A 56,614-nucleotide genomic window follows, 5' to 3' on the forward strand; every position below is an offset into this window, starting at 1 on the left:
GTCGCCCGACCCGACGAGAAGCCCGACCCGCCCGCCGCACCCCGCCTCGAGTTCGGCGACAAGTCCCTCACCGTCACCTGGACCAACAAGACCTACACCGACCGCTCGCCGATCCAGGCCGTCAACCTCGAGATCTCGCCCGCGCCGCCGGGCGGCGCCGTGCAGAAGACGGCCCTGACCGGGACGTCGGTGACGTGGGACGGCCTGCAGAACGGCGTCGCGTACAAGGTGCGCGCCCAGGCCGTGAACCTCGCCCCTGACCCCTCGGACTGGGGCGACTACTCGGCCGCCGAGACGCCGGCGGGCAAGCCGGCGGCTCCCGCCAAGCCGGCGGTGCGGCGCACGTCGATCGGCGACACGTCGCAGATGCAGGTCTCCTGGGGCGCCCCGGACGGCAACGGCGCCCCGATCACGCGGTACACGATCGAGGCGCTGCGGGGCGGGAGCGTCGTGCAGACCTCGACCGCCGCCGGCGGCGCGACGTCCGCGACGATCGGCGTCCCGGCGGACACGACGGGCTACGCGTTCCGGGTGCGCGCGCACAACAAGGCGACGGACAAGCTCGGCGACGCCGAGTTCTCGCCGGCGTCGGACCCGGTGCGCGCGTTCGCGAAGCCGGGCGCGGTGTCGAACCTCAGCGCCGACGCGAACGGCACGAACGGCGAGATCCAGCTGTCGTTCGGCGCGGCGTCGGGCAACGGCGTGCGGGCCGACGAGATCACCTACCAGTACGACGCCGGCGGTGGCTGGCAGCCGCTCGGCGCGAACAAGGTCGTCGGCGGGCTGTCGAACGGCAAGCCGTACCGGATCGCGGTGCGCGCCGTCGCGGGGGTCGACGGCGCGCGCGAGCCGGGGGCGGCGGCGACGGCGAACGAGGAGTCGCCCTACGGGCCCATCCCGGCGCCGGTCGTCTCGATGAACGGCGGCGACCGCTCGATCACGTACAGCTGGTCGACCGCGGGCAACGGGCGCGGGTACTCCGTGCAGGTGCGCGGCGCGGTCCAGTCCATCCAGAAGGAAGGCTCCGGGAGCCTCTCGGTCGGCTACTCCGAGACGCGCGAGATCTGCGTCCGGGTCACCCCGACGGAGGGCGCCCCGAAGGAGACGTGCAGGTCGGCGACGTCCGACAAGAAGCCCGAGCCCGTCCTCACGGTGAGCAAGGGGAGCAACCACAAGCTCCCCGACGGGAAGTGGCCGGGCGAGTGCGGGCACTCGTCGTGCGCCGAGCTCTACCTCACCATCAAGGACGGCCCGGCCAACACCTCGTTCCGGGTGACGTGCTATGGCGGCGGTTCGCAGATCGGGTCCGGCAACTACAGCCGCGACGCCCAGGGCCGCGCCCTGCAGACGGACGGGAACGGGAACTACTCCGGCGGCCAGCAGTGCGTCTACGGCCAGCCGGGCGGCTCGGCGCGGATCGAGACGACCATCGGGAGCACGAACACCATGACGTGGTACTAGCGCGGCCCGCGCCCCACCTCGGACAGCACAGCGAACGGAAGCGACGAATGACCACCATGACCCCCGAGCAGGCCACCTGGTTCGCTCAGACCTTCGACCGCCTCGTCGGCAACGTGGGCCAGGCCGTCCTGGGCAAGGCGCACGTCGTGCGCCTGACCCTGACGTGCATGCTCTCCGAGGGGCACATCCTCCTCGAGGACGCGCCCGGCACCGGCAAGACCTCGCTCGCGCGCGCGCTCGCCGCGAGCGTCCAGGGCACGAACAACCGCATCCAGTTCACCCCGGACCTCCTGCCGTCCGACGTCACGGGCGTGACGATCTACGACCAGAAGACGGGGAAGTTCGAGTTCCACCCGGGCCCGATCTTCGCGTCCATCGTCCTCGCGGACGAGATCAACCGCGCCTCGCCCAAGACGCAGTCCGCGCTCCTCGAGGTCATGGAGGAGGGCCGGGTCACGGTCGACGGCGTCGGTCACGAGGTCGGCCGCCCGTTCATGGTCATCGCGACGCAGAACCCCATCGAGCAGGCCGGGACGTACCGCCTGCCCGAGGCGCAGCTCGACCGCTTCCTCATGAAGGCGTCGATCGGCTACCCGGACCACGCCTCGACGGTCGAGATCCTCTCGGGCGCGTCCGTCCGCGACCGGAGCAAGACGCTCCAGCCGCTCATCACGACGCAGGCCGTCACGGAGATGGCCGAGCTCGGCGCGCGCGTGCACGTCGACGGCGCGGTGCTCGAGTACGTCTCCCGGCTCGCCGAGGAGACGCGCAACGCGCCCGAGGTGCGCGTCGGCGTCTCCGTCCGTGGTGCGCTCGCCCTCGTGCGCTGCGCGAAGGTGTGGGCCGCCGCGCACGGGCGCAACTACGTCCTGCCGGACGACGTCAAGGAGCTGGCGCAGCCGGCGTGGGCGCACCGCCTCGTGCTCGACCCCGAGGCGGAGTTCGCGGGCGCGACGAACGAGGCCGTGCTCGGCCGCCTGCTCGCCGACGTCGCGGCGCCGCAGGAGCGCCGCAGCGCCTGACGCGACCGGCGTCCCGCACGCCGGCCGCACGCCGTCCCGCCGCCGGCGGACCGACGGCCCGCACCGACCGAGAGCCCATGCCATGAACGCCACCTCCGGCCCGACGAGCGGGCGCCCCAGCGCCCGCTCCGGCCGCACCGCCAGCGGCGGCCGCCCGGGCGCACCCCGCGCGGGGTCCGCCCTCGCCGGGCTGCTCCGCCCCCTGGCCGCACCCCTCGCGCGGGTCACCGCGCCGGTCGGGCGCGCGCTCGCGCCCGCCGCGCGGACGGTCCGGCCCGTGACGTCCGCCGTCAGCCCGTTCGGCTGGGCTGCGCTCGTCGTCACGGTCGCGGCCTGGTGGGCCGGGCTCGCGCTGTCGTGGCTCGAGCTGCTCGTCGTGGCGGTCCTGCTCACGGTCGCGCTGCTCGCGGCCGTCGCGTTCGTGCTCGGGCGCTTCCGGTACGCCGTCGTGCTCGACCTCGCGCAGCAGCGCGTGACGGTGGGGGACCGTGCGGTGGGCCGGCTCGACGTCCGCAACGACTCCGCCCGTCCGCTGCTCCCGTCGGTCATGGAGCTGCCCGTGGGGCAGGGCATGGCGACGTTCCCCGTGCCGCGCCTGCGCCCGCAGGGGAGCCACGAGGAGATCTTCACCGTGCCGACCCACCGGCGGTCGGTCATCTCCGTCGGCCCGGTGCGCTCCGTGCGGGCCGACCCGCTCGGGCTCCTGCGGCGCGAGGTCGTGTGGACCGAGCCCGAGGAGCTCTTCGTCCACCCGCGCGTCAAGAACCTGTCCGGCTCGTCGACCGGGTTCCTCAAGGACCTCGAGGGCCGCGTGACCACCGACATCTCGAACTCCGACGTGTCGTTCCACGCGCTGCGCGACTACGTGCCCGGCGACGACCGGCGCCACATCCACTGGAAGACGACGGCCCGCACGGGCCAGCTCATGGTGCGCCAGTTCGAGGAGACGCGGCGCTCGCACCTCGCGGTGCTGCTCTCGACGCGGGCCGAGGACTACGCGCACGACGACGAGTTCGAGCTCGCCGTGAGCGCGTGCGGGTCCCTCGGGCTCCAGGCGATCAAGGAGGACCGCGGCGTCACGGTCCTCGTCAACGACGGCAACCTGCGCGGCGACCACCGCACGCGCCTCCTCGACGACCTCGCGCGCGTGGAGACGCAGTCGCAGCGCACGTCGCTCGTCGACGTCGCGCGCGTCGCGGGCCTGACGATCACGGACGCGTCGGTGGTGGCGTTCATCGTCGGGAGCCGGGTCACCCCGACGGAGCTCCGTGCGGCGTCGGCGCGCCTGCCGCAGGACGTGCGCGTCATGGCGATCCAGTGTGTGCCCGGCGCGTCCCTCAGCCGGCACGCGATCGCGGAGCTCGTCGTCCTCACCATCGGCGAGCTCGGCGAGCTCCCCCTCGCCCTGCGGAGGCTGAACGACTGATGAGCGCGCCCAGCACCACGACGCGCGGCTCGCGCCGCGCCACGCCGGTCGGCACGCCGGCGCCCTCGTCCGGCACGTCGCAGCGGAACACGACCCGGCTGCGCGGCGCCGACACGCCGCGCGCCCTCACGGCGCTCGGCGCCGTCGACGCGCTCGCGCTCGTCCTCGTCCTCGGTGCCACGGTCGTCGGGTTCGGCCCCGTCTGGGGCTCCTCGGGCTACCTGATCCCCGCCGCGGGGGGCGCCGTCGTCGGCCTCGCGGTCGCGTGGCTCGGGGCCTGGCGGCGCTGGGCGGCCTACACCGTGCTCCCGGTCGCGGTCCTCGCCTACCTCCTCCTGGGCGGTCTGCTCGCCCTGCCCGCCGACGCGATCGGCGGCGTGCTCCCGTCGCTCGCGACGATCGCCGACCTCGCGCGCGGGGCGGTGACGGGCTGGAAGGAGTTCGTCACGACCGTCCCGCCGCTGCACTCGTTCCCGCACCTCGCCGTCGTCCCGTACCTCCTCATGCTCGTCACGGGGCTCCTCGCGGGCACGATCGCGTGGCGCGCGCGCCGTGCCGCGTGGGCGCTCGTGCCGGTGGCCGTCGCGTTCGTGGCGGTCATCCTGCTCGGGACGGTCATCGCGGCGTACCCGGTGGCGCAAGGCCTCGTGCTCGGCGGCGTCGGCCTGCTCTGGGCGGGGTGGCGCGTCACCGCCGCGCGGCTCGGCGCGCACCAGATCACGACGGAGGCGAGCCGCGCCGCGACGCGGCGCCTGTGGTGGCACCGCGTGCGCACGGGCGCGGCGATGCTCGTCGTCGGGGGCGTCGCGGCGGCGTTCGCGGCCCCCGCGCTCCTGCCCGACGCCCCGCGCACCGTCCTGCGCGAGACGGTCGTCCCGCCGCTCGACCTGCACCAGTACGTCAGCCCGCTCACGGCGTTCCGCAAGTACGCGAAGGACATGCGCGAGGACGAGCTGTTCACCGTGCGGGGCCTGCCCCCGGGCGCGAAGGTTCGCCTCGCCGCGCTCGACACCTACAACGGCGTCGTCTACGACGTCTCGAGCGGGCTGCCCGGCTCGGGCGTCTACACGCGCGCGGGCCAGGAGATCGCGACGGTCGCGCCCGGCACGCCGACGCGCCTCGACGTCCAGGTCGGCGACTACACCGGGGTGTGGGTGCCCGACGTCGGCCGGCTCGCGGGCATCACCTACACCGGCGAGCGGGCGCGCGAGCTCGCCGACACGACGTACTACAACGGCACGACCGGCACGGCGCTGTCGACCGCCGGGCTGCGCCCGGGCGACACCTACACGCTCGACGCGCTCGTCACGGCCGAGCCCACCGAGGACGACCTCCGCGCGGGGACGATCGACCAGTCGGTGCAGGTCCCCACACCGCCGAAGGGCGTGCTGCCCGCGTCGCTCGCGGGCAAGGCCGCGCAGTTCATGGGCGAGGAGACCGAGCCCGTCGACCAGCTCTACGCGCTGCGTGACGGCCTCGTCGCGAGCGGCATCTTCTCGAGCGGGCTGGACACGCAGCCGCCGTCGCGACCGGGCCACTCGGCGGAGCGCATCGACACGCTGCTCGCCGACGAGGAGATGGTGGGCGACGACGAGCAGTTCGCCGTCGCGCTCGCGCTCATGGCCAACCAGGCCGGCATCCCGGCTCGCGTCGTGATGGGCTTCTACCCCGACCTGGACAAGAACCCGCTCGAGCCGGGCGAGCCGTACACGGCGACCGGGACCGACGTGCACGCGTGGGCCGAGGTGCCGTTCGTCGGCCACGGCTGGGTGCCGATCACGGCGATCCCGGACGAGGACAACAAGATCCAGCCGGAGCCGAAGAGCCTCCAGGTGCCCAAGCCCCCGATCCTCGAGGACCCGGAGCCGCCGGAGGAGCCCGCCGAGGCCGAGGCCGGGAAGATCGACGACGAGGAGAAGGAGAAGGCCGACAGCGACGGGTTCGACTGGGGGCAGGCGGTCCTCATCGGCGTCGCCGTGGTCGTGCCGCTCGCGCTGCTCGCGCTCCCGGTCGTGCTCGTGCTCGCCTACAAGGCGCGACGCCGGGCCCGGCGCCGCACCGCGGAACGGCCCGTCGACCGCGTGAGCGGCGGCTGGCGCGAGGTGCTCGACACCGCGACCGACCTCGGGACGCCTGTCCCCGCCGGCTCGACCCGCCGCGAGGGCGCGGGGGTGCTCGCGCAGGCGTACGGCGCGACGGCGACGATCCCGCTCGCGCACCGCGCGGACGCGACCGTCTTCGGCACCGGGGAGCCGACGGAGCAGGAGATCGAGGCGTTCTGGGCGGACGTCGACTCCGTCGTCGGAGGGCTACGCTCCTCCGTGAACCGTCGCGCCCGGGTGCGTGCCGCGCTCTCGCTGCGGTCCGTGCGCGCGGGCGGCGGTTCCGCGGGCCTGCGCCGGTGGCTGCCCGGCCGCCGCGCCGGCGCGCGGGGTGGCGCGGTGCCCCCGGCGGCAGGGTCGTCGTCGGGGCCGTCGAGACGACAGGGAGACGAGTCATGAGCGACGTGACGTGCCCCGCCTGCGGGTCCGCGCAGTCCCCGGGGGCCGCGTTCTGCGCGGTGTGCGGGCAGCCGTTCCCGCGGACGGGCCGGCCCGTCGCCGCGCCGTCGGCGGGGCCGGTCGGCGGCGTCCAGGCCGTCGCGGGCCGCGGTGGGCCGGACCTGCCGTACGCCGCCGTCGCGCACTCGGCGCCGGACACGACGACCGAGCCCGAGGTCTACGCGGCGACGCAGAAGGCCTTCGTCCCGGTCTCGGCCGGGGCGTCGCCGTCGTCCCTCGCCGCCGCGCCCTTCGCCGGGACCGGCCGCCGCTTCCTCGCGTACCTCGTCGACGCGGCGGTGCCGGCCGTCGTCGCTCTCGTCGTCCTCGTGGCGGGTCTCGCGGTCGTGGGCGCGCCGCTCGGCAGCGTGCAGACGGTGACCCAGGAGGAGGCCGCCGCGCTGCTCGGCAAGATCCTCGTGGTCTACGTCGTGGCCGCGGTGCTCGCGCTCGCGTGGTGGGTCGGCGTCTGGTTCTGGGAGGGGTCGACGGGCAAGACGCTCGGCAACCTCGCGACCGGCATCCGCACGGTGGACGCGGGCACGCGCGGGCCGGTCGGGTTCGGGCGCGCGGCGCTGCGCTGGATCATCGTGGGCGTCGTGCCGCTGGGCGGGATCCTCGTCGTGCTGCTCAGCCCGCGCTTCGACTCCACCGGCCGGTCGCAGGGCTGGCACGACAAGGCGGGCCGGTCGCTCGTGCTCGACGTGCGCGGCGTCGCCCCCACGTCCTCGGGGTACGACGGCGTCGCCTCGCTCGTGGCGGGCGGCCCCGCCGGGGCGTACGGCGCCCCGGCCGCCCCCGGCGCGTACCTCGCCGCCCCGGGCGGCCAGCCGGCGCCGTACCCGGCGCCCGACGTCGGGCGCCCGCCCGCGCCGTCGGCCGCGACCCCCGCCGCGTCGTTCGCGCCGCCGCCGTCTCCCGCCTCGTCGGCCCGCCCGGGCGAGGCGTCCGGGGCGGTGCCGGCCGCGCCCGTGCCGGACCCCTGGGCCTTCCCGTCCACGCCCGCGCCCGCGCCCACCGAGGGCGGTCTCATCACGGGCGTCCCCGGCGTCGGGAGCGGAGCGTCCGCCCCGCCTCCCGCCGCGCCCCCGCCGGCCGCGGTGCCGGCGCCCGTGCCGACGCCCGCCCCGGCGGCTGCTGCGCGGTCCGCCGCCCCGCTGGCAGGCCCCGAGGCCGCCGAGCCCGAGTGGGACAGCACCCGGATGTCCGCGCGCGACGTGCGCGCGATGGAGCCCGCGCCCGACGTGGCCGTCGTCATCGAGCTCGAGTCGGGGGAGCGGCGCACCGTCGACCGCCCGACCCTCGTGGGCCGCAACCCCCAGGCGCCCGACGACGGACCCTGGACCCTCGTCGCCCTCGACGACCCGACGCGCTCCGTCTCCAAGACGCACGCCGAGCTGCGCGTCGACCCGAGCGGCCTGTGGCTCACCGACCGCGGCTCGACGAACGGCACCGTCGTGTCGGTGCCCGGAGCCCCGCCCCGCGTCGCCGAGCCGGGGACGCGCGTGCGCGTCCCCGTCGGCGCGACCATCCACGTGGGCGACCGTCGCCTCGTCGTCCACCCGGGAGTCTCGTGACCACCGACCAGCCCGCCGAGGTGCACCTGGCCTGGGGCGCGGCGTCGCACCGCGGCGCCCGCCGCCTCCTCAACGAGGACCGCTTCCTCGCCGCGCGCTCCGTCTTCTTCGTCGCCGACGGCATGGGCGGGCACGAGGCGGGCGAGGTCGCGAGCGCGACCGCCGTCGAGGCACTGCGCCCGCTCGCCGACCTCGAGGTCGTCACGCCCGAGGAGGTGCGGACCCGGATCGCGGTCGCGCAGGAGAACGTGCAGGCGATCGTCACCGAGCCGGGCCGCGGCGCCGGCACGACCGTCACGGGCGTCGTCGTCTCCGAGCAGGACGGCAACCCGTACTGGCTCGTCGTGAACGTCGGCGACTCGCGCACCTACCACCTGGCGGGGGGCCGCCTGGAGCAGGTGAGCGTCGACCACTCCGAGGTGCAGGAGATGGTCGACGCCGGTCTCCTCACCCCGACCGAGGCGCTCACGCACCCACGGCGCCACGTCGTCACGCGTGCGCTCGGCTCGCGCAACGCCCCGCAGGCCGACTTCTGGTACCTGCCCATCGAGCGGCACGACCGCGTGCTCGTCTGCTCCGACGGCCTCACCGGCGAGCTGTCCGACGAGCGGATCGCGGAGGTCCTGCTCGCCACGCCGGACCCGCAGGCCGCGGCCGAGCGGCTGGTCCACGAGGCCATCGCCGCCGGTGGCCGGGATAACATCACAGTCGTCGTCGTCGACGCGACGGGCGTGTCCGACGACACGAGCGGCGGGAGCACGACGCCGCGGGACCAGGTGGCGGCGCCGGGTCCGGTCGTCGACGAGGACACGCTGCCCAGGGATGTTCGTCTGCAGATCGGGGGTCTGACGTGACGCTGCGCTACGTCACCGGAACGGCACGCACCGTGGTGCGCGGCGGCGCGGTCGTCGTGCTGCCCGCACCGGTGGAGCCCTCGCTCGTCGAGCAGGTGTGGGACCAGCTCGGCACGGACGCGGGCGTCGTCGAGGTCCTCCAGGTCCTCACGGGTGCGTTCGGCTCGAGCTTGCGCACCGTGCCGCCGTTCGTCGTCGCGGTCGTCACCGGCCGCCGCGTCCACGTGGCCGCGCGCGGCCGCCTCTCCGTCACGCTCGAGCTCGACGGCGGCGAGCGCGTCCAGGTCGAGGGCGAGGGCGTCACCACCTGGTCGGAGCGGGTGCTGGACGACGTCGTCGAGCTGCTCGTCCAGGCGGACGCGGGCGTGGTGCCCGTCGAGCCCGCACCGCCCGGCGGGCCGCTCCTCGGGGACGCGCTCTCCGTGCCGCTGGAGTCGGGCGTGGTGCTCGCCTCCGCGGTCGCGTGGCCGCTCGTCGAGCGCCCCGAGCAGCCCGTCGCGTCGGGCGGCGAGGACCTCGGCTCCGACCCCGGGCCGGACGCCGACCGGCTCGCCGCCACGGAGGCGAGCGTCCCCGAGGACCGAGCCTCGGAGCCCGGCCGGGACGCGCGTCACGCCGCCGCGGAGACCGCGACGCTCGCCGAGGCGCCCGCGGTGCCGTCGGCGACGACGGTCCTCGGCGGGCTCGGGGCGACGCTCCGGCTCCCGGAGGAGACGATCGCGCCGCAGCCCGACGCCGTCGAGCCGCCGCCCGTCGTCGAGCCGGCCGCGCCGGTCTCCGAGGCGCCCCCGGAGGAGGACGACGACTACGCCCACCTGTGGGGCTCCACCATCCTGCGGACGGTCGAGGACGCCGCGGTCCGGTCCGCGGAGGACGAGGAGACGGACGAGGCCGACGAGCCGACGCCGTCGGCCACGGTGCCGCCCGCGCCGCCCGTCCCGGCCGTCCCCGCCCCGCCGGCGGACGAGGCGCCCGTGCCCGCCCCGCCGCCCGCGCCGGACGGCCTCATCGCGGGCGTCCCGCGCGAGTGGACGGGCGCCACGCCCGCCGCCGCGCACCGGGCGGCGACCGTCACGCCCGACGACGAGCCCGCGCCCGTCGCCGGGCTCGACCACGACGGCCACACCGTGCTGTCGTCGGCGATCGCGGACCTGCGCGCGGCGGCCCAGGAGCCGGCGGTCGAGGACGCGCCCGTGCCGCCCCCGGTCCCGTCCTTCAGCCCGCCGCCCGCACCGGGGCAGCAGCAGATCCTCGCGCGCACGTGCCCCGAGGGGCACGCGAACCCGCCGTCGCGCGACACGTGCGCCGTGTGCGACGCGCCGCTCGACGGCGACGCCGAGCTCGCCGTGCGCCCGCCGCTCGGCCGGGTCGTGGTCTCCACGGGGCAGACGCTCGAGCTCGACCGGCCCGTCGTCGTGGGCCGTCGCCCGCGCTCGCCGCGCACGCAGGCCGCGGAGCTCCCGCGCCTCGTCACGGTGCCGAGCCCGCAGCAGGACATCTCGCGCTCGCACCTGGAGATCACGCTCGAGGGCTGGCACGTGCTCGTGAGCGACATGGCGACGACGAACGGGACCACGCTCCTGCGCGGCGGTCAGCCGCCGCGGCGCCTGCACCCGTCCGAGCCGGTCCTCGTGGTGGACGGCGACGTCGCCGACCTGGGCGACGGCGTGACCCTGCGCTTCGAGGGGATCCGGTGAGCAGCAAGCGCGCACCGTCCCCTCCACCGGAGATCCGCGGCTTCGAGTACGTCTCGCTCATCGGTTCGGGCGGGTTCTCGGACGTCTTCCTGTACCAGCAGCAGCGCCCGCGCCGCCGCGTCGCGGTGAAGGTGCTGCTGCACGAGTGGTCGAGCCACTCGCAGCGCGCGGCGTTCGACGCCGAGGCCGACCTCATGGCGACGCTCTCGACGCACCCGTCGATCGTCACGATGTACGAGGCGGACATCGCGGACGACGGCCGCCCGTACCTCGCGATGGAGTACTGCTCGCGGCCCAACCTCGGCGCGCGCTACCGCACCGAGCGGCTCCCCGTCGCCGAGGCGCTGCGCACGGCCGTCCAGATCGCCGGTGCCGTCGAGACGGCGCACCGCGCCGGGATCCTGCACCGCGACATCAAGCCCGCGAACATCCTCGTCACCGAGTACGGGCACCCCGCGCTCACGGACTTCGGCATCTCGTCCACGGTCGACGACGCGGCGCGCGCCGAGGGCATGTCCATCCCGTGGTCGCCGCCGGAGTCGTTCGCGGAGCCCCCGCGCAGCGGCATCGCGACGGACGTCTGGGCGCTCGCCGCGACGACGTACACGCTGCTCGCCGGGCGCACGCCGTTCGAGGTGCCCGGCGGGTCGAACTCGAGCGCGAACCTCATCTCGCGCATCGAGGGCTCGCCCCTGCCGCCCACGGGCCGCACCGACGTCCCGGCCTCGCTCGAGCGCGTGCTCGCGACGGCGATGGCGAAGAACCCGGCGTCGCGCTACCCGACGGTCCTCGCGTTCGCGCGCGCCCTCCAGCAGGTCCAGAACGAGCTGTCGTACGCGGTGACGCCGATCGACCTGCTCGACGACTCGGGCCACGTCCAGGAGGAGGAGCCGGACGACGACGCCGGGACGCGCCTGCGCCAGGTCGTCTCGATCGACCCGTCCGGGACCGGGACGTCCGCGGGGCCCGTGGCGCCCGGCCGTCCGACGCAGCCGACGACCCCGCTGCACACCGCCCCGCCCGGTGCGTGGCCCGGGCAGACCGTCGCCCCGGGCACCGCGCCCGGGCAGCCGGCGCCGTACCGCCCCCAGGTGCCGTACGCGCCCGCCGCGTGGGACCAGGGGCCCTCGGCGGGGACGTCCGGCACGGTGCCGACGACCGCCGTCGGGCAGGGCGGCGCGCCCGTCGCGGAGCTCACGGACCCCTCACGGCTGTACCCCGGCCCGCGGCGTCCCGGTGGTTGGGGCACCCCGCCCGTCGAGGACACCGTGCACCGGACGGCCGGGCCGGACCAGGCGCCCGACGACGCGTCCCCGCAGGAGCAGCGATCCGGCCGCGGCGCGCTCTGGGCGACGGTCGCGGGCGTCGTCGGCGTCGCGGTCGCCGTCGGGGGGTTCTTCCTCCTGCGGCCCGACGCGACGCCGGACGACACGGAGACCACCGCGGGCGGCGAGAGCTCGACCGCGCCCGACGACGACTTCGTCCCGTCGGACAACCTCGGCGACCTCGTGCCCCCGGTGAACGACCTCGTCGGCACCTACGACCCGGCGCGCGAGGTCGCGACGTTCACGTGGGCCTACGACTCGGACAAGGCGCTCGAGGACGACTCCTTCTGGTGGCGCAAGATCGACCCGATCGAGGAGACGCCGTTCAAGGAGAACTTCGACAAGACGTCGGTCGAGCTCCGGGCCAAGCCCGGCGAGCAGGTCTGCGTCGAGGTCATCGTCGACCGCGACGGCAAGGTCTCGGCCTCGCCGCAGAAGGCGTGCGTCACGGGGGAGGCGGCATGAGCGAGCTGGCGGTCGAGTTCTGCGGGGAGTGGTTCCGCCCGTCCACCGACGGCGACCCGTTCGACATCGGGCGCGACGGGGACCTCGCGATCGAGGACAATCCGTACCTGCACCGGCGCTTCCTGCGCATCGCGCACGAGGGCGGCATCTGGTGGCTCGCCAACGTCGGGTCGCTCATCTCCGCGACGGTGTGCGACTCGGGCGGCGGCGTCCAGTCGTGGCTCTCGCCGGGCAACCGCCTGCCGATCGTCTTCCCGACGACGTCTATCGTGTTCACCGCGGGGCCGACGACGTACGAGATCACCGCGCAGCTGCGCGGCGCGCCCTACCAGGAGATCCGCTCGGAGGACCCGGAGGCGGGCGGCGCGACGACGATCGGCATGATCACGTTCACGACGAGCCAGAAGCAGCTCATCGTGGCGCTCGCCGAGCCCATGCTGCGGCGCGACGGCACGGGCCTGTCGGAGATCCCGTCGTCCGCCGCGGCGGCGGCCCGGCTCGGCTGGGCGACGACGCGCTTCAACCGCAAGCTCGACAACGTGTGCGACAAGCTCGACCGGATCGGCGTCAAGGGCCTGCGCGGCGGGCCCGGCGCGCTCGCGACGAACCGCCGCGCGCGCCTCGTCGAGTACGCCGTGGCGTCGCGCCTCGTGACGGCGGCCGACCTGCCCCTGCTCGACCTGACCGACGACGGCTGAGCCCGCCCGCTCCTGCGAGCGCGCGCCGCGCGCTCCGGTCGGTCGCGCCCGTCGACCGCTCGCCGTCCGCCGCTGACCACCCGGACCCGAACGAGGAACTCCCGTGCGAATCAAGCTCACGCTGCACCGCCCCGACGCCAGCACGACGAACGTCGCCGTCACGGCCGACGCGACGGCGTCGGTGCGCGACGTCGCCGAGGCGCTGTTCGCGGGCGACCCGACGCGCGCGGGCACCGCCGTGCCGGACCGGCTCACGCTGCAGGTCGGGACGTCGCCGTCGGGCAGCGGCCAGGGCCGCGTGCTGTCGCCGACGAGCGACCTCGTCGAGGCGGGCCTGCGGTCCGGCTCGACCGTCTCGATCGTGCGGGTCTCCGAGCAGTTCGACTCGCCGGGCCAGGACCGCGGGGCCGCCGTCGCCGTGCTGCGCGTGCTCGAGGGCCCGGACGCGGGGCGCGAGTTCTCGCTGCCCGTCGGCACGAGCTACCTCGGGCGCGACCGCAACATGGACATCCGCCTGAGCGACCCGCAGGTGTCGAAGCGGCACGCGCGCATCACGGTCGGCGAGACGATCGAGATCACGGACACGAACTCCGCGAACGGCCTGGTCATGGGCGGCCAGCGGATGCTGCGCTCGACGCTCACGTCCGCGGACACCGTGACGATCGGCTCGACCGTGGTCTCGGTCGTCGCGCTGCACCGCACGACGAGCCTCGCGCCGACGAGCCCGGTCGTGGAGTTCAACCGGTCCCCGCGCGTCGTGGCCCGCTTCGGCGAGCGCAAGCTGCGCGCGCCCAAGCCGCCGCAGCCGCCCGAGCCGCAGCGGTTCCCCTACCTCGCGATGGTCGCGCCGCTCCTCATGGGCGTGATCCTCTACTCCGTCACGCGCAACGTCCTGTCGATCGTCTTCATCGGGCTCAGCCCGATCCTCATGCTCGGCAACTACCTCGACCAGAAGGTGCAGGCGCGGCGCAAGCTCAAGGCGCAGCGCGAGCAGTTCGAGGCCGCCGTCGTCGCGATGCGCGACACGATCGACCGCACGCACGCGGTCGAGCGCGCGGTGCGGCTCTCCGAGGCGCCCTCGGTGGCCGACACGGTCGACGCGGTGCGGCGCCTCGGCGGCCTGCTGTGGACGCACCGCCCGGAGCACGACGCGTTCCTCTCCGTCCGGATCGGTCTGGGCTCCGCGCCCGCGCGCACGCAGCTCGAGCAGCCGAACGAGAACAACACGCTGCCGGAGTACTGGAACGAGCTCGAGAAGCTGCACGCGCAGTGCGCCACGATCTCCGGCGTCCCGGTCGTCGCGCGGCTGCGGACCGACGGCGCGCTCGGGGTCGCGGGGGCGGGCGCCGCGGTCGACGCCGTCGCGCGCGGCGTGCTGGTCCAGCTCGCGGGCCTGCACTCGCCGTCGGAGCTCGTGCTCGCGGCCGTGACGTCGCAGCGCTCGCGCGCGGACTGGGAGTGGCTCGAGTGGCTCCCGCACACCGGGTCGGCCCACAGCCCGCTGGGCGGCGAGCACCTCGCCGACAACCCGGGGGCCGCGCAGTCGCTCCTGTCCCGGCTCGAGGACCTCGTCGAGCTGCGCGGCGCCGACCTCGGCACGCACGCCGAGCTGCGCGGGCCGATCGACCCCGAGGAGGGGGAGGACACCCCCAAGCCGGTCCTGCCGACCGTCGTGGTGCTCGTCGAGGACGACGCCCCGGTCGACCGCTCGCGTCTCACGCGCCTCGTCGAGCGCGGCGCGGACGCGGGCGTGCACGTCGTGTGGGTCGCGCCGTCCGTCGAGCAGCTCCCGGCCGCGTGCCGCACGTTCGTGCTCGTGGACACCGTCGACACCGCCGACACCCCGGGCGGCTCCGCCGGCGCGACGAGCGGCGAGGTCCGCGTCGGGCGCCTGACCTTCCCCGTCGCGTGCGAGACGGTGGACCTCGCGACGGCGCACGAGGTCGCGCGCATCCTGGCCCCGGTGGTCGACGTCGGCGCGCCCGTCGACGACGACTCCGACCTCCCGCGCTCGGTCTCCTACCTCGCGCTCGCGGGCACGGCGCTCGCGGAGGACCCGAGCCGGCTCATCGACGCGTGGCGCGAGAACGGGTCGCTCACGCCCCGCGACGGCTCCCCGCCGGTACGGCGCTCGGCGCCGACCAACCTGCGCGGGCTCGTCGGCCACTCCGGCACGGAGCCCCTGTACCTCGACCTGCGCACGCAGGGCCCGCACGCGCTCGTGGGCGGGACGACGGGTGCGGGCAAGTCCGAGTTCCTCCAGTCCTGGGTGCTCGGCATGGCCGCCGCGCACAGCCCGGACCGCGTGACGTTCCTGTTCGTCGACTACAAGGGCGGCGCCGCGTTCGCGGACTGCGTGAACCTGCCGCACACCGTCGGGCTCGTCACGGACCTCTCGCCCCACCTCGTGCGCCGCGCGCTCACGTCGCTGCGGGCCGAGCTGCGCTACCGCGAGCACCTGCTCAACCGGAAGAAGGCAAAGGACCTCGCGTCCCTCGAGCGCACGGGCGACCCGGACGCGCCGCCGAGCCTGCTCATCGTCGTCGACGAGTTCGCGGCCCTGGTCAACGAGGTCCCCGAGTTCGTGGACGGCGTCGTGGACGTCGCCCAGCGCGGCCGGTCCCTCGGGCTGCACCTCATCCTCGCCACGCAGCGTCCCGCGGGCGTCATCAAGGACAACCTGCGCGCCAACACGAACCTGCGCGTCGCGCTGCGCATGGCCGACGAGGACGACTCGACGGACATCCTCGGCATCCCCATGGCCGCGCACTTCGACCCGTCGATCCCGGGTCGCGGCGCCGTGAAGACCGGCCCCGGCCGGATCACGCCGTTCCAGACCGGCTACGCCGGCGGCTGGACGACGTCGCGCCCCGAGCGTCCCCGGATCGACGTGCAGGAGATGTCGTTCGGCACCGGGGTGCGCTGGGAGCTCCCGGAGCCCGAGGTCGAGGAGGTCACGGACCCCGGCCCCAACGACATCGCGCGCGTCGTCGCGACGATCTCGCGGGCCGCGACCGAGGCCGCCGTCCCGATGCCGCGCAAGCCGTGGCTCGCCGAGCTCGCGCCGACGTACGACCTCGCGCGCCTGCCCAACCCGCGCACGGACACGATGCTGCTGCTCGGCGTGGAGGACGACCCGAAGTCGCAGGCCCAGCCGACGGTGTTCTACGAGCCCGACCGCGACGGCAACATGGCGATCTACGGCACGGGCGGCTCGGGCAAGAGCGCGACGCTGCGGACGATCGCGGTCTCGGCCGCCATCACCGCGCGCGGCGGCCCCGTCCAGGTGTACGCGATCGACGCGGGCGCGAGCGGCCTGCGGATGCTCGAGGACCTGCCGCACGTCGGCGCCGTCATCTCGGGCGACGACGAGGAGCGCGTCCAGCGCCTGCTGCGCACCCTGCGCGACCTCGTGGACGAGCGGTCCGCCCGCTACGCGGCCGTCCGCGCGGGCAGCCTCGACGAGTACCGCCGGCTCGCCGGCGCGCCCGACGAGCCGCGCATCCTGCTCCTGGTCGACGGCATCGGCGCGTTCCGCGAGTCGTACGAGTTCCGGCCCGCGCACGCGTTCCCCGTGTGGGGCGCGTTCACGGCCGTCGCGACCGACGGGCGCCAGGTCGGCGTCCACGTCGTCGTCGCGGGCGACCGCGCGGCGTCGGTCCCGACGTCGCTCGGCTCGACGATCCAGAAGCGGCTCGTGCTGCGCCTCGCGAGCGAGGACGACTACCTGACGCTCGGCGTCCCGAAGGACGTGCTGTCGCTGACGTCCCCGCCCGGTCGCGGCGTCCTCGACGAGAACGAGGTCCAGGTCGCGGTGCTCGGTGGCGACCCGAACGTCGCGCTCCAGGCGCGCGAGCTCGGCAAGCTCCGCGACGCGATGACGCGGCTCGGCATCCCGCAGGCGCCGGGCGTCGAGCGGCTGCCGGACGGCTTCGCGCTCGAGTCGCTGCCCGAGGTCACGGGCGGGCGCCCGACGATCGGCCTCGACGACCTCGACATCGCGCCCGTGGGGCTCCCCGCGCGCGGCACGTTCATGCTCTCCGGCCCTCCCGGGGGCGGCCGCACGACGGCGCTCGTCACCATCGCGCAGGCCGTGCGCCGGGCGCGCGCGGGCCGGGTCGTGTACCTCTCGCCGCGCCGCACGAGCATCTCGGCGCTCGACGCGTGGGACACCGTCGCGACGTCGCCCGAGGAGGTCGTGACGCTCCTCGAGACGCTCACCCAGGCGATCGAGGGCGGGTCGCTGCGCCCGGGCACGCTCACGGTGCTGGTCGAGTCGGTGACCGAGTTCACCGGCACCCCGGCCGAGCAGCCGCTCGTCGCGTTCGTGCGGGCCGCCACGCGGGCCGAGCAGCTCGTCGTGGGCGAGGCGGAGTCCTCGACGTGGGGCCAGGCGTGGGCGATCGCGCAGCCGTTCAAGGCGGGCCGCACCGGCCTGCTCCTGACGCCCGGCGACCTCGACGGCGACACGCTGCTCGGGACGGGGCTGGGCCGCATCCGCCGCGCGGACTTCCCGCCGGGACGCGGCTTCCTCGTGGTCTCGGGCAGGGCGCGCAAGCTGCACGTCGCGCTCCCGCGGTAGCGACGTGACGACCACGGGCACCTCATGGGGACACCTCCCCATCGACGGCGCTCGTGGGCCGATGGTTGAGTACTGCCATCGACAACGGGACGACGTCCACGCAGGGTGGGGGTCGAGACACAGAAGGAGAACACCATGGCTGGTGGCATGTGGGGCGCGAACGTCGAGGAGCTCCGTGGGCTCGGTCAGACGCTGCAGCAGAAGGCGGACGAGATCCGGACGACGATGCAGAACCTGAACTCCCAGATCCAGAGCGTGCCGTGGGAGGGCCCCGACGCCCAGCAGTTCAAGGGCAGCGACTGGCCGGCCGCGCAGACGCAGCTGAACAACGTCGCGCAGACGCTGACGGACGCGGGCCAGAAGGCCACGCAGAACGCGCAGCAGCAGGAGCAGGCTTCGAACAGCTGATCCGGCTGAGCTCCGCCGAGGGCGCGGGACCCCGAGAGGGTCCCGCGCCCTCGGCGTACGCACGCCCTGGCTCGGGTGCGAGACTGCTGACGCGCCCCGTGGCGCCCACCCCCGACGAGAGGACCTGACGCATGACCGAGCTGCGCTACCCGAGCGACGACTTCCCCGCGCCCGTGGGGGTGCGCGTGGTCGCGCCGGAGAGGTGGGTCCCGCTCCCGCACGTGGGCCTGCCGCTCGCGCTCGGCCGCGAGGTCGAGCCGGGGGAGTTCAACCCGAACGTCATCGTCACGGTGTCGCGGATCCGGGCGGAGCAGACGCTCGACGACGCGCACGCCGAGGTGCTCCGCAAGCTCCGGCCGATGCCGCGCCTGCGCGAGCTCGACGGCGGCGAGGTGGACGTCGACGGCCTGCCGGGGCGCTGGCTGGAGGCGTCGTTCAAGGGGGGCGGGGGCACGGTCCTCGTGCAGGCGGTGCGCACCGTCGTGGTCCCGCGCGGCCCCGTGGCCGACCTCGTGCAGACGACGGGGACGTGCACGCTGACGCAGCACCCGTGGGCCGCGGGGGAGATCCGCGCGGTCCAGGAGAGCCTCCGCGTCGACCGCTGACCCCCGGCGTTACATTCGCCCGGACCGCAAGACGGGGTATCCAGCAGGCGAGACCGGTGTCAGGCTGGTCACGGAGGAGAGGGTCCGAGTGAGGCGACCCTCACCCCAGTCGTACAATCGAGAGGTCTCCTGCGGCCGGTACCCACCGGTCGACGCGGAACGGCCCGTCGGCCGCGCGGGAGAGACCCCCGTCCTCGACCGGAAGGCGCCCTGTCCTGTGAGCAGCATCCGTCCACTGCGCGTCGCGATCGTCGGCGCTGGTCCCGCCGGGATCTACGCCGCGGACATCCTGTCCAAGACCGACCTCGACGTGAGCATCGACCTGTTCGAGCGCCTGCCCGCGCCGTTCGGCCTCGTGCGCTACGGCGTCGCGCCGGACCACCCGCGCATCAAGCAGATCATCGTCGCGCTCCACAAGGTGCTGAGCCGCGGCGACATCCGCCTGCTCGCGAACGTGGACTACGGCGTCGACCTCAAGCTGGACGACCTGCGCCAGTACTACGACGCGGTGATCTTCTCGACCGGCTCGATCCGTGACGCGGCGCTCCCGATCGAGGGCATCGACCTCCCGGGCTCCTACGGCGCGGCGGACTTCGTGTCCTGGTACGACGGCCACCCCGACGTCCCGCGCACGTGGCCGCTCGAGGCCCAGCAGGTCGCGGTCCTCGGTGCCGGCAACGTCGCGCTCGACGTCGCGCGCGTGCTCGCCAAGCACGCGGACGACCTGCTGCCGACCGAGGTCCCGCAGAACGTCTACGAGGCGCTCAAGGCGTCGCCGGTCACCGACGTGCACGTCTTCGCGCGCCGCGGCCCGGCGCAGGCCAAGTTCTCGCCGCTCGAGCTGCGCGAGCTGGGCCACGTCCCGGACGTCGACGTCATCGTCTACCCGGAGGACTTCGAGTTCGACGAGGGCTCGATGGCCGCCATCAGCTCCTCGAACCAGACGAAGCAGGTCGTCAAGACCCTCACCGACTGGACGCTCAAGGACCCGAGCGAGAACACGGCGTCGCGCCGCCTGCACCTGCACTTCCTCCACGCGCCGTCGGCCGTCCTCGGCGACGGCAAGGTCGAGGCGCTGCGGACCGAGCGCACGCGTCTCAACGGCGACGGCACGGTGTCCGGGACGGGCGAGTTCCACGAGTGGCCCGTCCAGGCCGTGTACCGCGCGGTCGGTTACTTCGGCTCGCCGCTCCCGGAGATCCCCTTCGACGAGCTCAAGGGCGTCATCCCCAACCGCGAGGGCCGCGTCGTCGACATCGACGGCGAGCACCTCCCCGGCGTCTACGCGACGGGCTGGATCAAGCGCGGTCCCGTGGGCCTCATCGGGCACACGAAGTCCGACGCGTCCGAGACCGTCCGGCACCTCGTCGAGGACGTCACGGGCGCGGGCGACGGCGGCGACGTCGCGGCGGCCGACCTCACGGCGGGCCGCGTCGCGCCGCTCGGCGAGCCCGAGGCCGTCCTGGACTTCCTGCGCGAGCGCGGCGTCGACCCGATCGAGTGGTCGGGCTGGGAGCTCCTGGACGCGTACGAGCGCTCGCTCGGCGAGCCGCACGGGCGCGAGCGCATCAAGGTCGTGCCGCGCGAGGACATGATCCGCGTCGCGCGCGGCCAGTCGCAGGCCGGCTGACCCGGCCCCGGCCGCACGCCCGACGGCGCCCCACCCGCACCGGGTGGGGCGCCGTCGTCGTCCCGGGCGTGGTCCGGGACCTCCCTCGTCGCGGGTGCCCGACGCCGTCGCCCCGCCCGGGAACGGGACGGTCGCCTCGGGCGTTCATCCAGGTGGGCGTCGGCAGGGTCGGCGCCCGTCGGGCGCCCGGCACACCGCGCGGGCGGGCCCGGGGCGCGGAAGGGAGCACAGCGTGGGGCGTCAGCACTTCAACGGTCTCAAGACGGCGGGCCTGTTCGGCGTCATGTGGGCCATCGTCCTGGGCCTGTGGGCCCTGTTCGGCGCGCGCGCGAACCTGCTGTGGGTGTTCGTCGGCATCGGCCTCGTCACGACGTTCTACGGCTACTGGAACTCCGACAAGATCGCGATCCGCGCGATGCACGCGCGCCCGGTGAGCGAGCTCGAGCAGCCCGCCATGTACCGGATCGTGCGCGAGCTCTCGACCGAGGCGCGCCAGCCGATGCCGCGCCTGTACGTCTCGCCCACCCAGGCGCCCAACGCGTTCGCGACGGGTCGCAACCCGAAGAACGCCGCCGTGTGCTGCACCGAGGGCATCCTGCGCCTGCTCGACGAGCGCGAGCTGCGCGGCGTCCTCGGGCACGAGCTCATGCACGTGTACAACCGCGACATCCTCACGTCGTCGGTCGCGGGCGCGCTCGCCGGGGTCATCACGTCGCTCGCGCAGTTCCTGCTGATCTTCGGCGGCGACCGCGACCGCGGCGGCAACCCGCTCGCGGCGATCGCCATGGTGGTCCTCGCGCCGATCGCGGCGATGCTCGTGCAGCTCGCGATCTCGCGCACGCGCGAGTACGACGCGGACGAGGACGGCGCGAAGCTCACCGGCGACCCCCTCGCGCTCGCGTCCGCGCTGCGCAAGCTCGACGCCGGGACGCAGCGCGCCCCGCTGCCCCAGAACCGCGACCTCGTCGACGTCTCGCACCTCATGATCGCCAACCCGTTCCGCGGCGCGGGCGTCGGCAAGATGTTCGCGACCCACCCGCCGATGGCGGAGCGCATCAAGCGCCTCGAGGCGATGGCCGGCCACGGCCCGGGCTACGGCGGCATCACGTACCACTGACCGGCCCGCACCGGAGTGCAGGGCCTGGAGCGCGGTGGCCGCGCTCAGCGGGCCGTCGTCCTCCTCGGCGCGCCGCGCAGGGCCTCGACGGCGTCGAGCAGGACGCGCGCGACGCCGTCGTGGTCGTTCGAGCCCGTGCGGTCGGTCGCCGCAGCGAGCACGTCGGGGTGCGCGTTCGCGACGGCGAACGAGCGCCCTGCCCAGCGCAGCATGGGCAGGTCGTTGGGCATGTCGCCGAACGCCCAGACGTCGTGCGGTTCGACGCCGAGGCGCGCGCACCAGCGCGCGAGCGCGGCGTCCTTAGTGACCGTCGGGGCGAGCAGCTCGGCGAGCCCTGCCGCGCCGGAGTAGGCGAGGTGGGCGCGGTCCCCGACGGCGTCGCGCACGCGCGCGAAGAACGTCTCCTGCGCCGTCGTCTGCCCGTCCGCGACGACGACCGGCTGCGTCGCGGGGGCGTCCTCGACGGGCACGGCGGGGTCGCGCGCGAGGATCTTGCCGACGGGCTGCCGTCCCGCGTCGCCCGGCGCGTCGTCGTGGCCGAGCGTCGTCTCGACCACGGCGACGACGTCGGCGTCGTCGTCCGGCGTGGAGCGGAAGCCCGGGTCGAAGGTCGGGCCGTCGACGCGCTCGAACGCGAGCGCGACGCCCGGGACGGCGGCCCGCAGGTCTTCGACGAGCGTCGAGGCCTCGCTGTCCGTGAAGCCGCACACGTCGAGCGGGCTCGCGGTCGCGAGGTCCCAGACGGCGGCCCCGCCGAGGCAGATGACGTGCCCGTGCCCGCCCACGACGTCGGCCAGCGCGCCGAGCCAGCGCGGCGGCCGGGCGGTGACGAACACCACCTCGACGCCCGCGTGCTCGGCCGCGCGCAGGGCGGAGCGGGTGCGCTCCGAGACGGTGCCGTCGGAGCGCAGGAGCGTGCCGTCGAGGTCGGTCGCGACGACGCGCGGGAGCCCGCTCGGCGACGCGGCGGGACGGCCCGGCGCGACCGGGCGCGGGCCGCCGTCGGGCACGGTCACGGTGGCTACCGGTAGTTCGTGAACTGCAGCGCGACGTCGAGGTCGGCGCCCTTGAGCAGCGCGATGACGGTCTGGAGGTCGTCGCGCGACTTGCTCGTCACGCGCACCTCGTCGCCCGTGATCTGGGTCTTCACGGCCTTGGGGCCCTCGTCGCGGATGATCTTGGTGATCTTCTTCGCGTTCTCGCTCGACAGGCCCTCCTTGAGGGTCGCGACGAGGCGGTACTCCTTGCCCGACGCCTTGGGCTCCTTGTCGCCCGTGTCGAGGGACTTGAGCGAGATGCCGCGCTTGATGAGCTTGGTCTCGAACACGTCGAGGATCGCGAGCACGCGCTCGGCCGAGTTGGCGACCATGACGATCGTCTCGCCGCTCCAGGCGATCGACGCGCCGACGTTGCGGAAGTCGTAGCGCTGCGAGACCTCCTTGGCGGCCTGGTTCAGCGCGTTGTCGACCTCCTGGCGGTCGACCTTGCTGACGATGTCGAACGACGAGTCGGCCATGGGTGGTCCTCTCTCGGGCCGGGAACGGTGCTGGGTCCCACCGTAGTCGAGCGTGCTCAGCGACGGGCCGCGAGGCGCGTCGCCCGGGCGGTGCGCAGGCCGTCGACCGACAGCACGACGAGCGCGAGCCAGACGAGCCCGAAGCCCGCCCACCGCGTCGGCGACATGGGCTCGTGGAACACGAGCAGGCCGAACAGGAACTGCAGCGCGGGGCCCAGGTACTGCAGGAGGCCGACGACGCTCAGCGGCAGCCGCCGGGCGGCCGCGCTGAACAGCAGCAGCGGCAGGGCCGTGACGATCCCGGCGGAGGCGAGCAGCAGCGCGTGCCCGACGCCCTCGGTGCCGAACGTGCCGGCTCCCGTGGCGCCCAGCCACCCGAGGTAGACGAGCGCGACGGGCGTGAGCACCGCCGTCTCGACGGCGAGCCCCGGGAGCGCCTCGACAGTGCGGCCCACGCGGTTCTTCACCAGGCCGTAGAGGCCGAACGAGCCGGCGAGGACGAGCGCGATCCACGGCAGGCCGCCGGCACCGGTGCTGATGACGACGACGGCGGCCGCGCCGACGCCGACCGCGACCCACTGCGCGGGCCGCAGCCGCTCGCGCAGGACCGCCACGGCGAGGAGCACGGTGACGAGCGGGTTGATGAAGTACCCGAGCGCGGCGTCCAGCACGTGGCCGGAGAGGACGCCGTACACGTAGACCGTCCAGTTCGTCACGATGAGGACGGCGGCGACGGCGAGCGTCCCGAGCGTCCGGGGCGACCGGAGGGCGGCGACGAAGCCCCCGAGCTGGCGTGTCGCGGCGAGCAGCACGAGACAGAAGAGCAGGCTCCACACGACGCGGTGGGCGATGATCTCGAGCGGTGCGGCCGGCTCCAGGAGCGGGAAGTACAGGGGCATCGCGCCCCAGAGGAAGAACGCGCCGGCACCGAGCAGCAGGCCCCAGCGGTCCGTCGGGGCGGGTGCGCCGCGGTCCGTGCCCGACGGCGCGGGTGCCGCGGCGTCGGACGGTGCGGCGGGGACGGACGGGGCGTCGGGGGGCGCGGGCGTCCCGGTGCCGGGGAGGTGGTCCGGCGCGGGGGAGGGGTGGGTCACCGCACCACTGTACGGAGGGGCGCCCACACGCGGATTTCGCACCTGGTCCGCTCGGGCTGTATCGTTGGCTCGCCCGCACGGCAGGGGCTGCACCTGGTGCAGCGTCCACCGGCGAGCGACAACTCCACACGGCAGGTTGCCCGAGCGGCCAAAGGGATCTGACTGTAAATCAGACGGCTCAGCCTTCGGGGGTTCGAATCCCTCACCTGCCACCGGAGCGACGGGGCGTCACCCACGGGTGGCGCCCCGTCGTCGTGCCGGTCCGGTGCGTGGGGCGTGCCCCGCGAGCGCGTCGCCGGCACGGTCCGACGGCCCGGAAACGGCGGAACGACGCCGATTTCTCTCGGCGCCATGTTCCGTGTAGAGTTTTCCGCGCTGCCCCGATAGCTCAGTCGGCAGAGCGTCTCCATGGTAAGGAGAAGGTCAAGGGTTCGATTCCCTTTCGGGGCTCTGTGGTGACGCGGGGTCGTCTTGCTGGAATACTGCAAGGCGACCTCGCGTTCAGTCACGCGGCGGGGTAGCTCAGATGGTTAGAGCGCACGACTCATAATCGTGAGGTCGCGGGTTCGATCCCCGCCTCCGCTACCACTTTCGACAACCTCGTACGGCGGCCGGCGTCGTGCGACCTGCACAGCACATGCGCCCTCCGGAGGCGCGAGAGGTGGCTCACTACCGTGGCAAGCAAGAGCGCTGACGTTCGCCCCAAGATCACGCTGGCCTGCGTGGACTGCAAGGAGCGCAACTACATCACGAAGAAGAACCGTCGCAACGACCCGGACCGCCTGGAGCTCGCGAAGTTCTGCCCGCGCTGCGGCAAGCACACCGCGCACCGCGAGACCCGCTGAGCCTCCGGCTCCGCGCCCGCGACCCGCAGTGAGCGTCAACCTGGCCTATGTCGGCCGCGAGTACCCCGCCAACGCGCCGTACTCGGTGGGGCGCGAGAAGCTGCGCGAGTTCGCGGGCGCCGTCGGCGCCACCCACCCCGTGCACCACGACCTCGTGGCGGCGCGGGGTGCTGGCTATCCGGACCTCGTCGCACCTCCGACCTTCGCGGTCGTCGTCGCCCAGCGGGCGGAGGGGCAGCTCATCGAGGACCCGGAGGCGGGCATCGACTTCTCGCGCGTCGTCCACGCGGACGAGCGCTTCACGCATCACCGGCCGATCGTCGCGGGCGACGAGCTCGTGACCGTGCTGCACGTGGACTCGATCGTCGAGCGAGCCGGCCTCGCGATGGTCACCACGCGCTGCGAGATCGCGGCCCTGTCCGACGCCGGCGCCGAGCCGGTCGCGACCGTCACCTCGACCCTCGCCGTCCGCGGGGAGGGCGCATGAGCACCGACGTCACCCGTCCCGTCCTCGCCGACCTCTCCGTCGGCGACGTGATCGGCACGCGCACGGTCGAGGTCGACCGCGCCCGCCTCGTGCGGTACGCCGGTGCGAGCGGCGACTTCAACCCCATCCACTGGAACGACGCGTTCGCGGCCGAGGTCGGCCTGCCGGGCGTCATCGCGCACGGCATGTTCACCATGGGGGCCGCCGTCGCGCTGGTGGAGGACTGGGCCGGTGACCCGGGCGCGGTCGTCGACTACCAGACGCGCTTCACCCGCCCCGTGCCCGTGCCCAACCCGGGCGTCGCGACGCTCGAGGTGACGGGCACCGTCGGCGCGATCGACGGCGAGGCGGGCACCGTCCGCGTCGACCTCACGGTCACGTTCGAGGGCGCACGCGTGCTCGGCAAGACGCAGGCCGTCGTCCGCCTCTGACCCGCGGTCGCCCGGGGCGACCACGCGCTCCTGACGCCACGAGGGCGCCGCACCCGGCCGGGTGCGGCGCCCTCGTCGTCTCGAGGACTCAGCAGGTCTTCCAGCAGTCGGGGCCGCCGCTCGCCGGGGGCGGCCCGGCGACCTCTCCCTCGTCGAGATACGTGGTGTGCAGCACGACGTGCTGCAGTGCGGCGGCGCCGTCGCCGTCCGACCCCGCGGTCGGGGCGTCGGCGGTGGGCTCGGAGCCGGACGTGCCGAGATCGACGTCGAAGGTGAGCTCGAGGAGCCGGTGCTCCGCCGTGTCGTAGACGAGCCGCACGATCCGGTTGCTCTGGTCCTGGCCGACCCATTCGAGGCCCTCCCCGGTACGCCCCTGCGTGTCCTGGACGGCGCCGAGCGGGGTGCTGGCCGCCAGCCCGGTGAGCGTCGCCCAGAGCCCGTCGCGCACGGCGGGCGAGGTGGGGCCGCTGTGCAACAGGTTCCACGTCTTCTGGGCGAGCGCGTCCTCGTTCACGGTCCCGACCTCCGCCCGGACGCTGTCGCGCAGGAGCGCGTCGAGCTCCGCCGGGTCCGTCGGGAGCGTGGCGAGCTCGTCCCAGCCGAGCCGGACGTGCTCCCCGTCGATGACGAGCGACCCGAACGTCGAGCCGGGCGAGGGTTCCATGGCGTCGTCCCCCTCGAAGGCTCGGTACGAGTCGCCCTCCGGATCACGCGCGGTCCAGTACGTGATGCCCTGCGAGCGCTCCTCGGTCCGTCCGTCGCTGGTCGTCTCCGTGCTGGTCGTCAGGGTGCGGACGCGCCAGTACGGCCCGTCGGCCGGGCCGTTGCCCTGCGGCCTCCCGTCGGGGACCGGCGCCGCGGCGTCGCCGCCGCTCGCCGGAGCGATCTGCGACGGGTGCGTGGGACTGGGCTCCGACCAGTAGGACGCCGCACCCACCCCGCCGGCGACGATCGCGAGCGCGCACAGGCCCGAGACCACGGTGCGGCGCCGTCGTCGGCTGCGGCGGGCCGTCGGGAGCACGCGGTCGGTGTCGACGTCGATGCGGGGGGCGAGCGTGTCGACCCGTGCGCGCAGCGCGCGCACGAACGTCTCGTCGTCGGTCGGAAGGGTGCCGGTCATGGCTGCCTCCTGTCGGTCCGGTCGGTGGGGCGGTGGTGCGGCGCGCCGGCGGTGCCGAGGACGGAGCGGAGCTGTCCGAGCCCGCGGGACGCCGTGGACTTCACGGTGCCGACGGAGACGCCGAGGTCGTCGGCGACCTCCCTCTCGCTCAGCCCGACGAGGTGGCGCAGCACGACGACCCGGCGCTGGCGGGCCGTGAGCGTCGCGAGCGCGCGGACGAGGGCGTCCCGCTCGGCGTGCTGGTCGGCCCGGGCGTCGCTCGCCGTCTCGGGTAGGTCGGGCGGCGCGACGAGCACCTCCCGTCGTCGGCGGCGCCACGTGTCGACCCGCAGATTGGCGAGGGTGCGGCGGGCGTACGCGTAGGGATCGCGCTCACGGGCCGTGCGCCAGTGCAGGTACGTGCGGGTCAGGGCCTGCTGGACGAGCTCGTCGGCCAGGTGCGCGTCGCCGCACAGCAGCCACGCGGTGCGCGCGAGCCGGGGAGCGGCGCTCGCCATGAAGTCGCTGAACTCCTGCTCGTGCGACGTGACCACCCGGACGACGGGGAGCAGGGCGTCGGGTGGTGGGCTCTCGTCGGGCTGGTCGTCGGCCGAGAGGGCGATCGCGTTCACGGTCATGACTGTCACACGCGCGAGGGCTCCCGAAGGTTGAGTCTCCGGCGTGCGATGCGGCGCACCGGGTTCGATACGTCTCGCCTCGGCACACCCCTTTCGCCGTGAGAGCGCTCCCACTATGGTGGGTCGCGCCACTCACGACGTCGAAGGAGACGCTCATGACCCAGCTCGACGGCCGCTCTGGACGGCCCGACCTCACCGCGCACGACCCCGGTCCCGCTCGCGGCGTCGACCGACGCACCGTCCTCGCCCTCGGCGGCGCGCTCGCGCTCGCGGGGCTGACCGCGACCCCGGCGGCGGCCCGCTCGGGTGCGACCCTGCCTGCGGCGACGGGCGCCGTCGGGCAGACTGCCGGCGTCCCGGCGCGGGGCCGCGCGGCGTCGGTCCAGCGCGCCCACGGCTTCCTCGCCGCGGCGACCGACGCCTACCCGGAGGTGAACCCCGGCCCGCGGCTCGCGCAGTCCTACGCCGACCAGCTCGGGCTGTTCTCCACCGCGTTCGTCTACGACAACGCCCTCGCGATCCTCGCGACGCTCACCGCGGGGCGACGCCACCTCGACCGCGCGCGGGCGCTCGGCGACGGGCTCGTCTTCGCGCTCGAGCACGACCCCGACCACGACGACGGCCGGCTCCGGCAGGCGTACAACGTCGGTCCCTACACGTTCTACGACGGCACGCCGCAGGAGCACGGGCTCGTGCTCCCCGACGGGACGGCGAACGTCGGGTGGCAGTTCGGCTTCCTCGGGACGGCGGTCGGGGACATGGCGTGGCCGGGCATCGCCCTGCTGCACCTGCACGCCGTGACGCGCGAGCGACGCTACCTCGACGCCGCCCGGCGGATCGGCGAGTGGATCGTCGCGCACACGTGGTCGCAGGCGCCCCTCGGCGGGTTCTCGTTCGGCGTGGACGGCGCGAACGTCCCGATCCCCAACGGCTCGACCGAGCACAACGTCGACTGCGTCGCGTTCTTCCGCCAGCTCGGGTACGTGACGCGCGACCGGCGCTGGAGCCGTGCCGCCGAGCACGCGCGCGCGTTCGTCGACCGCATGTGGGAGCCCGAGGGCGGCTACCTCTACACCGGCACGAACGACGGCACCGAGATCAACCGGGACCCGCTCCCGCTCGACCCGCAGACGTGGGGGTGGCTCGCGCTGCGCGAGCGGCGCTACGCCCGTGCCCTGGACTGGGCGGACGACGCGCTGGCCGCGCGCGACGTCGCGGGCGAGGGGGTGTCGCAGCTCCCCGCGGGCACGGTCGTCGAGGGCGTGACGTTCTCGAGCGCGAGCCTCACGTCGACGGCCTCGTACAACGACCTGCCGGTGCACCCGCAGGGCGTGTGGCTGGAGGGGACGGCGCAGCTCGCGTCGGCGCTCGCGGACCGCGGGGCGCGCGGGCGGGGGAGCCGCGACGACCGGCGGCGGGGGCGCCGGGGCTGCGAGCGGGACGACGACCGGGTCCGCGCCGAGGGCCTGCTGCGGGAGGTCCAGGGCGTGCAGGAGGGCGTCGGTGCCGGTCAGACGATCGGGGGCGCGCCGCTGCCCGAGCGCGCGGGCGTCGTCGCGGCGTCGAGCCTGCTCGACTCGGGGTTCGGCTTCGGGTACTTCCAGGTCCAGCACGTCGGCGCGACGTCGTGGTACCTGCTCGCCGCGGCGCGCGCGAACCCGCTCCAGCCGGGCCGGCTGGGCTGACGCGCGGGCTCAGGTGGTGGGGGCGGGGCCCGTCGTCGTCCCCACCACCAGCTCGACGTCGAGCTCGACCGTGGTGGGCGCCTCGCCCGCGAGCTGGCGGATGACGGCCAGCCCCAGCTCGGCGCCCTTGCGCGCGAGCGGCTGGTGCACGCTCGTCAGCACGTCGGGGGCCAGCCACGGGAGGTCGAGCCCGTCGAAGCCCGCGACCGAGACGTCGTCGGGCACGCGCAGCCCGAGCTCGCGCGCGGCGAGCAGCGCGCCCGCGGCGAGGAGGTCGGAGTGGGCGATGACGGCGGTCGGCCGGGTCGCGGGGTCGGCCGGCTCGGTCGTCCCGTCGGCCGCGGGGCGGCCGAGCAGGGCGAGCGTGGCGGAGCGGCCGTGCTCGACGAGCGAGGCCTCGGTCTCCCAGCTCGCGACCGGCTCGACGACGTCGCGCACGCCCGCGAGGCGGTTGGCCGTCGGGGTCCGGTCCACCTGCGCGAGCCGCGCGGCGTCGAGCGGTCCGCTGCGGTCGGACGTGTCGAGGGGGAGCGAGACCTCGGCGATGCGCGTGTGCCCGAGCTCGACCAGGTGCCGCACGGCGTCCGCGGTGCCCGCGCGGTCGTGGATGAGGACGAGCGGGGCGCCATCGACGGGGCGGCCCTCGCCGACGACGACGGGCACGCCGCGCCGCTGGAGCGCGGCGAGCGTCGCGTCGTCCGTGCCGACGCCCCACACGAGCACCGCGACGTCCATGGCCGCGCTCTCGACGAGCGGGTCGACGGCGCGTGCGGGGTCGTCGGACGGGATACCGGGGATGAGCAGCACGCCGAGGCCGTTCTCGCCCAGGGTCGAGACGAGGCCGTCGAGCACCTGGACGGCGACGGGGTCGCGGAACGCGCGGCGCAGCTGGTCGCCGACGACGACCCCGACGACGCCCGACCGGCCCGAGCGGAGCTGGCGGCCCAGCGGGTTCGGTCCGGTGTACCCGAGCTCCTTCGCGGCGTCGAGCACGCGCGCGCGGGTCTCCGGGGTGATCGGCCCGGCGCCGGAGAACGCGAGGGAGGCCGTCGAGACGGAGACCCCCGCGAGCTCGGCGACCTTGGCGAGCGTGGGCCGGTGAGCCGGCGCGGCGGGCGCCGCGGGCTCCCGGTTCCCGGGGGTGTCGCTCATCACGCTCCCTGCCTCCCGCGGGCGCGGGATTCTCGATTGACGCGCGGCCAGCGTACCCGCACACTGGTGACCATGCCTCGAATCGATTCGAAGCGCACTCTCGTCCGTCGGATCGAATCGATTCGAGGAGGTGCTGCGCAGTTCTCGTCCGGCCCCGAGTCCGACGCCCGCGCCCTGGCCAGGGCCCGCTGGGTGCTCCTCGGGGTGTTCGCGCTCAACGGCGTCATGATGTCGAGCTGGCTCGCGCGCCTCCCCTCCGTGCGCGACGCGCTCGGCCTCGGCCCCGCAGACCTGGGCGTCGTGCTCCTCGCGGGCGCCGTCGGCGCGCTCCTCACGGTCACCGCGGCCGGACCCTTCGTCACGCGGTTCGGCGGCCGGGTCGCGTTCGCCGTCTCGGCGGGCCTGTTCGGCGTCGCGTTCCTCCTGCTCGGGCTCGGCCCCGCCACCGGGTCGGTCGCGCTCCTCGCCGTGGGCATCTTCGTCAACGGCATGGCGTTCTCGCTCGGCAACGTGCCGATGAACGTGGAGAGCGCGGGCATCGAGCGGCGCGTCGGGCGCACGATCCTGCCCCAGTTCCACGCCGCGTTCTCCGTCGGCGCCGTCGTGGGCTCGCTGGTCGGCGCGGCGTGCGCGCACGCCGAGGTGCCCGTCGTCGTGCAGTTCGTCGCGACCGGGGTCGTCGCCACGGTGTGGCGGCTCGCCGCGATCCCCGCCACGGTCCACGACACCCTCCCGACGCGGACCCCCGCCCGCGGCACCGCGGCGCCGGCCCCGGTCGACGCGCTCGGCGACGCCGTCGTCGACGTCGAGACGGCGGGCCTGCGCGCGCGCCTCGCCCGGCGCGGCGCCCGGCTCGGCGCCGCGCTGTCGGCATGGCGCGAGCCGCGCACGCTGCTCATCGGTCTCGTCATCCTCTCGGCCGCGCTCTCCGAGGGCTCCGCCAACGACTGGCTGTCCCTCGCCGTCGTGGACGGGTTCGCCCAGACCGAGGCCGTCGGCGCGGTCGTCTTCGGTACGTTCGTCGCCGCCATGACCGTCATGCGCCTCGCGGGCACGCGCCTCATCGACCGGTTCGGCCGCGTCACCGTGCTCCGCGCGTCGGGCGTCGCGTCGATCGCCGGTCTCGTGCTCTTCGGGTTCGCACCGACGCTCCCGCTCGCGGCCGTCGGGGTCGTCCTGTGGGGCTTCGGCGCCGCGCTCGCGGTGCCCGTCGGGATCGCCGCGGCGTCCGACGAGCCCCTGCGGGCCGCGAGCCGTGTCTCGGTCGTGTCGGCGTTCTCCTCGATGGCGTCGCTCGCCGCGCCGCCGCTCCTCGGCCTCGCCGCCGAGGCGATGGGCGCGCGCCACGCGCTCGTCCTCATCGTCGCCGCGATGGTTCTCAGCGTCCTCCTCGCGCGCCAGGTGGCGCCCCTGGGCACCGCCGCTGCCCGCGCGGCGCGCCCGGCGCGCGGCACCGACGACGCCGCACCCGTCGCGGTGCAGGATGGTCCGGTGGACGTCCCGACCCCCGGCGCGGACGGCGCCCCGGACGCCGTGGGCGCCCCCGCCCCGGCCGACGGCGCCCGTCGCCGCCGCCCGTGGCGCAGCGTCCGCGCGGGCGCCTCCGCCACCGCCCACCGGGCCGCGTCCCGCCGCCCCCGCACCCGCCCGTCGCACCGCCGCGAGGAGATCTCCGCATGACCACCGCCCGACCCGACCGCCGCGTCGTCGCCCTCGCCACCTGGTCCGTCTTCGCGGTCTTCTTCCTCAACGGGTTCAACTTCGCGACGTGGGCCTCCCGCCTGCCCGCGGTGCGGGACTCGCTCGGCTTCACCGAGGCGCAGATGGGCCTCCTGCTGCTCTTCATGGCGGTGGGGTCGCTGCTCGCGCTGCCGCTGTCCGGGATGGTCGTCCAGCGGCTCGGTGCCTCGAAGGCCGTGACGGTCTTCGCGGTGACCAACGTCGTCGGGCTCGTCACCGCGGTCACGGGCGTCGCGACGGGGGAGGACGTCGTCGTGCGCGTCGGGCTGTTCCTCGCCGGGATCGGCACCGGCGTGTGGGACGCCGCGATGAACCTCGAGGGCGCCGCCGTCGAGCAGCGGCTCGGCAAGGCGATCATGCCGCGCTTCCACGCCGGGTTCTCGTTCGGCACCATGGCCGGCGCCGGCGTCGGCGCGCTCATGGCCGCGCTGCACGTGCCCGTCCAGGTGCACCTCACGGCCGCCGTCGTGCTGAGCCTCGTCGGCGTCCTGTGGTGCGTGCGGTTCTTCCTCCCCGCGGGCAAGGTGGAGCACGCGGTCGCCGACGCCGTCGAGGACGCCGCCGGTGCCGACCCCGCCGCCTCAGCCGGGAGCGGGGCGTCGCACGGCACGGGCAAGGACGAGCGCGGGGCCCTCAGCGCGTGGACCGAGCCGCGCACCCTCCTCATCGGGCTCGTCGTGCTCGCGGCCGCGCTCACCGAGGGCGCCGCGAACGACTGGGTGAGCCTCGCCGTCGTCGACGGGTTCGGCACGTCCGACGCGATGGGCGCCGTCGGGCTCGCCGTGTTCCTCACCGCCATGACCGGGATGCGCCTGCTCGGGACGGGCCTGCTCGACCGCTACGGCCGCGTCGCCGTCCTGCGCCTGGGCGCCGCGCTCGCGCTGCTCGGTCTGCTCGTGTTCACGCTGTCCCCGAACCTCTGGGTCGCGCTCGTCGGCGTCGTCGCGTGGGGCATGGGTGCCGCGCTCGGGTTCCCCGTGGGGATGAGTGCCGCGTCCGACGACCCCGCGCGCGCCGCCGTGCGCGTGAGCGTCGTCGCGACGATCGGGTACTCCGCGTTCTTCATGGGGCCGCCGCTCATCGGGTTCCTCGCCGAGCACGTCGGCTACCGCGGGGCGCTCCTCGTGATCGCCGTGCCCGTCGTCGTCGGCCTGCTGGTCGTCGGCGCTACGCGTCCGCTCCCCACGGCCGCCGGTGCCGCGGGCCAGCAGGCCGCCCAGGGCGCGGACCGCGCGGGGCGCGCCGACTGACGGGGAACCCGAACTACGCTGGACGGGTGACCTGCGAACCTGCCGCCCCCGTGGACCGTGACCTGCCCGAGATCGTCGGGACCGCCCCGGGGCTGCGTCCCGAGGCCGTCGGGACGCCGTCGCTCGCCGAGCTGACGACGCTGCGCGTTGGCGGGCCGGCGGACCGGTACGTCGAGGCGCACAGCGAGGCCGAGCTGCTGGAGATCGTCCGGGCCGCCGACGAGGCGGGGGAGCCGCTCCTCGTGGTCGGCGGAGGCTCCAACCTGCTCGTCGGCGACGAGGGCTTCGGCGGCGTCGTCGTGCGCGACCTGCGGCGCGGCATCACCGTCGACGCGGAGGACTCGTGCGGGGGCGCGAGCTTCCACGCCCCGGCGGGTCAGGACTGGGACGAGCTCGTGGCGCGCGCGGTCGCGGAGGAGTGGGTCGGGGTCGAGGCGCTGTCGGGCATCCCCGGCACCGTCGGCGCGGCGCCGGTCCAGAACATCGGCGCGTACGGGCAGGACGTCGCGGGCGTGGTCTCGACCGTGCGGGTCTGGGACCGCGCACGATCGCGCGTGCGCACGCTCGCCCTGGGCGAGCTCGCGTTCGGCTACCGGACGTCGCTGCTCAAGCGCAGCATGCACGTGGACGCCGGCGCCGGGTCCGACGACGACGGTCCCTGGTACCCGTCGCCCCGCTACGTCGTGCTCGACGTGGGCTTCCAGGCGCGGCTCGGGTCGTTGTCGGCGCCGGTCGCGTACCCCGAGCTGGCACGCACGCTCGGGGTCCAGGTCGGGGACCGCGCGCCGAGCGCGGACGTGCGCGCCGCGGTGCTCTCCCTGCGCGCGCGCAAGGGCATGCTGCTCGACGGCGTCGGCCCCGACGTCGACCCCGCGGCGGGGCCTGACCACGACCGCTGGAGCGCCGGGTCGTTCTTCACGAACCCCGTCGTCCCTGCCGAGCAGGCGGACCTGCTCCCGGCCGAGGCCCCGCGGTACCCGGTCCGCACGGCGACCCCGACCCGGACCACCGGCCCGAGCCTCGGCGAGATCGACCCGACGCTCGTGAAGACGTCGGCCGCGTGGCTCATCGAGCACGCGGGCTTCACCAAGGGGTTCGGCGTGCACGGCCCGTCGAGCCTCGCGCGGCTGTCGACGAAGCACACGCTCGCGCTGACGAACCGCGGCGGGGCGAGCGCGGAGGACGTCGTCGAGCTCGCGCGCGCGGTGCGCGACGGCGTCGTGGAGGCGTTCGGCGTCGAGCTCGTGCCGGAGCCGGTGCTCGTCGGCGTCGCGCTCTGACCCGCCCGTCGCTGAGTGCATGATCTCGTCGCGTTCGGATCCCGCCGCCGCGACGAAGTCATGCACTCAGCGCACCGGGGGCTCGGCTCAGTAGACGAGGACGGTGGTGCCGGGGTCGGCGCGCCAGGTGTCCCAGAGCCAGTTCATGGCCGAGTTCGCGACGCGGACGCACCCGTGCGACGCGGGCCACGGCGGGATCGACCCCGAGCCGTGCACCGCGATCCCGCCGGTGAAGAACTTGGGGCGCCACATGTCGCCGAGCTCGAGGCTGGACGAGTGGTTCCCGTCGACCTGGCGGCCTACCTGGAACGTTCCGCGCGGCGTGCTCGCGCGGTAGGTGCGCCCCTTCGCCTCGTACGACTCGCCGTTCCCGGACGACGCGTTGACCACCGTGACGACGCGACCGTCCTCGACGGCGAGCAGGAGCTGGCGGTCGAGGTCGATCTCGACGACCTTGCCCGACCCGCTGCGCGGCTGCGGCGTGACGCCCTCGTCGAGCGCGGCCTGGGTCGCGGGCCCGACGACGCCGTCGCGCGAGAGGCCCGCCGCCTTCTGCAGGGCCCACACGGCCTGCTGGGTGCCGCCGCCGAAGTCGCCGTCGGGCGCGCCGATGAAGTAGCCGAGGTCGGCGAGGCGCTGCTGGAGGGCGACCACCCGCTCGCCGGTCGCCCCGCGCGCGAGCTCGACCGGCTCCGGCGGGGCCTCGGGCGTCGGCGTGGGCGTGGGCTCGGCGGCCGGCGGCGGCGTGCTGGGCTCGGGCGTCTCGGTGGGCGTCGGGTCGGGCTCGGGCGTCTCGGTGGGGGTGGGCTCCGGCGCCGTGGTGGGCGCGGACGGGCTCGGGCTCGTCGGCTCCGGCGAGGTCGGGCTCTCGGAGGCCGACGGCGTCCGCCTGGGCTCCATGTCCGGCAGGCCCGCCTGGCAGCCCGCGAGGGCCAGCGCGGCGGCGAGCGCGGGCACGACGGCGCGCGCGACCACCCGCCGGACGGGCCCGCGACGGCGCGGTGCCGCCGTCGGTCGCGCGCCGGTCGCGGGCGCGCTCGCCGTCGTGGGCGAGCGGACGGTTCCCTGCTCCACCTGGTCCCCCTTCGTCTGCCGCGGCGTCGCCGCGATGGTCCATCATGCGCCGTCCGCCGCGCCCGGTCGGACGACGGCGCCGGTTTCTCGGCGGATCGTGACCCGGTCGTGACGCACGGTCTGTGGCGCCGGTCGGTGCCCGGTCCGTGCCGGAGGTCAGTGCGGCGCGCCCTGCTCCGGGCGGTGCGCGCCGAGCAGCGCGCCGCGCAGGACGTCGACGATCGCGTCGTCCGACAGCCCGGCCTCGCGGCCGGCGCGCACGAGCTCGTGCGCGGCGTGGCGCGCGGCGACGTCCGTGGGGGAGACGCCGTCGGCGACGACCGTCCCGGCCCGGCGACGCGTCGTGACGACCCCGGCCGCCTCGAGCTCCCGGTACGCGCGGGCCACCGTCCCGGGGGCCAGACCGAGGTCGGTCGCGAGCGCGCGGATCGTGGGGAGGCGGTCCCCGACGCGCAGCCGCCCGGCCGCGACGTGCGCGACGACCTGGCTCCGGATCTGCTCGTACGGGGCGAGGCCGGTGCGCAGGTCGATCTCGACGCGCAGCTCACCCATCGCGACGCCCGTGCCCCGCGGACGCCGGGGCGGCGACCTCAGCGTCGGGGTCGGGGGCGGGACGCACGCCGACGGCGACCGCCACGAGGGCGATCCCGACGGCGACGACCACGAGCACGACCGCCCCGGGGTAGCCCGCCCGGGCGGCGGCGTTCGCGCCGTAGGCGAGCGTGCCGGCCGCGGTGAGTCCGAGCGCGAGCTGGGTGCCGCGCAGGACCCGGTGCGCGGACGCGCGACGCAGCGCGAGGTCCCACCCGGGCTCGACGCGCGGGACGGCGGGGCGGCGCGCGACCAGCCGGAGCACGCCCTCCGCGCCGGCCACGAGCAGCACGGCGCCGGCCGCGAGCCAGGCGCCGTAGAACCACCCGGGGTAGGGGCTGGTCGTCGACGTGACGTCGCCCAGCACGCGCGTCACGGACCGCCCGTCCGACCCGGCGGTGAGGCCGCCGACCGCGGTGAGCACGAGCACGAGGGCACCGAGGGCCCAGGTGAGGCGGCGCAGGCCGCGCGGCGCGACGTCGGACACCGTGCGCGGGCGCAGCGTGGCCGCCCGGACCGCCGTGCGCTGGCGCGGCCAGGTGCGCTCGCCGACGGCGTGCGCCCCGAGGAACGCCAGGCCGACGAGCGCGGGGGAGAGCCCCACGAGCACGCCCTCCGCGAGGCCGCCGACGGCGGTCGTCACGGCCTGCACGAGGACGGCGCCCACGAGCGCGGCGGCGGTCGCCGCGGCGACGCTGACGGTCGTCGCGTGCCGTCGGGCGGCGCAGCGCACCGGGTCCCCGTCCGCGAGCCCGTGCAGGGCGGGCGCCGGCTCGCGCGTCAGCGCGCGCACGACGAGCACCACGAGGGCGCCGACGCCCGCGAGTACGGCGAGGGCGACGACGCTCCACAGCAGGTCGTACGCGGCGGGGACGAACATGTTGACCCCGCCCGGCTCCTCGGAGACGCTTTGTATCAACACATCGATACATTCCCACGGACCCGTGCGCGGGTCAAGGGCCGCATGGCGCCGCGGGCGGACTCGATGAGAGGACTCTCATCGGGCTCTCACCGCCGTTCCACGCGCGCACGGTGCCCTGGGCGCATGACGATCGCCCCCGCCGTCCCCGACCAGCGCGCCTGGCTCGACCTGCTCACCGGTCCCGACGCGGGCGGCCTCCTCGACGCGGCGCTCGGGGCCGACGGCGCCGCGCTCGGCACGTGGCGCGTGCACCAGGTGCACGCGCGCCCCGGCGCGGAGGTCACCGTCGGGTACGACGTCGTCGCGCGCCGCACGCTCCCGACCCGGCCCGGCGGGGCGGTCGCGACCGTCGACGCGACCGCGTACCTGCTCGCCACGACGGCACCCCTGCCGCCGGACGCCGTCGGGCCGGGCGTCGCGCGCCTGGAGGACGGGCCGCGCGTCGTGCACGTGTGGCGGCACCCGGCCGACCCGGCGCTGCCCGCGCTCGCCGCGGCGTGCGACGCACCCGGGCTCACGCGCCGCCTGGACGACGCGGGCGTGCTCGCCCCGGGCGAGTCCGTCGAGTCCGTGGCGATGGTCGCCTACCGTCCCCTGCGCCGCGCGGTGCTCCGCGCCCGGACGCCCTCGCGCACGCTCTACGTCAAGGTCGTCCGGCCCGGCCGGGCGCGCGCGCTCGCGCGCCGCCACGACCTCCTCCAGGACGGGGCCGTGCGCGCCCCGCGGTGCCTCGCTCGGGACGACGACGGCCTCGTGGTCTTCGAGGAGGCGCGCGGCCCGTCGCTCGCGCAGCACCTCGCGGCATCGGGACCGGAAGCGCAGCCCGAGGCGATCGACCCGCACGAGCTGCTCCGTGCGCTCGACGCGCTGCCGGAGCGCGCGACGACGCTGCGCCGTCGGCCCGCGTGGGCGGAGCGCGTGGAGCACTACGCGACGTCGGCGCTCGCGGTCCACGGTCTCGACGCCGAGCGGGTGCGGCACGTGGCGCGCGCCGTCGGGGACGCGGTCGCGACGCGCGACCCGGGCCCCGTCGTCGCGACGCACGGCGACTTCTACGAGGCGAACGTCCTGCTCGAAGCGGGCCCGGACGCTGTCGACGTCCCGGGGGCGACGGCCCGGCCGCGCGTGGCCGCGCTGCTCGACGTGGACACGCTCGGGCCGGGCCACCGCGTGGACGACCTCGCGTGCCTCGTCGGGCACCTCGCCGTCCTGCCCGCGCTCGCGCCGACCGTGTACGGGGGCGTGGGCGGGCTCGTCGAGCGGTGCCTCGCGGTGTTCGGGACCGCCGTCGACCCGGTGGGGCTGCGCGCCCGGGCCGCGGGCGTCGTGCTGTCCCTCGTGCCGGGCGCGGGCTCGCGCGAGCTCGCGGAGGCCTGGCTCGCGGTCGCCGACGGGCTGCTGCCGGTTCCTGAGAGCACTCTCATGACGACCTCCTCGGAGTCTCACGCGTGAGCGGGAGGCTCGAGACCTGCACGGCCGAGGGGTCGTGCGCACCATCGGACGAAGGAGAAGCACCATGAAGGCACGCAGCGCATGGATCGTCACCGGGGCGCTCGGCGCGGTCGGTCTCGGGGCCACGATGGCCGCCGCCCAGGGCGCGCTCGACGCCCCCGACGAGGCGGTCGTCTCCCCGTCGGTCCAGGTGACGACGTCCGACGCCGCGACGGCCGCGGCGACCGCGTCGGCCACCCCGAGCCCGACGGACGTCCAGAACGGGACGTCGATCACGACGGTCACCGCGGGCTCCGCGAACACGTCCGCGTCGCCCACGACGGCGGCCTCCGCCGTGACGAGCCAGACGGCGAACACCGCCCCGACGGCCGACACCGCGGGCACCGCGCAGACGGCGAGCACGCCGGCCAGCCCGGTGACCCCGCCGTCGCCGCAGTCCGCGACCTGACCGGGCCCGGGCCTCGCCGTCCGCGCCCGCACGACGCCCGCCCCGGCCCCCGGGGCGGGCGTCGTCGTCGGTTCAGGAGCGCCGCGGCGCGTCCGCGAGACGGTAGCCCATCCCGCGCACGGTGACGAAGTGCTCCGCGCCGAGCTTGTTGCGCAGGTACCGCACGTACACGTCGACGACGTTGGAGCCGGGGTCGAAGTCGTACCCCCACACGCGCGAGAGGAGCTGCTCGCGGCTGAGGACCTGGCCGGGGTTGCGCAGGAACGCCTCGGCGAGCGCGAACTCGCGCGCAGAGAGGTCGACCTCGCGGTCGGACGTCCGGGCCCGCCGAGTGCGCAGGTCCAGGCTCAGCGCACCGTGCGTGAGCACCGTGACCTCGCCCGCGGGCTCGCTGCGCAGCCGGAGCCGGATGCGTGCGAGGAGCTCCTCGAAGCGGAACGGCTTGGCCATGTAGTCGTCGGCGCCGCCCTCGAGCCCGGCGACGGTGTCCGTGACGGACGTGCGTGCCGTGAGGATGATGACGGGGATCGCGTTCCCGGTCTCCCGCAGCCGGCGCAGCACGGTGAAGCCGTCCTGGTCCGGCAGGCCGAGGTCGAGCACGAGGAGCGCGAAGTCGCCGGTGCTCGCGAGGTCGAACGCCTCGCGGCCCGTCGCGACCGTGGTGCTCGCGTAGCCCGCGGCGCGCAGCCCCTTGGCCACGAACGCCGCGATGCGGGTCTCGTCCTCGGCGACGAGGATCTGGCTCACCGGGTGGTCCTTCCGTCGTGGTCGGTGCCGGTCTCGGCGCCGGACTCGGTGCTGCTCTGGGTGTCGTTCTCGGTGCCGCTCCGGCTGCCGGTCGGGGTGCGGGTCTCGGAGCCCGACCCCGGGCTGGTCGGCTGCGCGTCCGGCGTGTCGGGCGGCAGCTCGGGGGTCGCGGCGGACGGCGCCGTGGGTGCGGTCGGCGCGGTCGCCCCGTACGGGGCTACCGCGTCACCGGTCGGCCCGGGGGCCTGCCCGGGGACCGGCACGAGCGGCAGGTCGAGCGTGAACGTCGACCCGACGCCTGGCGTCGAGGCGACGTGGACGCGGCCGCCGTGGCCGTCGGCGATCGCGGCGACGATCGCGAGCCCCAGCCCGGCGCCCTCGGGGTGCGCCGCGCCGGGCGTGGTGGCCTGCGCGAACCGCTCGAAGATCCGTTCCTGCTGCTCGGGGGCGATCCCGACGCCCTCGTCGCGGACCCACACGCGCACGCGCGCGCCGTCGTCGGACACGGCCGAGCCGAGCGCGACGGCCGACCCGGGCGCCGAGAACTTCACCGCGTTGGCCGCGAGCTGGAGGAGCGCCTGCGTGAGGCGCTGCGCGTCGGCCCGCACCGCGACGTCCGCGCGCGCGTCGACGAGCCACCGCCGGTCGCCGAGCGTGCGGACCTTGTCGTGGACGTCGTCGAGCAGGCGCCCGAGGTCCGTGTCGAGCGGGCGCACGAAGTCCGGGCGCCCGGCGGTCGCGAGCGTCACGAGGTCGTCCACGAGGCGGTTCATGCGGTCGAGCTCGTCGAGCGCGAGGTCGCGCGTCTCGGTCGCGTCGGTCGCGTCGTGGGGGTCCATGAGCTCGAGGTGGCCTCGCACCACGGTGAGGGGCGTGCGCAGCTCGTGCCCGACGTCGTCGATGAGCCGGCGCTGCGAGTCGAACGCGCCCTCGAGCCGGTCGAGCATGCCGTTCACGGTGCGGGACAGGTCGGAGAGGTCGTCGTTGCCCGTGACCGGGATCCGCGCGGAGAGGTCGGTCTCGCCGATGCGCTGCGCGGTGCGCGAGAGCGTGCGGATCGGGAGCAGGAGCCGGCCGGCCACGACCCAGCCGACGACGCCGATGAGCACGAGCGCGCCGAGCGCGACGACGGCGTACGTGCGGAAGACCTGGGCGAACTCGGCGTGCTCCGCCGAGCGGTCGTAGGCGAGGACGAGTGCCGCGGGCGGCCCGGCGCCGTCCGCCCCAGTCGCACGCACGGGCGCGACGAGCGCGCGGTAGTCCGCGGTCGCCGTCCCGACCGAGCGCAGCACCACGTGGTCGCCCGCCACGAGCGGCGACAGCGCGGCGACGAGCTCGGCGTCCTCCTCGAGGCGCAGGCGCACGTCCTGCTGCGACACGAGCGGCGTGCGACCCTCGCGCAGCCCGAGCACGCCCTCGTTCTGGGCGGGCACGGTGAGCTGGATCGACGCGACGACGACGTCCTCGGCGGACCGGAACGGCTCGCCCGTCACGGGGTTCACGCCGGAGCCCGCGATCCGCCGGAGCTCGTTCGCGCTCCGCACGAGGCTCTCGTCGATGCGCGCGTCGAGCTGGCCGCGCTGCAGGAACCACGCCGCGCCGCCCGCGAGGAGCAGCGCGAGGGCGGACAGGCCGAGGAACGCCGCGAGCATCCGGGTGCGGACCGTGAGCCCCGCGCCACGCGCCCGGCGCCTCACCCGTCGCCCCGGTCCGGGCCGTCGCGGTCGTCGTCCTGGTCGTCGGTCGTGTCGGCGTCCGAGTCGTCGTCCTGGTCGTCGCTCGACGGCGGGGCGGGCGTGACGCGGTCGTCGTCCTGGTCGTCGTCGCCGTCGTCGTCGGTCGGGCTGGGCGTCGGCGCCGGCGTCGTCGGGGTCTCGGTCGGGGGAGCGGGCGTCACGACGACGGCCACGCCGACGTCGCGGTCCTGCGGCCGCGCGGCGAGCGCGCCCGCCGCGGCGGCACCGGCGAGGACGAGCACGAGCGCCCCCACGAGCCACGCGACGGTCCGGCGAGTCATGGACCCAGTATCGGAGAACCGGATGAGACGCACATGAGAGTTTGCGCGACGAGCCGGGACGACGCGTGTATCTTGATGTCAAGATTGTTGACGTCTAGATACTGCGACAGGACGGAGCCGTCATGCCACGCGACTGGGACCCTGCCCTCTACCTCCGCCACGCCGACGAGCGCACGCGCCCGATGGCCGACCTCGTGGCGCGCGTCCCCGTCGACGCGCGCACGGTCGCCGACCTCGGGTCGGGCCCCGGCCACCTGACCCCCCTCCTGCACGCGCGCTGGCCCGACGCCGCGATCACCGGGATCGACGCGTCGCCGGCCATGGTGGCCGCCGCCCGGCGCGACGCGTCCGCGCCCTGGGTGCGGTACGAGCTCGCGGACGTGCGCTCGTGGGCGCCGCCCGCGCCCGCCGACGTCGTCGTGAGCAACGCGACGCTCCAGTGGGTGCCCGGCCACCTCGACCTGCTTCCCCGGCTCGCCGACCACGTCGCCCCGGACGGCGCGCTCGCGTTCTCCGTCCCCGGCAACCACGACGCGCCGAGCCACCGGCTCCTGCGCGAGCTCGCTGCCCGACCCCCGTACGCGGCGCACGCCGCGGGCGTCGAGCGCCCCGCGGCGCACGACCCCGAGGTGTACCTCGACGCGCTCACCACCCTCGGCTGGACCGTCGACGCCTGGGAGACGACGTACGTCCACGTGCTCCACGGCCCGGACCCCGTGCTGCGCTGGGTCTCCGCGACGGGCGCCCGCCCCGTGCTCCAGGCCCTCCCCGACGACCTGCGCGACGCGTTCGTCGCGCAGTACGCCGCCGCGCTGCGGGACGCGTACCCGGAGCGCGGCGCAGGCACGCTCCTGCCGTTCCGTCGCGTCTTCGTCGTCGCGACGCGCGCGTGACCGCTCGCGTCAGCCCGCCGATCTCCGGCGGCCAGCGCGCACGCGGGCGTCAGCCCGCCGTGAGCCAGTCGTCCACGCCCGCGAGCAGCCGTCGCTTGGTGCCCGACGACGCGCGGCTCGCCCGGATCGACGACCGCGCGAGGTCGGCGAGCTCCGCGTCGGAGAACCCGTGCTCGCGCCGCGCCGTCTCGTACTGCCCGGCGAGCCGGGACCCGAACAGCAGCGGGTCGTCCGCGCCGAGCGCGACCTGCGCGCCCGCGTCGACGAGCGCGCCGAGCGGGACCTGCCCCGCCTCCTCGTAGACGCCGAGCGAGACGTTCGACGCCGGGCACACCTCGAGCGCGATCCCCCGGTCCACGACGTCGTCGAGGACGCGCCGGTCCTCCGCCGACCGCACCCCGTGGCCCAGGCGGTCCGGGACCAGCTCGCGCACGACCTCGTGCACGTGGCCGGGGCCCAGGAGCTCGCCGCCGTGGGGCACCGACGCGAGCCCCGCCCGTCGCGCGATCGCGAACGCGCGCGCGAACTCGGCCGTGTCGCCGCGCCGCTCGTCGTTGCTCAGGCCGAACCCCACGACCTCGCCCGCGCCCTCGCCCGCGTACTGTGCCGCGAGCCGCGCGAGGGTCCGCGCGTCGAGCGGGTGCCGCGTGCGCGACGCCGCGACGACCACCGCGACCTCCGTCCCCGTCGCGGCGCTCGCGGACCGGGCGGCGTCGAGCACGATCTCCACGGCCGGGGTGATGCCCCCGACGAACGGCGCGTACGACGTCGGGTCCACCTGGATCTCGAGCCGCCCCGACCCCTCCGCGGCGTCGTCCTGCGCCGCCTCGAGCACGATGCGCCGCATGTCGGCCTCGGACCGCACGCACGCGCGCGCCGCGTCGTACAGGCGCTGGAACCGGAACCAGCCGCGCTCGGTGGGCGGCAGGCGCAGCGGGTCGCCGTCGACGAGCGCGTGGGGGAGCCGCACGCCGTACTGCGCGGCGAGGTCGCGCAGCGTGTCGGGCCGCATGGACCCCGTGAAGTGCAGGTGCAGGTGGGCCTTCGGGAGCGTCGCCAGGTCTCGCACAGCGGGAGTCTGTCACGAGCGCCCGGTACCCGCCGTCGGGCGCGGGACGACTGCGGCGCAGGTCCCGCCGCAGGTCGGGGTGCCGACGGCGCCCGCGCGCGTCACGCCCCGGGGAGGAACCCGCGCTGCATCGCGACCGTCACGGCGGCGGTGCGGTCGTCCACGCCGAGCTTGGCGAAGGCCCGCAGCAGGTGCGTCTTCACGGTCGCCTCGGCGATGAACAGCTCGCGCCCGACGGCCGCGTTCGACAGCCCACGGGCCACGAGCCGCAGTACCTCGACCTCCCGGTCCGTGAGCCGCTCCGTCCCGCGCACCGACGTCACGAGCCGCGTCGCGACGCTCGGCGCCAGCACCGTCTGCCCCCGCGCCGCGGCGCGCACGCCCGCGACGAGCTCCTCGCGCGGCGTGTCCTTGAGCAGGTAGCCGGTGGCGCCCGCCTCGACGGCCCGCAGGATGTCGGCGTCCGTCTCGTACGTCGTGAGCACGACGACGCGCGGCCCCGCCGCCCCGCGCCCGCGGCCCGGTGCGCCGAGGATCGCCGCGGTCGCGCCCACGCCGTCGAGCACGGGCATCCGCAGGTCCATGAGCACGACGTCGGGCGCCAGCTCGCGCGCGAGCTCCACCGCCTGCGCGCCGTCGCCCGCCTCCCCGACCACCGCGAGGTCCGGCTCGCCGGCCAGCATCCCCACGATGCCCGAGCGCACGACCGGGTGGTCGTCGACCACGAGCACCCGCACCGCGCCGTCCCGGCCCGTCGTCCCCGTCACCGCACCGCTCCTCGCCTCGTCGGGGCTGTCCGGCCCGTGCCCACGCCCGTCGCGGGCAGCCGCACCGCGACGCGCGTGCCCCCGCCCGGCGCGGGCCCGACCTCGAGGCTGCCGCCCTCCGCGGCGACGCGCTCGCGCATGCCCCGCAGACCGTAGCCCTCGGCCGCGTCGTCGGGCAGCCCGCGACCGTCGTCGCACACCTCCAGGAGGGTCCCGTCCGCGTCGTGGCGCAGCACGACGCGGACCGCGCCCGCCCCGGCGTGGCGGCGCACGTTCGTCAGCGCCTCCTGGGCCGAGCGCAGCAGCACCACCTCCTCGGCGCTCGACAGCCCCGGGACGTCGTCGGCCGCGAGGTCCGCATGCGTCCCCGTCTCCTCGGTGAAACGCGTCGCGAGGCGGCGCAGCGCCTCCCCGAGCGTGCTGCCCTGCAACGGGGCCGGCGCGGAGGCCGCGACCAGCGCCCGGGCCTCGGCGAGGTTGTCGCGCGCCGTCGACTCGACGAGCGCGAGGCGCTCGCGCGCCGCGTCCGGGGCGCCCCGGTCCAGGTCGGCGCCCGCGGCCTGCGCGAGCATGACGACGCTCGTGAACCCCTGGGCGAGCGTGTCGTGGATCTCCTGGGCGACCCGCTCGCGCTCCGCGAGCACGCCCGCCTCGTGGTGCGAGCGCGCGAGCTCGGCCTGCGTCGCGCGCAGCGCGTCGACGAGACGCGCGTGCCGCTCCGACTGCCGCATCGTGTGCGCCGTCCACAGCCCGAGGCTCAGCGCGAACGCGAGCGCGACGCCCATCTGCGGCGCGGCGCTCGCGAGCTCGTCGGGCTCGACGCGCCCCGTCGCCGGGTCGAACGCGAGCGCGAGCGCGGTGCCGGCCGCGAGCGCGACGCACAGCACGACCTGCGCCCAGAGGTGCTCCGAGAGCATCCAGATCTGCGTGAAGACGGCGAACAGGAGCAGCGTGCCGAGCGCGTCCTGCCCGACGACGACGAGCGTGCCCGCGATCGCGACGACGAGGTAGAGGTGCGCCGGCACCTGGGCGCGCGTGCGGGCCGCGCGCCGCCCCCACGCGAGGTAGGCCAGGAGGATCGTCCCGAGCGCGGCGAGCGACACGAGCAGGGCCGTGCCGGCGACGCCCGCGGTGAGCAGCGCGAGCGCGCTGAGCACGACGATGACGTAGAACGCCACGTCCCACCAGCGCACGTCGCGCGCCCAGGTGCCGTCGAGCTGGGCCGTGGCCGCACCGTCCCTGGCCCCCTCCTCGCCCCCGGCCCGGTCCCCGGCCGCGGGGAGCCCGCCCGCGGGCGACGGCGGGTCAGCCGTCGTCACGGCGCCGCCACCGGAACGACCGCGCGCCCACCACGAGCCCCAGGACCAGCCATGCGACCAGTACAGCAGCGGTCGCGCCGTGCTGCCACGACCCGGACGGCTCGAGCGCCGCGGCCTGCTCGGGGAGGAAGACCGAGCGCATGCCCTGGGCCATCCACTTGAGCGGGAACACCGAGGCGACGGTCTGCATCCACGCGGGCAGCGCGAAGAACGCGAAGAACACCCCGGAGATGAACTGCAGCACGAGCACGACGGGCGTGACGACCGCCGTCGCGGAGCGGCCCGAGCGCGGCAGCGACGAGAACGCGACCCCGCACACGGCGCCGGCGGCGCACCCGAGCACGAACACCCACGCGAACGTCGTGAGCCGGGTCGCGGCGTCGGGCATGTCCCAGGGCATCGGGACGTCGTACACGACGGCCGCGAGGAGCAGCAGGAGCGCCGTCTGCACGATCGAGGTCGCGAGGACCAGGCCCACCTTGCCGTAGAAGTACGCCGACGCGGGCAGCGGGGTCGCGCGCAGGCGCTTGAGCGCGCCGTCGTCACGCTCGACCGCGATCGAGATCGCCAGCGACTGGAAGCTCGTGAGCATGACGCCCGTCGCGATCATGCCCGGCAGGAAGTACTGCGCGAAGGGCACGGAGTAGCCCGCGTCACCCTGGTCCTGCCCGTCGAACACCGTCGCGAAGATCGCGAGCATGATGAGCGGGTACGTGAAGATGAAGACGACCGCGTCGCGCTCGCGGAAGAACCCGCGCAGCTCGGCGCGCGTGCGTTCGATGCCGAGGCGGGCGGCCCCGGGCAGGGCGGCGCGCAGGGCGCGCGTGGTCGGGGCGACGGTCACGGTCGGGCCTCCTCGGGGACGACGACGGTCGCGTCGTCGGGCGTGCGGGCCGCGGCGGGTGCGCCGGGCCGGTCGGGGACGGGCGCCGGGTCGCTCGACGCGGCCGGCTCACCGATGAGCTCGAGGTAGACGTCCTCGAGGCTCGGGCGCGTCACCTCGAGCCCGGGGACCTCGCCGTCGGGGTACCGCGCGGCGAGCGCCGCGACGACCGCGGTGGGGGAGTCCGTGCGCTCGGAGCGCCGGGTGCCGCCGTCGAGCCACCGCACGACGGGACGGCGCGCCTCCGCGCCCCCGAGGCGGTCGGGCGCGTCGAGCGCGACGACCTGCCCCGACCGCACGACGGCCGCGCGGTCGGCCAGGTAGGCCGCCTCGTCGAGGTAGTGCGTCGTGAGCAGGATCGTCGTGCCGTCCTCGCGCAGCGACCGGACGAGCGCCCAGAACGCGCGGCGGGCCTGGGGGTCGAACCCCGTCGTGGGCTCGTCGAGGAACAGCAGCTCCGGCCGGCCGACGATCCCGAGCGCGACGTCGAGCCGTCGGCGCTGCCCGCCGGAGAGCTGGCGCGTGCGCGTGCGGGCCTTCTCCCGCAGCCCGACGGCGTCGATCACCTCGTCGGGGTCCCGCGGCGTCGGGTAGAACGTCGCGAAGTGCCGGACGAGCTCGGCGACCGTGAGCTCGGCCTGGTCGCGCGAGTCCTGGAGGACGACGCCGAGGCGCGAGCGCCAGGCGCGGCCCGCGGTCTGGGGGTCCTCGCCGAGCACGCGGACCTCGCCCGCGTCCCGGCGGCGGAAGCCCTCGAGGATCTCGACCGTGGTGGTCTTCCCGGCGCCGTTGGGGCCGAGGACCGCGAAGATCTCGCCGCGCTCGACGCGCAGGTCGATGCCGTCGACGGCCTGCTTGGGCCCGTAGCGCTTGCGCAGGCCGCGCACGTCCACGGCCGGTCCGCTCTGCCCGGCGCCGGGGCCGGAGCCGGCGCCGCGGGGGCCGGCGGGGAGGGGTGTCGTCGTCATGGGACCAGCGTGTCGGCGCGAGCCCCCGGGCCGCGACGCCCGTTCGTCCGGACCTCGTGTCCACCGATCGGTGGACGGTGGTTCGACCAGGGGCGCCGCGTCGCGTACAGTGATCCCTCGGTGGTTGACGCCCGCCACGCTGGTCCGCGCCCGTGAGACGACTTTCGTCCGGGGATCGAGGCCGTGCGGGGCGCCGTCGGCACGAAGGGTAGTGGCGCAATTGGTAGCGCAGCGGTCTCCAAAACCGCAGGTTGCAGGTTCGAGTCCTGTCTACCCTGCACGGCGTGGCTCTCGCGGGACCTTCCCGGGATCCGCGCGCGGCCCGGCACCGGGTCGCACCGAGGGTTCGAGCAGGTCCCGTACGTGAGCGATGGGGAAGATCGAGTGAGCGAATCGCCGTCAGAGGCCGTGGGCGCAGGCGGTGCACGCGCCGACGAGGTGAAGAAGAAGGGCGGTCCGTCCGCGGACAAGAAGCCCAACGTCTTCGCGCGCATCGCCCTGTTCGTGCGCCAGGTGGTCGCCGAGCTCCGCAAGGTCGTCACGCCGACGCGGTCCGAGCTCATCACCTACACGACGGTGGTCCTGGTCTTCGTGGTCGTGGTCATGGCGTTCGTGACCGTCCTCGACCTGGGGATCGGCCAGGCCGTCCGGTGGGTCTTCGGCTAGCGCACGACCTTCCCCGGCCAGGCCGGGTCAGCACGGCAGCCGGCGCCTCTCGGGGCGCCGTCGGCGCTTCCAGAAGAAGTCTTCGAGCAGTTCGTTGAGAAAGCAGGTTCGTTCGTGTCCCAGGAGTCGCTGGACCAGACGGAGAACGTCGACCCGACGCAGCCCGAGGGTGCCCAGGACGACGTCGACGAGACCACGGACGTCCCGGCGGTCGACGGAGCCGACGAGGCCCTCGACGCCGCTGACGAGGCCGACGACGACGCGACGGACGACGCCGCTGACGAGACCGACGACGCGGCGGACGACGACGAGCCGTCGGACGACGACGAGGCGGACGAGGTCCGCCCGGCCGACGAGGACGGCGACGTCATCGAGGACCCGGTCGCGGAGTTCAAGCGCACGCTGCGCTCGCAGCCGGGCGACTGGTACGTCATCCACTCCTACGCGGGCTACGAGAACCGTGTGAAGGCCAACCTGGAGAACCGCATCCAGAGCCTGAACATGGAGGACTACATCTTCCAGATCGAGGTCCCCATGGAGGAGGTGGCCGAGATCAAGAACGCGCAGAAGAAGATCGTCCGACGCGTGCGCATCCCCGGCTACGTCCTCGTCCGCATGGACCTCACCGACGAGTCGTGGGGCGCCGTGCGCCACACGCCCGGTGTCACCGGCTTCGTCGGGCACACCCACCAGCCGGTGCCGCTGACGCTCGACGAGGTCTTCTCGATGCTCGCGCCGATGCTCACCCCCGCCCCGGAGGCCGGCAAGCCCGCGCAGGCCGCGGCGAAGGCTCCCGTCGAGGTCGACTTCACGGTCGGCGAGTCGGTCACCGTCACGGACGGCCCGTTCGACACGCTGCCCGCCACGATCTCCGAGATCAACGTCGAGAACCAGAAGCTCAAGGTCCTCGTCTCCATCTTCGGCCGGGAGACCCCGGTCGAGCTGTCGTTCAACCAGGTCGCCAAGATCTGACGCGCGGGCGGCCCGAGCCGCCCCGCGTGAGCGCAGTACTGCAACCGGGTCATCGCCCACGGCGTCGGCCCACGAGAAGAAAGCCAGGGAAGAGTCATGCCTCCCAAGAAGAAGGTCTCCGGCCTCATCAAGCTCCAGATCCAGGCCGGTGCGGCGACGCCCGCGCCGCCGATCGGCCCCGCGCTCGGTCAGCACGGTGTGAACATCATGGAGTTCTGCAAGGCCTACAACGCGGCGACCGAGTCGCAGCGCGGCAACGTCATCCCCGTCGAGATCACGGTCTACGAGGACCGCTCGTTCACCTTCGTGACGAAGACCCCGCCGGCGGCGGAGCTCATCAAGAAGGCCGCGGGCGTGCAGAAGGGCTCGGCGACGCCGCACACCACCAAGGTCGCGAAGATCACCGCGGACCAGGTGCGCGAGATCGCCCAGACCAAGCTCGAGGACCTCAACGCGAACGACCTCGACGCCGCGTCGAAGATCATCGCCGGCACGGCCCGCTCGATGGGTATCACCGTCGAGGGCTGACGAAGGACCGAGGCCTGGCCTGTGTGCCGGCCTCGTGCACGACGTCGCTCCGCACCCCGCGGGCGACGGTGGCAGGGTCCGCGCGGACCCGCTGACCACGACTGCAGAAGGAGAAGCAGATGGCAACGCGCAGCAAGGCGTACCGCAACGCCGAGGAGAAGATCGACCGCGAGCGTCTCTACGCGCCGCTCGAGGCGATCCGTCTCGCCAAGGAGACGTCGACCGTGAAGTACGACGCGACCGTCGAGGTCGCGTTCCGCCTCGGTGTCGACCCGCGCAAGGCGGACCAGATGGTCCGTGGCACGGTCAACCTCCCCCACGGCACGGGCAAGACCGCCCGCGTCATCGTCTTCGCGAACGCGGCGAAGGCGGAGGAGGCCCGTGCGGCCGGTGCCGACGAGGTCGGCGGCGACGACCTGATCGAGAAGGTCGCCGGTGGGTACACCGACTTCGACGCCGCCGTGGCGACGCCGGACCTCATGGGCAAGGTCGGTCGTCTGGGCAAGGTGCTGGGCCCCCGTGGTCTCATGCCGAACCCGAAGACCGGCACCGTGACGATGGACGTGGCGAAGGCCGTGTCGGACATCAAGGGCGGCAAGATCGAGTTCCGTGTCGACAAGCACGGCAACCTGCACTTCATCATCGGCAAGGTCTCGTTCGACGAGAAGGCGCTCGTGGAGAACTACGCGGCGGCCCTCGAAGAGGTCCTGCGTCTCAAGCCGTCGTCCTCGAAGGGCCGGTACATCACCAAGGCCACGCTGACGACGACGATGGGCCCCGGCATCCCGCTGGACCAGTCCAAGACGACGAAGCTGCTCGAGGACGACGCCGCCTGACGGCAGTCCTCCCCGCGGACGGTCCTCCGTCCGCACCACGCACGACGGCGCGGCACCCGACCAGGGTGCCGCGCCGTCGTCGTCTCAGCAGGTCGCCCGAGGGTGCGCCGGCCGGGTCAGCAGGCGCCGAGGTCCTTCCAGACGCCCCACTGCCCGCTCTGCGCGGGGTTCTCGTTGGTGGTCCACCACTTGGCCTCGTAGGTGCGGCCCTGGTGGGAGACGCGGGCGCCACCGGTGTAGACGGCGGAGGCCGACCACGCGGTCGCGGTGCAGGTCCCGGGGTTGGTGGGGTTCGTCGGGTTGGTGGGGTTGGTCGGCTCCGTGGGCGTGGTCGGACCGCTCGCCAGGCGTCCGCCGATCACGGACGCGACCTGGTAGCCGTTGGTCTTGTCCCAGTTGATCGACCAGGTCATGACGCCGCCGATCTTGCCGTACGGCTTCGCGGGCTTGAAGGCGCCGCAGCCGGTGCCGACCTCGAGGCAGTCGACGGCCTTGACGACGTTCGCGAGCGGCTGGTAGCCGCCGCCCGCGGCGCGCGGCACGGCCGGTACGCCGATGCCCACCTGGTCGGGGCGCAGGCCCATCTCGAGCTGGATGCAGGTGAGCGCGGTGAGGAAGTCGACCGTGCCCTGCGAGTAGACCTGCTGGTTGCAGCCCATCATCGAGCCGGAGTTGTAGTACTGGGTGTTGACGATCGTGAGGATGTCCTTGATCGCGAGGGTGAGCTGGTAGTACCCCATGCTCGTCGCCTGGTAGTCGATCGTCTGCGGCGCCATGGTGAGGATCAGGCTCGGACCGACCTTCGCCGCGAGCTGGTGGAGGGCGCTCGACATGTACGTGGCGTTGATGCCGTGCTCGAGGTCGATGTCGACGCCGTCGAACCCGTACTTCTGCATGAGCGCGTACGTGGTGTCGGCGAAGTTCTTCGCCTCGGTCGCGTTCGAGACGATGACGTTGCCCTTCTCCCCGCCCACGGAGATCACGACCTTGCGGCCCTGCGCCCGGATGGCCGCCACGTCCGCCTTGAACTGGGCCTCGGTGTAGCCGCCGAGCTCCGCGCTCGCGAGGTTGAACGTGATGCCACCCGGCGTCCCGGCGAGGTTGTCCGCGAACGCGATCGCCACGAGGTTGTACGCCTGGGGGACCTCGGACAGGCGCATCGTCACGGAGCCGTTGTCGAAGTTGTGCCAGTAGCCGGTGAGCCACTGCGTGCTGCCCGACGGCGCGGCGGCGCTCACGGGAGCGGCGGGCGCGGCCGACGGCGCCGCGGCGGTCGCGGGCGCGGCGGCGAGCGCTCCGCCCGCGACGACGGTCGCCGCGGCGACGACGGAGGCGAGGGCGCGCAGCGCGCGCCCGGTGAGGCCGCGCGTGCGGCCGGGGAGGACTGTTCTCACGGAGGTGCTCCTCGTGCTCGGGCGGGGCGCGTCGTCGCGCCTCGCCGGTCCGCACCCGCGGTGTGGGTGCAGGGGTCGCTCCCGACGCTAGGCCCGGTGCCCGCCGCGCGGCATGAGGGATTCCCCGGAACTTCGGGCCCCGCGGTTACGGGAGAACTCGTACCCTCCGGGAGGCGTGGCGCCGCGCCGGGGGCAGCCGCCGTCGGGCCCTCACGGCGCGGTGCCGGGCCCGCCGTCGTGGGCCGGGCCGTGCCCCGGCAGGTGCCCCAGGACGGGCAGGTGGGACCCGTGCGGCACGGCGTGCCGCGCGGCGTCGGTCCCGCCGAGACCGAACGTCGCGACGGCGGCGACCACGACGGACACCGAGAAGAGCGCGACGAGCCGCGCCCCGGCGCGCGCCGGCGGGCCGTCGGCGGGGACGCGCGCCGGGCGGGCGAGGACGCACGCCGTCGCGACCCGCAGGGCGGCTGCGGCGGCCGCACCCGCGGAGAGCGGCACGCCGGACGCGACGGGCACGGCCACCCCGGCGACGGTCGCGACGAGGAGCAGGGCGATCCCGGCGCGCGGGACCGCCGTCGGGCGCCCGGGCCGCGGCCCGCGGGCGAGGAGCACGAGCGCGACGACGAGCTCCCCGGCCCCGGTGGCCAGCGCGAGCAGGCCGGACGGCGCCGGGAACGCGCCCCGGACGAGCCCGAGGTCGACGATCCCGGCGCCGAGCAGCGCGAGCGCGGCGCCGACGCGGCGGGTCGGGACGGGCGTCGTCATGCCGTGACGGCGCGGCCCGCGTCCTCGCGGTCCGCGGCGAGCCCGACGCCGAGGAGCAGCAGCGCGCTGGCGAGGTGCAGCACGTTGTCGGCGCCGTTGAGCGCGATGATGTTGGCGCCGGTGTCGACGAGGAACAGCCCCACCACGCCGACGAGGAGGTACACCGCGCCGATCGCGACGTTCGTGCCGCGCGCGGCCCGGACGCTGCGCGACGCGAGCAGCAGCGCCGCCCCGATGCCGAGGTGGACGATGTTGTGCAGGGGGTTCACCTCGAACAGCAGGAGGTTGCGGCCCTCGGTGGCGGCGAAGCCGACCCCCGACGTCACGACGAAGCCGGCGAGGCCGACCAGCAGGTAGACGGTGCCGAAGACTGCTGCGAGCAGGCGGTTCGGGGACGAGGTCATGGTGGTCTCCGCTCGGTGGTCGCGCGGCCTCTCCGCGCGTCGCCCCGGGTTCGGAGCGGTGCGAGATCCGGACGGGTCCGCCGGTGCGGGTCCGGGACAGGGATCGCTCCGGACGGAGCCGACCGCGATGTATCAGACGGGCGGTCCGCCCCTCTCGTCCGGGTGGAGGAGCGCCGACCAGACGCTCCCGCCCGTGTGCCGGAGGGACGAGATGCGACGCAACCGCACGAGCCGGGAGGGGTGTGACCAGTGACGATGGTTGTCGACCCCACCGGCCCGGCCGTAGAATCAGGCGCTTCCGGGGACCCCCCGCTGATGCCTGACCGGACGAGCGTGCCGAGGACAGTGCGCCCCATGACCAGAACGACCGACGAGGTGGCCGACACCGGCGAACCGGGCCTCAGCCTGGGGGACCGGGGTGCGTTCGCGCTCCTGGAGTACCGCGACGGCCGCCCGGAGGCGCTCGGTGACTTCGTCCGCGAGGCCTCCCCCCTCCTGTGGCACACGGTGCGCGCGCAGGGCGTCGAGCGCGAGCAGGCCGACGACCTCGTCCAGACGGTGTGGGTCGCGCTCGTGCGCAACGCGATGACCATCAAGGAGCCGCACGCCGTCCTCAAGTGGCTGCTCATCACGGCCAAGCGCGCGGCCTGGGAGGCCGTGCGCAAGCACCGCGACGAGGCCCGACGGCGCACCGAGCTCCCGGACGACACCGACGAGGGCGTCCCCGAGCTCCCGTCGGGCGACCCGACGCCGGACGTCGAGGTGCTCCGCAACGAGCGCGACCGCTCCCTCTGGGCCGCGCTCGACCGGCTGCCGGAACGCTGCCGCCAGCTCCTGCACCTCGTGTCGCTCGCCGACCGTCCGGACTACAAGGCCATCTCGGCCGCCATCGGCATGCCCGTCGGGAGCATCGGCTCCACGCGGGGCCGCTGCCTCGCCAAGCTGCGCGACATCATCGACGACCAGGGGGAACCGTGGGAAGCATCATGAGCACCGAGCCGACGCACAGCCCCGACGAGCCGCTCGACGCCGTCGACCTCGCCCTCCTGGCCGACCTCGCGCGGATCGCCGAGGAGATCGACCCCGTCCCGGACGGCCTCGTCGAGCGGTCGCTCTTCGCGATCACGCTCGCCGGGCTCGAGGCCGAGGTCATGGAGCTGGAGTACGTCCAGGCTCCCGCGACGTCCGTGCGCGGCGACGCGCCGCCCGTCGAGGCGCGCACGATCACGTTCACGTCCGAGTCCGTCACGGTGATGATCTCGCTGTCCCCGACGGACGACGGCCGCATCCGCATCGACGGCTGGGCCGCCCCCGCGACGGCGCTGCGCGTCGAGCTGCACCGCCCCGGCGTGGTGAGCGAGACGACGAGCGACGACGACGGCCGCTTCGTCTTCGAGGCCGTCGACCGCGGCCCGGCGAGCCTCGTGGTCCGCCGCGCCGACGGCGCCGGCGGCGCCGTGAGCACGCCGGTCGTCGAGCTCTAGCACCCGGTGGGCCGCGGGCGACGCCCGCGGCCCACCGGCCGCACCACCCCCAGCAACCCTTCCCCGCGCAGCGGTGCGCGGGCGGCCGCCCGTCGACGACGACGCGCGCGGCACCGGACGAACGTCATCTCCCGAGGAGGAGCACGTGAGCGAGACCCCTGAGCCCCCCGCAGCGGCGGACCCCGGCTTCTTCGGCGACCGGCCGAGCCGGCTCCAGTGGCGCACCCGCACGATCGACCCGGTCGCCGCGCAGCGTCGCGCCGGGCAGCAGTCCCCGCACCCGACCTGGTACGTGGGCGACCGCATCCTCATCCCCGAGTCGCCGTTCGACCGCGAGGGGAACCGCTCGCTGCGGTGGCTCGAGCGCGCGGCCGAGCGTCTCGGCCTCCGCGTGGAGGTGCAGCAGGAGAGCATCGACGACGCCGAGCTCGTCCGTGAGGCGGGCCTCGACCCGGAGACGACGACCGACCTGCTCCGCACGTTCGGCTACTCCGTGCGCCTGCGCTACCGCGACGACGCCCAGGGACAGCTCCCGGACGCCTGGCACCTCGTCGAGGAGCTGCGTGGACGGCTGTGCCCCGACGACCGGCACAGCCCGCGGCTCGCGCTCGACCACATGGTCGCGCCGACCCCGTTCATCGGCGGCCAGCCGTACACCCAGCCGTTCCCGTACACGCAGCCGCACCCGTACACCCAGCCCCACCCCTACACGCAGCCGCACCCGTACACCCAGCCCCACCCCTACACGCAGCCGCACCCCTTCGCGGGCACCGCGGAGTACTCCCTGCCGGGCTCGGGCGGCCGCACGCCCGTGAGCTGGATCGGGCCCGTGCCGCGCCGCGCGCTGCCCGCGGGGGAGACGCCGTGGGTCGCGGGCGACGGTGTCCGTCGCCCCGTCGTCGCCGTGCTCGACACCGGCGTCGGCGAGCACCCGTGGTTCGACGACGACCTCGAGACGCGCGGCACGATCGTCGTGCGCGACCCCGAGCTGCTCGGTCAGCCGCTGTCGACGCTGCCGCCGACGGAGTACCCGTACGAGGACCCGGAGATCGGCGGCGTGTCGGTCTCGCCCCTCACCGGTCCGCTCGACCCGGTCGCGGGCCACGGGACGTTCATCGCGGGTCTCGTGCACCAGCTCTGCCCGGACGCCGTCATCCTCGCCCCGCGCCTCTACGGCGGGTCGGGCGTCGTGCCGGAGCGCGACCTCCTGCGGACGCTGCGCCGCGTGCTCCTGTGGCACGTGCTCGGCCTGTCCGGTCACGACGGCTACGCGCCGATCGACGTCCTCGTGCTCTCGCTCGGGTACTACCACGAGCGCCCGGAGGACGCGGACTTCGACGCCCCCTTCGGGGCGCTCATCCGCGCGCTGCGCCGGTACGGCGTCGTCGTGGTGGTGTCGTCGGGCAACGACGGCCAGACCCGCCCGACCTACCCCGCGGCGTTCGCCCCGCGGATCAACCGGAAGGCGGAGCCGCCCGTGCCGCTCGAGGGGGTGACGCTGCTCCTCGACGAGCCGCCGGTCCTCACGGTCGGTGCGGAGAACCCCGACGGGACGGTGTCGCTCTTCAGCAACGACGGCCCCTGGATCACGTGCACCCGTCCGGGCGCGTCCCTCGTGTCCACGATCCCGCGCACGATCGACGGCGCCGTCGCGCCGTCGCGCCACGTGCAGGAGCTGTGGGGCCCGGGATACCGCGCGACGATCGACCCCGAGGGGTTCCAGGGCGGGTTCGCGACGTGGAGCGGGACGTCGTTCGCGGCGCCCGTCCTCGCGGGCGAGCTCGCGGCGTC

At 75.1% G+C, this 56,614-nt stretch carries 51 protein-coding genes and 4 tRNA genes (1 of these 55 cut by a window edge); 35 read left to right on the top strand and 20 right to left on the bottom strand.

Translation table 11 applies throughout. From position 1 onward, the window contains the following. The 14 genes from BXA05_RS11025 to htpX form a co-directional block, all read left to right on the top strand. The coding region (locus BXA05_RS11025; RefSeq protein WP_143311133.1) for a fibronectin type III domain-containing protein at positions 1-1,461 on the top strand (1,461 nt) is incomplete at its 5' end. A 47-nt stretch (positions 1,462-1,508) separates the two neighbouring features. Continuing rightward, on the top strand, positions 1,509-2,483 hold the full coding sequence (locus BXA05_RS11030) for an AAA family ATPase (protein ID WP_076405057.1): 975 nt from the start codon (positions 1,509-1,511) through the stop codon (positions 2,481-2,483). An 82-nt stretch (positions 2,484-2,565) separates the two neighbouring features. After that, a complete protein-coding gene (locus BXA05_RS11035; RefSeq protein WP_083711821.1) occupies positions 2,566-3,909 on the top strand; it encodes a DUF58 domain-containing protein in 1,344 nt (447 codons plus the stop codon). After that, entirely contained in the window at positions 3,909-6,410 is a 2,502-nt protein-coding gene (locus BXA05_RS11040; protein WP_076405058.1) for a transglutaminase-like domain-containing protein, read from the top strand. The genes BXA05_RS11035 and BXA05_RS11040 overlap by 1 nt, the downstream gene beginning before the upstream one ends. Then, the gene (locus BXA05_RS11045; RefSeq protein WP_076405059.1) at positions 6,407-8,026 is read left to right on the top strand and encodes an RDD family protein; all 1,620 of its coding nucleotides are present in this window, start codon (positions 6,407-6,409) and stop codon (positions 8,024-8,026) included. Before BXA05_RS11040 ends, BXA05_RS11045 begins: the two co-directional genes overlap by 4 nt. After that, positions 8,023-8,880 carry a PP2C family protein-serine/threonine phosphatase gene (locus tag BXA05_RS11050; RefSeq protein ID WP_021483309.1) on the top strand — a complete coding sequence of 286 codons (858 nt, stop codon included), beginning with the start codon at positions 8,023-8,025 and terminating at the stop codon, positions 8,878-8,880. Before BXA05_RS11045 ends, BXA05_RS11050 begins: the two co-directional genes overlap by 4 nt. Further along, positions 8,877-10,577, top strand: coding sequence for an FHA domain-containing protein (locus tag BXA05_RS11055; protein WP_076405060.1), 1,701 nt, complete (start codon positions 8,877-8,879; stop codon positions 10,575-10,577). Before BXA05_RS11050 ends, BXA05_RS11055 begins: the two co-directional genes overlap by 4 nt. Further along, the gene (locus tag BXA05_RS11060) at positions 10,574-12,367 is read left to right on the top strand and encodes a serine/threonine-protein kinase (protein WP_076405061.1); all 1,794 of its coding nucleotides are present in this window, start codon (positions 10,574-10,576) and stop codon (positions 12,365-12,367) included. The genes BXA05_RS11055 and BXA05_RS11060 overlap by 4 nt, the downstream gene beginning before the upstream one ends. Then, positions 12,364-13,065, top strand: coding sequence for a hypothetical protein (locus BXA05_RS11065; RefSeq protein ID WP_043654136.1), 702 nt, complete (start codon positions 12,364-12,366; stop codon positions 13,063-13,065). Before BXA05_RS11060 ends, BXA05_RS11065 begins: the two co-directional genes overlap by 4 nt. Before the next feature lie 103 nt (positions 13,066-13,168). Continuing rightward, the gene (locus BXA05_RS11070; protein WP_061268516.1) at positions 13,169-17,647 is read left to right on the top strand and encodes a type VII secretion EssC family protein; all 4,479 of its coding nucleotides are present in this window, start codon (positions 13,169-13,171) and stop codon (positions 17,645-17,647) included. A gap of 135 nt (positions 17,648-17,782) precedes the next feature. After that, complete coding sequence (locus BXA05_RS11075) at positions 17,783-18,055, top strand: WXG100 family type VII secretion target (protein WP_021482523.1); 273 nt, start codon at positions 17,783-17,785, stop codon at positions 18,053-18,055. Between the two features lie 131 nt (positions 18,056-18,186). Beyond that, positions 18,187-18,660, top strand: a complete 474-nt coding sequence (locus BXA05_RS11080; RefSeq protein ID WP_021482524.1) for an LpqN/LpqT family lipoprotein — start codon at positions 18,187-18,189, stop codon at positions 18,658-18,660. A gap of 217 nt (positions 18,661-18,877) precedes the next feature. Then, positions 18,878-20,290: an FAD-dependent oxidoreductase gene (locus tag BXA05_RS11085; RefSeq protein WP_034653179.1), complete on the top strand. Its 1,413-nt coding sequence runs from the start codon at positions 18,878-18,880 to the stop codon at positions 20,288-20,290. Between the two features lie 232 nt (positions 20,291-20,522). Beyond that, positions 20,523-21,407, top strand: a complete 885-nt coding sequence (gene htpX / locus BXA05_RS11090; RefSeq protein WP_021483666.1) for a zinc metalloprotease HtpX — start codon at positions 20,523-20,525, stop codon at positions 21,405-21,407. 44 nt (positions 21,408-21,451) lie between these two features. On the opposite strand, the gene BXA05_RS11095 is transcribed toward htpX, so the two are convergent. From BXA05_RS11095 to rarD, 3 genes are read right to left on the bottom strand one after another with little or no spacing between them, the layout of a single operon-like run. Continuing rightward, the gene (locus BXA05_RS11095; protein WP_342065193.1) at positions 21,452-22,423 is read right to left on the bottom strand and encodes an HAD family hydrolase; all 972 of its coding nucleotides are present in this window, start codon (positions 22,421-22,423) and stop codon (positions 21,452-21,454) included. Positions 22,424-22,428: 5 nt separating this feature from the next. Beyond that, the gene (locus tag BXA05_RS11100) at positions 22,429-22,923 is read right to left on the bottom strand and encodes a YajQ family cyclic di-GMP-binding protein (protein WP_043654125.1); all 495 of its coding nucleotides are present in this window, start codon (positions 22,921-22,923) and stop codon (positions 22,429-22,431) included. A 56-nt stretch (positions 22,924-22,979) separates the two neighbouring features. Then, positions 22,980-24,017: an EamA family transporter RarD gene (gene rarD, locus BXA05_RS11105; RefSeq protein ID WP_076405062.1), complete on the bottom strand. Its 1,038-nt coding sequence runs from the start codon at positions 24,015-24,017 to the stop codon at positions 22,980-22,982. A gap of 130 nt (positions 24,018-24,147) precedes the next feature. On the opposite strand from rarD, the gene BXA05_RS11110 reads away from it, so the two are divergent. From BXA05_RS11110 to BXA05_RS11135, 6 genes are all read left to right on the top strand, one after another. Next, positions 24,148-24,229 (top strand) — tRNA-Tyr (locus BXA05_RS11110). Between the two features lie 165 nt (positions 24,230-24,394). Then, positions 24,395-24,467: transfer RNA gene (locus BXA05_RS11115), tRNA-Thr, on the top strand. Between the two features lie 61 nt (positions 24,468-24,528). Beyond that, positions 24,529-24,605, top strand: a tRNA-Met gene (locus BXA05_RS11120). An 86-nt stretch (positions 24,606-24,691) separates the two neighbouring features. Further along, on the top strand, positions 24,692-24,862 hold the full coding sequence (gene rpmG, locus BXA05_RS20070; RefSeq protein ID WP_021482899.1) for a 50S ribosomal protein L33: 171 nt from the start codon (positions 24,692-24,694) through the stop codon (positions 24,860-24,862). Positions 24,863-24,890: 28 nt separating this feature from the next. Beyond that, positions 24,891-25,349 carry an FAS1-like dehydratase domain-containing protein gene (locus tag BXA05_RS11130; protein ID WP_076405063.1) on the top strand — a complete coding sequence of 153 codons (459 nt, stop codon included), beginning with the start codon at positions 24,891-24,893 and terminating at the stop codon, positions 25,347-25,349. Continuing rightward, positions 25,346-25,780 carry a MaoC family dehydratase gene (locus BXA05_RS11135; RefSeq protein ID WP_021482901.1) on the top strand — a complete coding sequence of 145 codons (435 nt, stop codon included), beginning with the start codon at positions 25,346-25,348 and terminating at the stop codon, positions 25,778-25,780. Before BXA05_RS11130 ends, BXA05_RS11135 begins: the two co-directional genes overlap by 4 nt. Positions 25,781-25,868: 88 nt before the next feature. Here the strand turns inward: BXA05_RS11135 and BXA05_RS11140 are convergent, their stop codons facing one another. Both BXA05_RS11140 and BXA05_RS11145 read right to left on the bottom strand, forming a co-directional pair. Then, a complete protein-coding gene (locus BXA05_RS11140) occupies positions 25,869-26,900 on the bottom strand; it encodes a hypothetical protein (RefSeq protein WP_076405064.1) in 1,032 nt (343 codons plus the stop codon). Further along, complete coding sequence (locus BXA05_RS11145) at positions 26,897-27,511, bottom strand: SigE family RNA polymerase sigma factor (RefSeq protein WP_370670917.1); 615 nt, start codon at positions 27,509-27,511, stop codon at positions 26,897-26,899. Before BXA05_RS11145 ends, BXA05_RS11140 begins: the two co-directional genes overlap by 4 nt. A gap of 161 nt (positions 27,512-27,672) precedes the next feature. On the opposite strand from BXA05_RS11145, the gene BXA05_RS11150 reads away from it, so the two are divergent. Then, a complete protein-coding gene (locus tag BXA05_RS11150) occupies positions 27,673-29,202 on the top strand; it encodes a YyaL domain-containing protein (RefSeq protein ID WP_076405066.1) in 1,530 nt (509 codons plus the stop codon). Between the two features lie 9 nt (positions 29,203-29,211). On the opposite strand, the gene BXA05_RS11155 is transcribed toward BXA05_RS11150, so the two are convergent. Continuing rightward, the gene (locus BXA05_RS11155; RefSeq protein ID WP_076405067.1) at positions 29,212-30,354 is read right to left on the bottom strand and encodes a LacI family DNA-binding transcriptional regulator; all 1,143 of its coding nucleotides are present in this window, start codon (positions 30,352-30,354) and stop codon (positions 29,212-29,214) included. Positions 30,355-30,426: 72 nt separating this feature from the next. Between BXA05_RS11155 and BXA05_RS11160 the strand changes: the two genes are divergently transcribed. From BXA05_RS11160 to BXA05_RS11170, 3 genes are all read left to right on the top strand, one after another. Continuing rightward, positions 30,427-32,034 carry an MFS transporter gene (locus BXA05_RS11160; protein WP_083711872.1) on the top strand — a complete coding sequence of 536 codons (1,608 nt, stop codon included), beginning with the start codon at positions 30,427-30,429 and terminating at the stop codon, positions 32,032-32,034. Then, the gene (locus tag BXA05_RS11165; RefSeq protein ID WP_076405069.1) at positions 32,031-33,344 is read left to right on the top strand and encodes an MFS transporter; all 1,314 of its coding nucleotides are present in this window, start codon (positions 32,031-32,033) and stop codon (positions 33,342-33,344) included. The genes BXA05_RS11160 and BXA05_RS11165 overlap by 4 nt, the downstream gene beginning before the upstream one ends. Positions 33,345-33,406: 62 nt before the next feature. After that, positions 33,407-34,624, top strand: coding sequence for a UDP-N-acetylmuramate dehydrogenase (locus BXA05_RS11170; RefSeq protein WP_076405303.1), 1,218 nt, complete (start codon positions 33,407-33,409; stop codon positions 34,622-34,624). Positions 34,625-34,711: 87 nt separating this feature from the next. On the opposite strand, the gene BXA05_RS11175 is transcribed toward BXA05_RS11170, so the two are convergent. The 3 genes from BXA05_RS11175 to BXA05_RS11185 all read right to left on the bottom strand — a co-directional run bounded on the left by BXA05_RS11175 (position 34,712) and on the right by BXA05_RS11185 (position 37,169). After that, positions 34,712-35,698 carry a L,D-transpeptidase family protein gene (locus BXA05_RS11175; RefSeq protein ID WP_244550444.1) on the bottom strand — a complete coding sequence of 329 codons (987 nt, stop codon included), beginning with the start codon at positions 35,696-35,698 and terminating at the stop codon, positions 34,712-34,714. A 156-nt stretch (positions 35,699-35,854) separates the two neighbouring features. Beyond that, positions 35,855-36,250, bottom strand: a complete 396-nt coding sequence (locus tag BXA05_RS11180; protein WP_076405070.1) for a GntR family transcriptional regulator — start codon at positions 36,248-36,250, stop codon at positions 35,855-35,857. Beyond that, positions 36,243-37,169, bottom strand: a complete 927-nt coding sequence (locus BXA05_RS11185) for a hypothetical protein (protein WP_076405071.1) — start codon at positions 37,167-37,169, stop codon at positions 36,243-36,245. Before BXA05_RS11185 ends, BXA05_RS11180 begins: the two co-directional genes overlap by 8 nt. A 165-nt stretch (positions 37,170-37,334) precedes the next feature. On the opposite strand from BXA05_RS11185, the gene BXA05_RS11190 reads away from it, so the two are divergent. Both BXA05_RS11190 and BXA05_RS11195 read left to right on the top strand, forming a co-directional pair. Then, on the top strand, positions 37,335-38,663 hold the full coding sequence (locus tag BXA05_RS11190) for an aminoglycoside phosphotransferase family protein (RefSeq protein WP_076405072.1): 1,329 nt from the start codon (positions 37,335-37,337) through the stop codon (positions 38,661-38,663). A gap of 64 nt (positions 38,664-38,727) precedes the next feature. Beyond that, the gene (locus BXA05_RS11195) at positions 38,728-39,111 is read left to right on the top strand and encodes a hypothetical protein (RefSeq protein ID WP_076405073.1); all 384 of its coding nucleotides are present in this window, start codon (positions 38,728-38,730) and stop codon (positions 39,109-39,111) included. A gap of 72 nt (positions 39,112-39,183) precedes the next feature. Here BXA05_RS11195 and BXA05_RS11200 read toward each other — a convergent pair whose 3' ends face one another. The 3 genes from BXA05_RS11200 to BXA05_RS11210 are packed head-to-tail and all read right to left on the bottom strand — an operon-like array spanning position 39,184 to position 41,875. Continuing rightward, entirely contained in the window at positions 39,184-39,858 is a 675-nt protein-coding gene (locus tag BXA05_RS11200) for a response regulator transcription factor (RefSeq protein WP_076405074.1), read from the bottom strand. Next, positions 39,855-41,510 (bottom strand): sensor histidine kinase, encoded by a 1,656-nt coding sequence (locus BXA05_RS11205; protein ID WP_143311134.1) that lies wholly within the window; start codon positions 41,508-41,510, stop codon positions 39,855-39,857. The genes BXA05_RS11200 and BXA05_RS11205 overlap by 4 nt, the downstream gene beginning before the upstream one ends. A 41-nt stretch (positions 41,511-41,551) precedes the next feature. Further along, the gene (locus BXA05_RS11210) at positions 41,552-41,875 is read right to left on the bottom strand and encodes a hypothetical protein (RefSeq protein ID WP_076405076.1); all 324 of its coding nucleotides are present in this window, start codon (positions 41,873-41,875) and stop codon (positions 41,552-41,554) included. A 122-nt stretch (positions 41,876-41,997) separates the two neighbouring features. On the opposite strand from BXA05_RS11210, the gene BXA05_RS11215 reads away from it, so the two are divergent. Beyond that, a complete protein-coding gene (locus BXA05_RS11215) occupies positions 41,998-42,768 on the top strand; it encodes a methyltransferase domain-containing protein (RefSeq protein ID WP_076405077.1) in 771 nt (256 codons plus the stop codon). Positions 42,769-42,817: 49 nt separating this feature from the next. On the opposite strand, the gene BXA05_RS11220 is transcribed toward BXA05_RS11215, so the two are convergent. The 5 genes from BXA05_RS11220 to BXA05_RS11240 all read right to left on the bottom strand — a co-directional run bounded on the left by BXA05_RS11220 (position 42,818) and on the right by BXA05_RS11240 (position 47,774). Next, positions 42,818-43,837: an adenosine deaminase gene (locus BXA05_RS11220; protein ID WP_076405078.1), complete on the bottom strand. Its 1,020-nt coding sequence runs from the start codon at positions 43,835-43,837 to the stop codon at positions 42,818-42,820. A 101-nt stretch (positions 43,838-43,938) separates the two neighbouring features. Next, on the bottom strand, positions 43,939-44,604 hold the full coding sequence (locus BXA05_RS11225; protein ID WP_076405079.1) for a response regulator: 666 nt from the start codon (positions 44,602-44,604) through the stop codon (positions 43,939-43,941). After that, the gene (locus BXA05_RS11230) at positions 44,601-45,923 is read right to left on the bottom strand and encodes a sensor histidine kinase (RefSeq protein WP_083711822.1); all 1,323 of its coding nucleotides are present in this window, start codon (positions 45,921-45,923) and stop codon (positions 44,601-44,603) included. Before BXA05_RS11230 ends, BXA05_RS11225 begins: the two co-directional genes overlap by 4 nt. Then, a complete protein-coding gene (locus tag BXA05_RS11235; protein ID WP_076405080.1) occupies positions 45,910-46,767 on the bottom strand; it encodes an ABC transporter permease in 858 nt (285 codons plus the stop codon). The genes BXA05_RS11230 and BXA05_RS11235 overlap by 14 nt, the downstream gene beginning before the upstream one ends. Then, on the bottom strand, positions 46,764-47,774 hold the full coding sequence (locus tag BXA05_RS11240; RefSeq protein WP_083711823.1) for an ABC transporter ATP-binding protein: 1,011 nt from the start codon (positions 47,772-47,774) through the stop codon (positions 46,764-46,766). Before BXA05_RS11240 ends, BXA05_RS11235 begins: the two co-directional genes overlap by 4 nt. Before the next feature lie 205 nt (positions 47,775-47,979). On the opposite strand from BXA05_RS11240, the gene BXA05_RS11245 reads away from it, so the two are divergent. From BXA05_RS11245 to rplA, 5 genes are all read left to right on the top strand, one after another. After that, positions 47,980-48,052 (top strand) — tRNA-Trp (locus BXA05_RS11245). Positions 48,053-48,158: 106 nt separating this feature from the next. Then, the gene (gene secE, locus BXA05_RS11250) at positions 48,159-48,440 is read left to right on the top strand and encodes a preprotein translocase subunit SecE (protein ID WP_031316181.1); all 282 of its coding nucleotides are present in this window, start codon (positions 48,159-48,161) and stop codon (positions 48,438-48,440) included. Positions 48,441-48,554: 114 nt separating this feature from the next. After that, the gene (nusG, locus tag BXA05_RS11255) at positions 48,555-49,412 is read left to right on the top strand and encodes a transcription termination/antitermination protein NusG (RefSeq protein WP_034653779.1); all 858 of its coding nucleotides are present in this window, start codon (positions 48,555-48,557) and stop codon (positions 49,410-49,412) included. 96 nt (positions 49,413-49,508) lie between these two features. Beyond that, positions 49,509-49,940: a 50S ribosomal protein L11 gene (gene rplK / locus BXA05_RS11260; RefSeq protein WP_021482529.1), complete on the top strand. Its 432-nt coding sequence runs from the start codon at positions 49,509-49,511 to the stop codon at positions 49,938-49,940. 119 nt (positions 49,941-50,059) lie between these two features. Then, complete coding sequence (gene rplA / locus BXA05_RS11265) at positions 50,060-50,776, top strand: 50S ribosomal protein L1 (RefSeq protein WP_034653773.1); 717 nt, start codon at positions 50,060-50,062, stop codon at positions 50,774-50,776. Between the two features lie 116 nt (positions 50,777-50,892). Here rplA and BXA05_RS11270 read toward each other — a convergent pair whose 3' ends face one another. From BXA05_RS11270 to BXA05_RS11280, 3 genes are all read right to left on the bottom strand, one after another. Then, entirely contained in the window at positions 50,893-52,170 is a 1,278-nt protein-coding gene (locus BXA05_RS11270) for a glycosyl hydrolase family 18 protein (RefSeq protein ID WP_076405081.1), read from the bottom strand. Positions 52,171-52,380: 210 nt separating this feature from the next. Next, on the bottom strand, positions 52,381-52,935 hold the full coding sequence (locus BXA05_RS11275; protein WP_076405082.1) for a hypothetical protein: 555 nt from the start codon (positions 52,933-52,935) through the stop codon (positions 52,381-52,383). Further along, a complete protein-coding gene (locus tag BXA05_RS11280) occupies positions 52,932-53,339 on the bottom strand; it encodes a DUF4383 domain-containing protein (protein ID WP_021483202.1) in 408 nt (135 codons plus the stop codon). Before BXA05_RS11280 ends, BXA05_RS11275 begins: the two co-directional genes overlap by 4 nt. Positions 53,340-53,693: 354 nt before the next feature. On the opposite strand from BXA05_RS11280, the gene BXA05_RS11285 reads away from it, so the two are divergent. The 3 genes from BXA05_RS11285 to BXA05_RS11295 all read left to right on the top strand — a co-directional run. Further along, positions 53,694-54,329: an RNA polymerase sigma factor gene (locus BXA05_RS11285; RefSeq protein WP_034653623.1), complete on the top strand. Its 636-nt coding sequence runs from the start codon at positions 53,694-53,696 to the stop codon at positions 54,327-54,329. Next, positions 54,326-54,823 carry a hypothetical protein gene (locus tag BXA05_RS11290; RefSeq protein ID WP_034653625.1) on the top strand — a complete coding sequence of 166 codons (498 nt, stop codon included), beginning with the start codon at positions 54,326-54,328 and terminating at the stop codon, positions 54,821-54,823. The genes BXA05_RS11285 and BXA05_RS11290 overlap by 4 nt, the downstream gene beginning before the upstream one ends. Before the next feature lie 145 nt (positions 54,824-54,968). After that, positions 54,969-56,614: the 5' portion of a S8/S53 family peptidase gene (locus BXA05_RS11295; protein WP_076405083.1), read on the top strand. 142 nt of this gene lie beyond the right edge of the window; only the first 1,646 of its 1,788 coding nucleotides appear in the window; its start codon is at positions 54,969-54,971; the stop codon falls past the right edge of the window.

Origin of the sequence: Cellulosimicrobium funkei (assembly GCF_900155925.1) — a bacterium.
In the GTDB taxonomy this organism is placed as follows: domain Bacteria; phylum Actinomycetota; class Actinomycetes; order Actinomycetales; family Cellulomonadaceae; genus Cellulosimicrobium; species Cellulosimicrobium funkei.

Coding starts and splice junctions, on each gene's coding strand:
- BXA05_RS11040 (WP_076405058.1), top strand. CDS start 3,909: ATGAGCGCGCCCAGCACCACGACGCGCGGCTCGCGCCGCGCCACGCCG.
- BXA05_RS11075 (WP_021482523.1), top strand. CDS start 17,783: ATGGCTGGTGGCATGTGGGGCGCGAACGTCGAGGAGCTCCGTGGGCTC.
- BXA05_RS11160 (WP_083711872.1), top strand. CDS start 30,427: ATGCCTCGAATCGATTCGAAGCGCACTCTCGTCCGTCGGATCGAATCG.
- BXA05_RS11280 (WP_021483202.1), bottom strand. CDS start 53,339: ATGACCTCGTCCCCGAACCGCCTGCTCGCAGCAGTCTTCGGCACCGTC.
- BXA05_RS11045 (WP_076405059.1), top strand. CDS start 6,407: ATGAGCGACGTGACGTGCCCCGCCTGCGGGTCCGCGCAGTCCCCGGGG.
- BXA05_RS11165 (WP_076405069.1), top strand. CDS start 32,031: ATGACCACCGCCCGACCCGACCGCCGCGTCGTCGCCCTCGCCACCTGG.
- BXA05_RS11210 (WP_076405076.1), bottom strand. CDS start 41,875: ATGACTCGCCGGACCGTCGCGTGGCTCGTGGGGGCGCTCGTGCTCGTC.
- BXA05_RS11180 (WP_076405070.1), bottom strand. CDS start 36,250: ATGGGTGAGCTGCGCGTCGAGATCGACCTGCGCACCGGCCTCGCCCCG.
- BXA05_RS11185 (WP_076405071.1), bottom strand. CDS start 37,169: ATGTTCGTCCCCGCCGCGTACGACCTGCTGTGGAGCGTCGTCGCCCTC.
- BXA05_RS11290 (WP_034653625.1), top strand. CDS start 54,326: ATGAGCACCGAGCCGACGCACAGCCCCGACGAGCCGCTCGACGCCGTC.
- BXA05_RS11135 (WP_021482901.1), top strand. CDS start 25,346: ATGAGCACCGACGTCACCCGTCCCGTCCTCGCCGACCTCTCCGTCGGC.
- BXA05_RS11195 (WP_076405073.1), top strand. CDS start 38,728: ATGAAGGCACGCAGCGCATGGATCGTCACCGGGGCGCTCGGCGCGGTC.
- BXA05_RS11030 (WP_076405057.1), top strand. CDS start 1,509: ATGACCACCATGACCCCCGAGCAGGCCACCTGGTTCGCTCAGACCTTC.
- rplA (WP_034653773.1), top strand. CDS start 50,060: ATGGCAACGCGCAGCAAGGCGTACCGCAACGCCGAGGAGAAGATCGAC.
- BXA05_RS11065 (WP_043654136.1), top strand. CDS start 12,364: ATGAGCGAGCTGGCGGTCGAGTTCTGCGGGGAGTGGTTCCGCCCGTCC.
- rplK (WP_021482529.1), top strand. CDS start 49,509: ATGCCTCCCAAGAAGAAGGTCTCCGGCCTCATCAAGCTCCAGATCCAG.
- BXA05_RS11100 (WP_043654125.1), bottom strand. CDS start 22,923: ATGGCCGACTCGTCGTTCGACATCGTCAGCAAGGTCGACCGCCAGGAG.
- BXA05_RS11215 (WP_076405077.1), top strand. CDS start 41,998: ATGCCACGCGACTGGGACCCTGCCCTCTACCTCCGCCACGCCGACGAG.
- BXA05_RS11035 (WP_083711821.1), top strand. CDS start 2,566: ATGAACGCCACCTCCGGCCCGACGAGCGGGCGCCCCAGCGCCCGCTCC.
- BXA05_RS11285 (WP_034653623.1), top strand. CDS start 53,694: ATGACCAGAACGACCGACGAGGTGGCCGACACCGGCGAACCGGGCCTC.
- BXA05_RS11140 (WP_076405064.1), bottom strand. CDS start 26,900: ATGACCGGCACCCTTCCGACCGACGACGAGACGTTCGTGCGCGCGCTG.
- BXA05_RS11080 (WP_021482524.1), top strand. CDS start 18,187: ATGACCGAGCTGCGCTACCCGAGCGACGACTTCCCCGCGCCCGTGGGG.
- BXA05_RS11240 (WP_083711823.1), bottom strand. CDS start 47,774: ATGACGACGACACCCCTCCCCGCCGGCCCCCGCGGCGCCGGCTCCGGC.
- BXA05_RS11205 (WP_143311134.1), bottom strand. CDS start 41,510: ATGCTCGCGGCGTTCCTCGGCCTGTCCGCCCTCGCGCTGCTCCTCGCG.
- BXA05_RS11275 (WP_076405082.1), bottom strand. CDS start 52,935: ATGACGACGCCCGTCCCGACCCGCCGCGTCGGCGCCGCGCTCGCGCTG.
- BXA05_RS11150 (WP_076405066.1), top strand. CDS start 27,673: ATGACCCAGCTCGACGGCCGCTCTGGACGGCCCGACCTCACCGCGCAC.
- BXA05_RS11190 (WP_076405072.1), top strand. CDS start 37,335: ATGACGATCGCCCCCGCCGTCCCCGACCAGCGCGCCTGGCTCGACCTG.
- BXA05_RS11155 (WP_076405067.1), bottom strand. CDS start 30,354: ATGAGCGACACCCCCGGGAACCGGGAGCCCGCGGCGCCCGCCGCGCCG.